Annotated in this window: 26 protein-coding genes (1 of these 26 running past the window's edge); 14 read left to right on the top strand and 12 right to left on the bottom strand. The window is 61.5% G+C overall.

Features of this window, described 5'->3' with window-relative positions; genetic code table 11:
• Together APH41_RS09565 and APH41_RS09560 are read left to right on the top strand one after the other, a co-directional pair.
• A protein-coding gene (locus APH41_RS09565; RefSeq protein WP_054918652.1) for a non-ribosomal peptide synthase/polyketide synthase crosses the window boundary here: on the top strand, positions 1-13484 show its 3' portion. It extends 550 nt beyond the left edge of the window; the window shows 13484 of its 14034 coding nt (coding positions 551-14034); the start codon falls outside the window, past its left edge; its stop codon occupies positions 13482-13484.
• Between the two features lie 3 nt (positions 13485-13487).
• Positions 13488-23975 carry a non-ribosomal peptide synthetase gene (locus tag APH41_RS09560; RefSeq protein WP_054918650.1) on the top strand — a complete coding sequence of 3496 codons (10488 nt, stop codon included), beginning with the start codon at positions 13488-13490 and terminating at the stop codon, positions 23973-23975.
• Positions 23976-24102: 127 nt separating this feature from the next.
• Here APH41_RS09560 and APH41_RS09555 read toward each other — a convergent pair whose 3' ends face one another.
• Positions 24103-26535, bottom strand: coding sequence for a TonB-dependent siderophore receptor (locus APH41_RS09555; protein ID WP_216360142.1), 2433 nt, complete (start codon positions 26533-26535; stop codon positions 24103-24105).
• A gap of 118 nt (positions 26536-26653) precedes the next feature.
• A complete protein-coding gene (locus APH41_RS09550) occupies positions 26654-28306 on the bottom strand; it encodes a cyclic peptide export ABC transporter (RefSeq protein ID WP_034127740.1) in 1653 nt (550 codons plus the stop codon).
• A gap of 201 nt (positions 28307-28507) precedes the next feature.
• Between APH41_RS09550 and APH41_RS09545 the strand changes: the two genes are divergently transcribed.
• Positions 28508-29335, top strand: a complete 828-nt coding sequence (locus APH41_RS09545; protein ID WP_054897058.1) for a formyltransferase family protein — start codon at positions 28508-28510, stop codon at positions 29333-29335.
• A gap of 137 nt (positions 29336-29472) precedes the next feature.
• Here the strand turns inward: APH41_RS09545 and APH41_RS09540 are convergent, their stop codons facing one another.
• From APH41_RS09540 to pvdM, 3 genes are read right to left on the bottom strand one after another with little or no spacing between them, the layout of a single operon-like run.
• Positions 29473-30345, bottom strand: a complete 873-nt coding sequence (locus APH41_RS09540; protein ID WP_034127738.1) for a formylglycine-generating enzyme family protein — start codon at positions 30343-30345, stop codon at positions 29473-29475.
• 29 nt (positions 30346-30374) lie between these two features.
• Positions 30375-31643, bottom strand: coding sequence for an aminotransferase class V-fold PLP-dependent enzyme (locus tag APH41_RS09535; RefSeq protein ID WP_054918646.1), 1269 nt, complete (start codon positions 31641-31643; stop codon positions 30375-30377).
• Positions 31644-31661: 18 nt separating this feature from the next.
• Positions 31662-33011 (bottom strand): pyoverdine-tailoring dipeptidase-like protein PvdM, encoded by a 1350-nt coding sequence (gene pvdM, locus APH41_RS09530; RefSeq protein ID WP_054918643.1) that lies wholly within the window; start codon positions 33009-33011, stop codon positions 31662-31664.
• A 142-nt stretch (positions 33012-33153) separates the two neighbouring features.
• On the opposite strand from pvdM, the gene APH41_RS09525 reads away from it, so the two are divergent.
• Positions 33154-34782, top strand: a complete 1629-nt coding sequence (locus APH41_RS09525) for a hypothetical protein (protein WP_054918641.1) — start codon at positions 33154-33156, stop codon at positions 34780-34782.
• Between the two features lie 9 nt (positions 34783-34791).
• Here APH41_RS09525 and APH41_RS09520 read toward each other — a convergent pair whose 3' ends face one another.
• Entirely contained in the window at positions 34792-35334 is a 543-nt protein-coding gene (locus APH41_RS09520) for a thioesterase family protein (RefSeq protein ID WP_054918639.1), read from the bottom strand.
• A gap of 109 nt (positions 35335-35443) precedes the next feature.
• Here APH41_RS09520 and APH41_RS09515 point away from each other — a divergent pair, with 109 nt between their 5' ends.
• Complete coding sequence (locus APH41_RS09515) at positions 35444-36433, top strand: GlxA family transcriptional regulator (protein ID WP_054918638.1); 990 nt, start codon at positions 35444-35446, stop codon at positions 36431-36433.
• A gap of 51 nt (positions 36434-36484) precedes the next feature.
• Here the strand turns inward: APH41_RS09515 and APH41_RS09510 are convergent, their stop codons facing one another.
• Complete coding sequence (locus tag APH41_RS09510; protein WP_054897064.1) at positions 36485-37915, bottom strand: PLP-dependent aminotransferase family protein; 1431 nt, start codon at positions 37913-37915, stop codon at positions 36485-36487.
• Positions 37916-38073: 158 nt separating this feature from the next.
• Here APH41_RS09510 and APH41_RS09505 point away from each other — a divergent pair, with 158 nt between their 5' ends.
• From APH41_RS09505 to APH41_RS09485, 5 genes are all read left to right on the top strand, one after another.
• Positions 38074-38256 carry a rubredoxin gene (locus APH41_RS09505; protein ID WP_014718115.1) on the top strand — a complete coding sequence of 61 codons (183 nt, stop codon included), beginning with the start codon at positions 38074-38076 and terminating at the stop codon, positions 38254-38256.
• Between the two features lie 27 nt (positions 38257-38283).
• Positions 38284-39153 carry a sugar phosphate isomerase/epimerase gene (locus APH41_RS09500; RefSeq protein ID WP_034127732.1) on the top strand — a complete coding sequence of 290 codons (870 nt, stop codon included), beginning with the start codon at positions 38284-38286 and terminating at the stop codon, positions 39151-39153.
• 69 nt (positions 39154-39222) lie between these two features.
• Positions 39223-39855 carry a LysE family translocator gene (locus tag APH41_RS09495; RefSeq protein ID WP_054918636.1) on the top strand — a complete coding sequence of 211 codons (633 nt, stop codon included), beginning with the start codon at positions 39223-39225 and terminating at the stop codon, positions 39853-39855.
• Positions 39856-39934: 79 nt separating this feature from the next.
• Positions 39935-40993, top strand: a complete 1059-nt coding sequence (locus APH41_RS09490) for a diguanylate cyclase (protein ID WP_054918633.1) — start codon at positions 39935-39937, stop codon at positions 40991-40993.
• Positions 40994-41041: 48 nt separating this feature from the next.
• On the top strand, positions 41042-42271 hold the full coding sequence (locus APH41_RS09485) for a M20/M25/M40 family metallo-hydrolase (RefSeq protein ID WP_054918631.1): 1230 nt from the start codon (positions 41042-41044) through the stop codon (positions 42269-42271).
• A 104-nt stretch (positions 42272-42375) separates the two neighbouring features.
• On the opposite strand, the gene APH41_RS09480 is transcribed toward APH41_RS09485, so the two are convergent.
• From APH41_RS09480 to APH41_RS09460, 5 genes are all read right to left on the bottom strand, one after another.
• Positions 42376-43317, bottom strand: coding sequence for a transposase (locus APH41_RS09480; protein WP_172832683.1), 942 nt, complete (start codon positions 43315-43317; stop codon positions 42376-42378).
• A 385-nt stretch (positions 43318-43702) separates the two neighbouring features.
• Positions 43703-44101: a hypothetical protein gene (locus APH41_RS09475; protein WP_371262620.1), complete on the bottom strand. Its 399-nt coding sequence runs from the start codon at positions 44099-44101 to the stop codon at positions 43703-43705.
• A 25-nt stretch (positions 44102-44126) separates the two neighbouring features.
• Positions 44127-48872, bottom strand: a complete 4746-nt coding sequence (locus APH41_RS09470; RefSeq protein WP_054918627.1) for an RHS repeat-associated core domain-containing protein — start codon at positions 48870-48872, stop codon at positions 44127-44129.
• Positions 48873-49000: 128 nt separating this feature from the next.
• Positions 49001-52075: an efflux RND transporter permease subunit gene (locus APH41_RS09465; protein ID WP_054918626.1), complete on the bottom strand. Its 3075-nt coding sequence runs from the start codon at positions 52073-52075 to the stop codon at positions 49001-49003.
• 2 nt (positions 52076-52077) lie between these two features.
• The gene (locus APH41_RS09460; RefSeq protein ID WP_054918694.1) at positions 52078-53184 is read right to left on the bottom strand and encodes an efflux RND transporter periplasmic adaptor subunit; all 1107 of its coding nucleotides are present in this window, start codon (positions 53182-53184) and stop codon (positions 52078-52080) included.
• A gap of 100 nt (positions 53185-53284) precedes the next feature.
• Here APH41_RS09460 and APH41_RS09455 point away from each other — a divergent pair, with 100 nt between their 5' ends.
• The 4 genes from APH41_RS09455 (at position 53285) to APH41_RS09440 (ending at position 57576) form a co-directional block, all read left to right on the top strand.
• On the top strand, positions 53285-54490 hold the full coding sequence (locus tag APH41_RS09455; RefSeq protein WP_054918624.1) for a multidrug effflux MFS transporter: 1206 nt from the start codon (positions 53285-53287) through the stop codon (positions 54488-54490).
• A gap of 76 nt (positions 54491-54566) precedes the next feature.
• Positions 54567-55433 carry a pirin family protein gene (locus APH41_RS09450; protein WP_054896578.1) on the top strand — a complete coding sequence of 289 codons (867 nt, stop codon included), beginning with the start codon at positions 54567-54569 and terminating at the stop codon, positions 55431-55433.
• 166 nt (positions 55434-55599) lie between these two features.
• Entirely contained in the window at positions 55600-57045 is a 1446-nt protein-coding gene (locus APH41_RS09445) for a mechanosensitive ion channel family protein (RefSeq protein WP_054918623.1), read from the top strand.
• 93 nt (positions 57046-57138) lie between these two features.
• A complete protein-coding gene (locus APH41_RS09440; protein ID WP_034125784.1) occupies positions 57139-57576 on the top strand; it encodes a carboxymuconolactone decarboxylase family protein in 438 nt (145 codons plus the stop codon).
• The last annotated feature ends 95 nt before the right edge of the window (positions 57577-57671 follow it).

The raw sequence follows: 57671 nt of genomic DNA, 5'->3' as shown, positions 1-57671 counted from the left end.
TCGTTTCCGACGGTTGGTCGATGAATGTGCTGATCGACGAGTTCATCCGCTGCTATGACGCCCATGAGCGCAACGAAGCGCCCCAACTGCCGGCGCTGCCCATCCAGTACAGTGACTACGCCCTGTGGCAGCGCCGCTGGCTGGAGGCGGGCGAGCAGGCACGCCAGCTGGAATATTGGCAGGCTCGCCTGGGCGATGAACATCCGGTCCTGGAGCTGCCCACCGACCACCCGCGCCCGGCCATGCCCAGCTACCAAGGCACACGGCATAACTTCGCGATTGAGCCGGCGCTGGCCGCGCAACTGCGCAGTTGCGCGCAAAAACATAACGTCACTCTGTTCATGCTGCTGCTCGGCGTCTTCAATGTGCTGTTGCACCGCTATACCGGCCAGGGCGACATTCGCGTCGGTGTGCCGATTGCCAATCGCAATCGCACCGAAGTCGAGGGGCTGATCGGTTTCTTCGTCAACACCCAAGTGTTGCGCATCGAACTGACCGGGCAAACCCGGGTTGCCGAGTTGCTGCAAGGTATCAAGGAGCATGCCCTGGGCGCCCAGGCCCATCAGGAATTGCCCTTCGAACGGCTGGTGGAAGCGCTGAAAATCGAGCGCAGCCTGAGCCACACGCCGCTGTTCCAGGTGATGTATAACCATCAGCCGGTAGTCGCCGACATCGCCTCGGTCAGCACTGCATCGGGGCTGGAATTGGCCCTGGTGGAATGGCAAGGCCGCACCACCCAGTTCGACCTGACCCTGGACACCTATGAAAAGTCCGGCACCCTGCATGCCGCGCTGACCTACGCCAATGACTTGTTCGATACGCCCACCATCGAGCGCATGGCCCGGCATTGGGTCAGTCTGTTGCAAGCCATGGTGCTCGATGGCGAACAGCGCATTGGCGAATTGCCCATGCTTGACGCGGCTGAACAGCAACGGCTGGTCCACACCTGGAACCAGACCGCCGAGGCGTACCCGACCGAGCGCGGGATTCATCACCTGATCGAAGACCAGGCACGGCGCAGTCCCGATGCACCGGCACTGGTGTTCGGTACCACCACCTTGACCTACGCCCAACTGGATGCGCGCGCCAACCAGTTGGCCCATGCCCTGGGCGAGCAGGGCGTAGGGCCCGACGTGCTGGTAGGTATCTGCATCGAGCGCTCCATCGAAATGGTGGTTGGCCTGCTGGCGATTCTCAAGGCCGGTGGCGCCTACGTGCCCCTCGACCCTGAGTACCCCCGGGAACGCCTGGCCTACATGATCGAAGACAGTGGCATTCAGTTGCTGCTCAGCCAGCAAAGCCTGCTGGCGTCGCTGCCCGTCGCCGGTATCCAGGTAATTGCCCTGGACCAGCCGGCGCTATGGCTCGACGGCTACAGCAGCGATTCACCGAACGTGGCCTTGCATACCCTCAACCTGGCCTACGTGATCTACACCTCGGGCTCCACCGGCAAGCCCAAAGGCGCCGGCAATAGCCATCGCGCCTTGGTCAACCGCTTGAGCTGGATGCAACAGGCGTATGGCCTGGGCGCCAATGACGCGGTGTTGCAGAAAACCCCGTTCAGCTTTGACGTGTCGGTGTGGGAGTTCTTCTGGCCGCTGATGACCGGCGCCCGCCTGGTGGTCGCAGCGCCTGGCGAACACCGTGAACCGACGCGCCTGATTGACACCATTGGCCGACACGCCATCACCACCTTGCACTTCGTGCCGTCGATGTTGCAGGCGTTTATCCATGAGCCGGGCGTACAGGCGTGCGCAAGCCTCACGCGCATTGTGTGCAGCGGCGAAGCCTTGCCCCTGGACGCGCAACAGCAAGTGTTCGCCAAGTTGCCCGCTGCGGCGCTGTACAACCTCTATGGCCCGACCGAGGCGGCCATCGACGTCACGCACTGGACCTGCATTGACGAAGGCGCCGATAGCGTGCCCATCGGCCGCCCCATCGCCAATCTCGGCACCTACGTGCTGGACGCGCAACTCAACCCGGTGCCGGCCGGCGTCAGTGGCGAACTCTACCTGGGCGGCGTCGGCCTGGCGCGCAGTTACCATCGGCGCCCGGCGCTCACCGCCGAACGTTTTGTACCCAGCCCCTTTGTGACAGGCGAACGCCTGTATCGCACCGGTGACCGCGTGCGCCAACGTGCCGATGGGGTAATCGAATACCTCGGCCGTCTCGATCATCAGGTCAAGTTGCGCGGCTTGCGTATCGAGCTGGGCGAAATCGAAGCACGCCTTATGCAGCATCCACACGTGCGCGAAGCCGTGGTACTGGTACAGGGCGGCAAGCAGTTGGTCGCCTATCTTGTACACGCAGGCGAGGCGCCAACGGGCCTCAAGGAATGGTTGCTCAGCAGCTTGCCGGAATACATGGTGCCGACGCATTTCATTGCGCTGCCCAAGCTGCCGGTGACCGCCAACGGCAAGCTCGACCGCAAGGCGTTGCCAGTGCCGGATGCGGCCCAGCAGCAGGCATTTGTCGCCCCCCAAGGCGACCTGCAAACAGCCCTGGCTGCCATCTGGAGCGACGTGCTGGGCGTTGAGCAGGTCGGCCAGGACGATAACTTCTTCGAGCTGGGCGGCGATTCGATCATCTCTATCCAGGTGGTCAGCCGCGCCCGTCAGGCCGGCATTCGCCTGAGCCCGCGTGACCTGTTCCAGTACCAGAACATCCGCAGCCTGGCTCTGGTGGCGCGCTTCGAGCAGGTCAGCGTGATAGACCAGGGCCCGGTCAGTGGCGAGGTCATGCTGACGCCCGTCCAACACAGTTTTTTCGACCAGCCGATCCCGTCGCGGCATCACTGGAATCAATCCTTGTTGCTGGTGCCCGGCGAGGTGCTTGAAGCTGCACGGTTGGAGGCCGCGCTGGCGCGGTTGATCCAGCATCACGACGCTTTGCGCCTGCGCTTTGTGCAGCAGGCTGGCGGCTGGCAGCAGAGCCATGCTGCCTATGTCAGCGAACCGCTGTTGTGGCAATGCCAGGCCGGCACCGACGCTGAACTGGCGGCGCTGTGTGATGAAGCCCAGCGCAGCCTTGACCTTGCCCAAGGCCCGCTGCTGCGCGCCGCGTTGGTGAGCATGGCCGATGGCAGCCAGCGTGTGCTGTTGGTGATCCATCACTTGGTGGTGGATGGTGTGTCCTGGCGCATCCTGCTCGAAGACCTGCAACAGGCCTACCGCGAACAGGTGCTGCCGGCAAAAACCAGTGCCTACCAGCGCTGGGCGCAACAGTTGCACCGCCACGCGCAGACCGTCGAGGAGCAACTGCCGTACTGGCAAGCCCAATCCATCGGCGCCGAGCTGCCGTGTGATCACCCCGAAGGCGGCCTGCAAAACCGCCTGGGCGCCAAGCTGGAAACACGCCTTGACGCCGAGCACACCCGCCGACTGCTGCAAGACGCGCCAGCGGCCTATCGCACCCAGGTCAACGACCTGCTGTTGACCGCCCTGGCGCGGGTGATCAGCCGTTGGAGCGAGCAACCTGCTGCGCTTATCCAATTGGAAGGTCACGGCCGTGAAGATCTGTTTGACGACATCGACCTGAGCCGCACCGTCGGCTGGTTCACCAGCCTGTACCCGGTGCGCCTGCACGCCGAAGGCGAGTTGCCCGAGGCGATCAAGGCGGTCAAGGAACAACTGCGCGCCGTGCCCGACAAAGGCCTGGGCTTCGGCCTGCTGCGCTATCTGGGCGCGCAACACGCACAGGAAAGCCTTGCGAACCTTACCGCGCCGCGCATCACCTTCAACTACCTGGGCCAGTTCGACCGTCAGTTCAACGAGTCGGCACTGTTCGTGCCGGCCAGTCAGGGCAGTGGCCAGGCCCAGGATCCAGAGGCGCCGCTGGCCAACTGGCTGACGCTGGAAGGTCAGGTATATGGCGGCGAGCTGTCGTTGCAATGGGGGTTCAGCCGGGAGATGTTCGAGGCGGCAACTGTTCAAGGTCTGGCGGATGAGTACGCAGCCGAACTCAGGGCGCTGATCGAGCATTGTTGTGCCACGCCGGCAGGCCAGGTGAGCCCGTCGGATTTCCCGCTGGCACGCGTCACCCAGCAGCAACTGGATGCCTTGCCCGTGGCCGGGCCGGCGATTGCCGACCTTTATCCGCTGTCGCCGATGCAGCAAGGCATGCTGTTCCACACCCTGTTGGAACCCGAGTCCCAGGCCTACATCAACCAGTTGCGCCTCGACATCGAGGGCCTTGATTTGCTCGCCTTCGGGCGTGCCTGGCAGGCCGCACTGGACCGTCACGACATCCTGCGCAGCAGCTTCCATTGGCTGGGCCTGGACAGTGCTCATCAGCTGATCCAGCGCCAGGTCGACCTGCAACTGCAAGTGATCGAAGACCCCGACGCCGATTTCGACACCCTGGCCCAGGCCGAACGCGAACGCGGTTTTGCCCTGAATGCCGCGCCGCTGTTTCGCCTGACGCTGGTGCGCGGTGCTGGTGCGGCCTGGCACTTTATCTTCACCAGCCATCACATCCTCATGGACGGCTGGAGTAACGCGCAGTTGCTCGGTGAAGTCATCGCTCACTATGCGGGGCAGGCAGTGCCGGCGCCGCTCGGGCAGTTCCGCGATTACCTCGCCTGGCTGCAACAACAATCCTCGGGCGAAGCGTTCTGGAAAAACGCCCTGGCGGCATTGCCGGCGCCGACTCTGCTGGCGCAAGCGCTGCGCACGCCGGTAGACGGGGTGGGCATGGCTGACCATCACGTGGTACTGGGGAGCGACTTTACCCGCCGCCTCGGCGAGTTCGCACGCCAGCACAAAGTCACCCTCAATACCCTATTGCAAGGGGCTTGGAGCCTACTGCTGCAGCGTTACACCGGCCAGGACTGCGTTGCTTTTGGTGCCACCGTAGCCGGGCGTTCCGCACCGCTGCCGGGGATCGAGCAGCAACTGGGCCTGTTCATCAACACCTTGCCGATCATCAGCGCAGCCTCGCCAGCCCAGTCGGCCGCGACGTGGCTCAGCGAACTGCAAGCGCTCAACCTCAGCCTGCGCGACCATGAACATGTGCCGCTCTACGACATCCAGGGCTGGGCCGGCCAGCAAGGCGCGCTGTTCGACACCTTGCTGGTGTTCGAGAACTTCCCGGTCGCCGAGGCGCTCAAGCAAGGCGCGCCGGCCGGCCTGACCTTCGGTCACCTGCACAACCATGAGCGCACGCACTATCCATTGACCCTCGGCATAGAACTGGGCGCCAGCCTGCGCCTGGAATTCAGTTATGACCGTGCCCAGTTCAGCGAGGCGCACGTGGCGCAGTTGAGCGCCAACCTGCAACACCTGCTGGCGCAATTGCTCGCAGACGCTCATATGCCGCTGGGCAACCTGCGCCTTCTCGACGCCCCTGCGCAACGGCAGATGCTCGCTCTGAGCCGCTCAGCCGCAGCGCCCCAGGCCAACGAACGCGTGCATCAGCGTATCGCAGCCCAGGCCGAGGCGACGCGAGACGCCCTGGCTGTACAGTCCGGTGACGCCAGCTTGAGCTACGCCCAGTTGAACCAGCGCGCCAACCGCCTGGCCCATCGCCTGTTGGCGCTTGGCGTCGGCCCCGGCCAACGGGTGGGCCTGGCTTCGCGGCGTGGCCCGCAGTTGATCGTCAGCCTGCTGGCAGTGCTCAAAAGCGGGGCGGCCTACGTACCGTTGGACCCTGAATACCCGGCGGAACGTTTGGCCTACATGCTCGCCGACAGCCGCCTGGACGTGCTGCTCAGCGAAACCGGCTTGCTCGCCGACTTGCCTTTGCCCCGCGGCCTGACCCGCATGGATTTCAGCGCCAGTGGCGACGAACTGACCGGCTACCCGACGACCAATCCGCCTAATCACGCGGCGGCGGCTGACCTGGCCTATGTGATCTACACCTCTGGCTCCACCGGCCAGCCCAAAGGCGTGGCCATCGACCATGCCGCCCTTGGCCAGTTCTGTGACAGCGCCACGCTGTACAGCCGACTGAGCGCCGAGGACCGCGTGTTGCAGTTTGCGACCTTCAGTTTCGATGGTTTTGTCGAACAGTGCTTCCCGCCCCTGTGTGCGGGCGCGGCGTTGATCATGCGTGGCGATGAACTCTGGGATGCCGGGCAACTGGCGCAAGAGATTGTCGAGCGGGGCGTGACCCTGGCCGATCTGCCCGCCGCCTACTGGTACCTGTTGGCGCAAGAGTGCGCCGAGCACCGTCGCTCCCTGGGCAAGCTGCGCCAGGTACATGTGGGGGGTGAAGCCATGTCAGTGGAGGGCGTGCGTGCCTGGCACGCCGCGGGCTTGGGCAATGTGAGCCTGGTCAACACCTACGGGCCGACCGAAGCCACGGTGGTCTCCAGCGTGCATGAGTGCCAATTGGCCGATGCCAACGACGCCTACGGCGTGCCAATCGGGCAGGCGATTGCCGGGCGCGGCCTGTATGTACTCGACAGCGGTTTCGAACTGTTGGCCACCGATGGCGTGGGCGAGCTGTGCATTGGTGCCGAGGTTGGCTTGGCGCAACGCTACTTCGACCGCCCGGCGCTGACCGCCGAGCGCTTCTTGCCGGACCCGTTTTCCGCCATGCCCGGTGCGCGGCTTTATCGCAGTGGCGACTTGGCCCGGTACAACCCGGCGGGTGCGCTGGAGTACGTTGGGCGTATCGACCATCAAGTGAAGATTCGTGGCCTGCGTATCGAAATGGGCGAAATCGAAGCCAGCCTGCAAGCCTTGCCCAACGTGCGAGAAGCCGCCGTGCTTGCGCAGCCGAGCGCGACCGGCGTGCAGTTGGTGGCGTACGTGGTGCCAGCCGAAGGCCAAGCGCTGGAGGCCCAGGCACTGGCGGCGCGCTTGCGCCAGACGTTGCCGGACTACATGGTGCCGGGCCATTGGGTGTTCCTCGATGCCTTGCCGTTGAACCACAACGGCAAGCTCGACCGCCGTGCGCTGCCCACACCCGACCTGAACCAGGCCAGCGCCGCCTACGTGGCGCCGCAAAGTCCATTGCAAATCCAGTTGGCGGCGATCTGGCAAGCAGTGTTGCAGGTCGAGCAGGTTGGCCTGGAAGATCACTTCTTCGAACGCGGCGGCCACTCCTTGCTGGCCACCCAAGTGATCTCCCGGGTGCGCCACGATCTCAAGCTGGAAGTGCCGTTGCGGGCCCTGTTCGAACAGCCGACGCTGGCCGCTTTCGCAGCGGCGTGCGCAGGCGTGCAGGCCGATACCGCGCCTGTGATGCAGGCGGTTGGCCGTGAGCAGCCGCTGGCGTTGTCCTTTGCCCAGGAGCGGCAGTGGTTTCTCTGGCAATTGGATCCCACCAGCGCGGCCTATCATGTGCCCAGCGCCTTGCACCTGCGCGGTGAACTCCACATCGCGGCGCTGGAGCGCGCCGTCGAGGCCCTGGTGCAGCGCCATGAACCACTGCGCACCACCTTCGTGGAGTCGGGCGAGCACGCCGTGCAAGTCATCCACCCAAGCCTGGCAGTGCCGGTTGAACAACAAGAGGTCGACGCCGGCGCTATCGAGCAGGCTGTCACCGAAGAGATCCAGCGCCCGTTCGACCTGCGCAACGGCCCGCTGATGCGCGTCAAGTTGCTGATCGTTGCGCCTGATCACCATGTGCTGGTCATCACCCAGCACCACATCATCTCTGACGGCTGGTCGATGCAAGTGATGATCGACGAGTGGGTGGCGCTGTACCAAGGCGACGCAGGGTTGCCGGCCTTGCCGATCCAGTACGCCGACTACGCCCAGTGGCAGCGCGACTGGATGGCGGCTGGGGAACAACAACGCCAGCTCGATTACTGGTGCGCTCGTCTGGGGCACGAACATTCGTTGCTGGACCTGCCGCTGGACTATCCACGCCCCGCAGTGCAGAGCCATCGTGGCGCGCGCCGCCAGATTCATCTGGAGCGTGCGCTGCTGACTGAACTCAAGGCCCTGGCCCAGCGTCAGGACGTGACGCTGTTCATGCTGTTGCTGGCCTCGTTCCAGACCTTGCTGCACCGCTACAGCGGCCAGGCACAGGTGCGTGTCGGCGTACCGGTCGCCAACCGTAATCGCTTCGAAACCGAGCGACTGCTGGGCTTTTTCGTCAACACCCAGGTGCTGCAAGCTGACGTGCACGGGCAGATGCCGTTCGACCAGTTGCTGGCCCAGGTCAAGCAGCGTGCCCTGGAGGCGCAGGCCCATCAGGACCTGCCGTTCGAGCAGCTCGTGCAAGTGTTGCAGCCCGAGCGCAGCCTGAGCCATAACCCGCTGTTCCAGGTGATGTTCAACCATCAGGACAGCCTGCGTTCAGCCCCGGTGCAATTGCCCGGCCTGGATTTGCAGCCCGTGGATTGGGCCGGTCACAGCACGCAATTCGACCTGAACCTGGAAACCGAGGAGTCGGCGGACGGTCTCTGGGCCTCGCTGACTTACGCCACGGATCTGTTTGACGCGGCGACCGTGGAACGCCTGGCCGAGCATTGGCAAAACCTGCTGCGCGCGGTCCTGCAGGATGCCTCGGTGGCCTTGGACGACCTGGCGATGCTCAGCCCGTCGCAATGGCAGCACATGGTGCACGACTGGAACCGCAGCGACACCGACTACCCACGCGAACGCTGTGTACACCAGTTGTTTGAGGCCCAGGCCGCGGCGCAACCCGACGCCATCGCGCTGCATTTCAATGATGAGCGCCTGAGCTACGGCGAACTCAACCGTCGCGCCAATCGGCTCGCCCATCGTCTGATCGACATGGGCGTCGGCCCGGACGTGCTGGTTGCAGTACACGTGGAGCGTTCCCTGGACATGGTGGTTGGCTTGCTCGCGACCCTCAAGGCCGGTGGCGCCTATGTGCCGCTCGACCCGCAATTCCCGGCAGAGCGCCTGGCCTACATGCTTGAAGACAGCCGCGCCCGGGTATTGCTGACCCAACCGCACCTGCTGGGGCACCTGGCTCAGCCGCACGGCGTGCAGGTGCTGATGGTGGAGGAGGCCGGCACAGCGCAGCACAATCCCCAGGTTGCCGTGACACCGGAGCATCTGGCCTACGTGATCTACACCTCTGGCTCCACTGGCAAGCCCAAAGGGGTGATGGTTCGTCACAAGGCGCTGTGCAGCTTCACCAGCGGCATGGCCGGCACGTTGAGTATCGGCCAGGATGCGCGGCTGTTGTCGCTGACCACCTTCTCGTTCGACATCTTCGCCCTGGAGCTGTATGTGCCGCTGAGTGTCGGCGGTACCGTGGTGCTGAGCACCCAGGCAACGGCCCTCGACCCCGAGGCGATCCTCGATCTGGCCCAGCGTCAGGCGGCGAATGTGCTGCAAGCCACGCCTTCGACCTGGCGCATGTTGCTCGACAGCCCACGGGCTCATTCACTGCGTGGCATCGCCTGCCTGTGCGGTGGCGAAGCGCTGCCCGTCGATTTGGCCCAGCGCATGCTCGACCTGCAAGGCCCGTTGTGGAACCTCTATGGCCCGACGGAAACCACCATCTGGTCGGCGGCTCATCGTTTGCATCAGGCATTGCCGTTCGTTGGACGGCCCATCGCCAATACCGGCTTGTTCATCCTCAATGCCGGTCTCACGCCATGCCCCCAAGGTGTGTCCGGTGAGCTGCTGATCGGCGGTGTCGGCCTGGCGCGGGGTTACCACGGGCAGCCGGCGCTGACCGCCGAACGCTTCGTGCCCAACCCGTTTGGGGCTCCGGGCGAACGCCTGTACCGTACCGGCGACCTGGCACGCTATCGGGCCGACGGCGTGGTGGAATACATCGGCCGCGTCGACCATCAGGTCAAGGTCCGGGGTTTCCGTATCGAGCTGGGTGAAATCGAAGCCTGCTTGCGTGAGTTCGACGGCGTACGCGAAGCCGTGGTGTTGGCCGATAACGACCGGCTGATCGCTTACCTGGTCAGCGCCGCGCCGCAGGCGTCGCAGGTCTATAAAACCGCGCTGCGCGAGCGCTTGCCGGACTACATGGTGCCCGCGCAGTGGCTGTTCCTCGACAGCCTGCCGCTGACCCCCAACGGCAAGCTCGACCGCAAGGCATTGCCCAAACCGGATGCCAGCCTGTCGCTCAAGGGCCATGTAGCGCCCGTCACCCCGCGTGAGCAGCAGGTAGCGGCGATCTGGGCCGAGGTACTGGAATTGCCCCGGGTGGGCCTCGACGATCATTTCTTCGAGTTGGGCGGGCATTCATTGCTGGCCACGCGGGTGGTGTCACGGGTGCGTCAGGCCCTGGCGCTGGAAGTCCCACTCAAGGCCTTGTTCGAACAGCCGCTACTGGGTGATTTCGTGCGGGCCTTGGGCGAGGAGGGCGTCACCGCGCCGGCGTTGATCAAGGCCGACCGCACGCAGCCTCTGCCGCTGTCTTATGCCCAGGAGCGCCAGTGGTTCCTCTGGCAACTGGACCCGGCCGGCGCCGCGTATCACATCCCCAGCGCCTTGCGTTTGCAAGGGCCGTTGGACCTGACCGCGCTGCAAGAGAGCTTTGATAGCTTGCTGGCTCGCCATGAAAGCCTGCGCACGTATTTCCGTCAGGACGCCACCGGCGCGGTTCAAGTCATTGACGCCCAGGGCCGGGTCGATATCGAGCAGGTCGACAGCGACTATGCCGGCCTCAAGGCGCGGGTCGCGCAGGTGGTCGCCCAGCCTTTCGACCTGCTGCGTGGGCCGCTGCTGCGGGCAACCTTGCTGCGCCTGGCCGAGGACGACCACGTGCTGGTGCTGGTGCAGCATCACATCGTTTCTGACGGCTGGTCGATGCAGTTGATGGTCGAGGAGTTGGTGCAGGCGTATGCCGCTAACAGCCAAGGCCAAGACGTGCAATTGCCGGCGCTGCCGATCCAGTACGCCGATTATGCCGTGTGGCAGCGCGGTTGGATGGAGGCGGGGGAGCAGGCGCGTCAACTGGCCTACTGGCGCGAGCTGTTGAGCGGCGAGCAACCGGTGCTGGAGTTGCCGTTCGACCATCCGCGCCCGGCACAGCCAAGCCATCGTGGCGCACGCTTGGGTATCGAGTTGCATCCGGAGTTGTTGGGCAGTTTGCGCGCACTGGCGCAGCACGCTGGCGTCACGCTGCCGATGCTGCTGCTGGCGTCTTACCAGGCGTTGCTGCATCGCTACAGCGGCCAGGAAGATGTGCGCGTGGGCGTGCCGATTGCCAACCGCAATCGCCTGGAAACCGAGGGGTTGATCGGCTTCTTCGTCAACACCCAAGTGCTCAAGGCCGATATCCACGGGCAAATGAGCACCGAGCAACTGCTGCACCAGGTGCGTCAGCGTTCCCTGGAGGCCCAGGCTCACCAGGACCTGCCGTTCGAACAGCTTGTGCAGGCATTGCAACCGGAGCGCAGCCTTAGCCTGAGCCCGTTGTTCCAAGTGTTGTTCAACCACCGTGTGAGCGCTGCCGACAGCCATCTGCATCGCCTGGCCGACCTGCACGTCGAAGTCCTGGACCTGGACGAAGGCGTGGCCCAGTTCGACCTGGCGCTGGATGTGGAAGAAAGCCAGACGGCCCTGCGTGCCTCTCTGAGTTATGCCACCGATCTGTTCGCCGTGGCGACCATCGAGCGCATGGCCGGGCATTGGCAGAACCTCTTGCGAGCAATGGTGATCGACCCACAGCAACCCATCAGCCAATTGAGCTTGCTGGGCGAGGATGAGCAACAGCAGATTCTTGAGCTGTGGAATCAGGCCGACACCGGTTTTTCAGCCGAGCGCCTGGTGCATGAATTGGTCGGCGATTGCGCCCGGCAAACCCCGGACGCAGTGGCGGTTAAATTCGATACTCAAACCCTGACTTACGGTGAACTGGATCGCCAGGCCAATCGCCTGGCCCGTGCCCTGATCGCCCGTGGTGTCGGCGCGGAAGTGCGGGTGGCCATCGCCATGCCGCGCAGTGCCGAGATCATGGTGGCGTTCCTGGCGGTGATGAAAGCCGGTGGTGTGTATGTGCCGCTGGATATCGAATACCCACGTGATCGCCTGCTGTACATGATGCAAGACAGCCGTGCGCAACTGCTGCTGACTCACAGCCGGGCGTTGCAGCAACTGCCAGTCCCCGAGGGTCTGGATACCCTGGCGATTGATCGCACCGAAGAATGGGCCGGTTACAGCGATACGGCACCGGATGTGGCTCTGGACGGCGACAACCTTGCCTACGTTATCTACACCTCCGGCTCCACCGGTTTGCCCAAGGGCGTGGCGGTGGCTCATGGGCCGTTGGTGGCGCATATCATCGCCACTGGCGAGCGTTATGAGACCTCACCGGCCGATTGCGAACTACACTTCATGTCCTTCGCCTTCGACGGTTCCCACGAAGGCTGGATGCACCCGCTGATCAACGGCGCCAGCGTGTTGATCCGTGATGACAGCCTGTGGCTGCCGGAATACACCTACGAGCAGATGCATCGCCACGACGTGACCATGGCGGTGTTCCCACCGGTGTACCTGCAACAGTTGGCCGAACATGCCGAGCGCGACGGCAACCCACCGGCGGTGCGGGTGTATTGCTTCGGTGGTGATGCCGTTGCTCAAGCCAGCTATGACCTGGCGTGGCGCGCGCTGAAGCCTGAATACCTGTTCAACGGCTACGGCCCGACCGAAACCGTGGTCACGCCGCTGCTGTGGAAGGCACGCAAGGGCGACCCTTGCGGAGCTGTCTACGCGCCCATCGGCACCTTGTTGGGCAACCGAAGTGGCTACGTGTTGGATGCGCAACTGAACCTGCAGCCCATCGGCGTAGCCGGCGAGTTGTACCTGGGCGGCGAGGGCGTGGCCCGGGGTTATCTGGAGCGCCCGGCACTGACTGCCGAGCGTTTCGTGCCGGACCCGTTCGGCAAGCCCGGCAGTCGCGTGTATCGCAGTGGTGACCTGACCCGCGGGCGTCCGGATGGCGTGGTGGATTACCTGGGGCGTGTCGACCATCAGGTGAAGATCCGCGGTTTCCGTATCGAACTGGGGGAAATCGAAGCGCGCTTGCGTGAGCAAGCCAGTGTCGGTGAAACCGTGGTGGTCGCCCAGGAGGGGCCGACCGGCAAACAACTGGTGGCCTATGTGGTACCGGCCGACGCCAGCCTGGCCGACCAGGTTGAGTTCCGTGACGCCCTGCGTCGTGCCCTGAAAGCCGACCTGCCGGACTACATGGTGCCCAGCCACTTCGTATTCCTGGCGCAGATGCCGCTGACCCCCAACGGCAAGCTCGACCGCAAAGGCCTGCCGGTGCCGGATACGAGCCAGATGCAGCAGGCGTATGTGGCGCCCCAGAGCGAGTTGGAGCAGCAGATCGCCACGATCTGGGCCGACATCCTGCACCTGCCGCAAGTGGGCCTGAACGACAACTTCTTTGATGTCGGTGGTCACTCCTTGCTGGCTATCCAGATTACCTCGCGGGTGCAGGCCGAGCTCGGCCTGGACGTACCGTTGATGGAACTGTTCCAGACCGAATCGCTGCGCGCCTACGTGCAGGCCGCAGCCACTTTCCGCGCCGGCAGCGTGGAAGATTTTGATGACCTTCGTGACTTTTTGAGCGAACTAGAGGCGATTTGAACCATGCTTTCCAACCCTAATATCGACCTGGTGTCGCGCTTTCTTCGCTTGCCTCTGGAGCAGCGCCAGCAGTTTTACCAGCGCCTGCAAAGCCGGGGCATGAGTTTCGCTCAACTGCCGATTGCTCCCACCCGCCACGACAGCGACACACCGACGTTGTCTTACGCCCAGGAACGCCAGTGGTTCCTCTGGCAACTGGACAAGGACAGCACCGCCTACCACATCCCTGGCGCCCTGCGTTTGCACGGGCACTTGGACCTGGCAGCGTTACAACGCAGTTTCGACAGCCTGCTGGCCCGGCATGAAAGCTTGCGCACGCAATTGGTCGAGGACGATGAACGTCTGTGGCAGGCAGTGATGCCGCAGGCGCGGGTGCAGATCCAGCAGGCGCATGTCGACCAAGCGCAGTTGATGGCGCGGGTGGAAGAGGAGGTGGCGCGGCCGTTCGATTTGCACCAGGCGCCGTTGTTGCGTGTGACGCTGTTGCAACTGGCCGAGGATGAGCATGTGCTGGTGATGGTGCAGCACCACATCGTCTCCGATGGCTGGTCGATGCAGGTGATGGTGGAGGAACTGGTGCAGCTCTACGCCGCCCATAGCCAGGGCCATGACCTGCAACTCCCGGAACTGCCGATCCAGTACGCCGACTACGCGCTGTGGCAACGCGGCTGGATGGAAGCCGGGGAACAGGCGCGCCAACTCGCGTATTGGCAGGCCCTGCTGGGCGGCGAGCAACCGGTGCTGGAATTGCCGCTGGACCGTCCGCGCCCGGCGCAGCAAAGCCATCGCGGTGCAAGCCTGCAGGTGCATCTGCAACCGACGCTGGTGGCGGGGCTCAAGCGCCTGGCGCAGCAAGAGGGTGTGACCGCGTTCATGCTGCTGCTGGCGTCGTTCCAAGCCCTGTTGTATCGCTACAGCGGGCAGTCGGATATCCGCATTGGCGTGCCGAACGCCAACCGAAACCGCGTCGAAACCGAGCGGCTGATCGGCTTCTTTGTCAACACCCAGGTACTCAAGGCTGACCTTGACGGGCAGATGAGCTTTGCCGAGCTGCTGCAACAAACCAAACGCCGCGCCCTCGAGGCCCAGGCTCATCAGGACCTGCCGTTCGAGCAACTGGTGGTGGCATTGCAGCCTGAACGCAGCTTGAGCCATAACCCGTTGTTCCAGGTGATGTTCAACCACCAGACCGAGGCCCAGGGCGGCCGCGAAGGCCAACAGTTGCCGGGCCTGCGTGTGGTGGAACTGGACTGGGACAGCCAGACCACCCATTTTGACCTGAGCCTGGACACCCATGAATCCGCCGACGGGCTTTGGGCCGCGCTGACCTACGCCACCGACCTGTTCGATGCCGCCACCATCGAGCGCTTGGCGCAACATTGGCAGCACCTGCTGCAGGCGGTGGTGAGTGCACCCCGCAGCCGCCTCTGTGAACTGCCGATGGCGAGCGCCGCTGAGCAACACAGGATGCTCCAGGACTGGAACACCCCGGCGGGTGTCACCCCCGTTGAGGCTGTACACCGGCTGTTTGAAGCCCAGGCTGATCAGCAGCCGGAACGTCAGGCCCTGGCCCTGGATGAGCAGGCCCTCAGCTATGGAGAGCTGAACCGTCAGGCCAACCGCCTGGCGCATTACCTGCTGGCCCAGGGCGTCGGCCCCCAAGGGCTGGTGGGGATCGCCGTGGAGCGCTCTTTTGCCATGGTGGTCAGCTTGCTCGCGGTGCTCAAGACAGGAGCGGCCTATGTGCCGCTGGACCCTGAGTACCCCCGCGAACGCCTGGCGCATATGCTTGAGGACAGTGGTGTGGGCCTGGTGTTGACCCAATCCCACCTGCATGGGCGTCTGCCGTTGCCGGCCCGGGTGCTGGCAGTGGACATCGACCGGGTCCAGGCGCAGTTGGCGTTGTGTGCCGACAGTAATTTACCGGTTGATGTCGAGCCCCAGAGCCTGGCGTATGTGATCTACACCTCCGGCTCCACAGGCAAGCCCAAGGGGGTTGCCATCAGCCAGGCTGCACTGAGTGAGTTTGCTGGCATCGCGGCGGATTACTCGCAACTGGTTGCCCAGGACCGAGTGCTGCAGTTTGCCACCTTGAACTTCGACGGTTTCGTCGAGCAGCTATATCCAGCCCTGACCCTCGGCGCCACCGTGGTACTGCGTGGCCCGCAGTTATGGGACGGTGCCGAGCTGTATCGGCAGATCATCGCCCAGGGCATTACCCTGGCCGACTTGCCCACGGCCTACTGGAAGCTGTTCCTGCAAGATTGCCTGGCAGCAGGCCCAAGGACCTATGGTGCTTTGCGCCAGATCCATATCGGCGGCGAAGCCATGCCGTTGGACGGCCCACTATTGTGGCAGCGCGCCGGGCTCGGCCATGTGCGCTTGCTCAATACCTACGGGCCTACCGAGGCCACCGTGGTTTCCAGCGTGCTGGACTGCACTGACCCGAGCGCCGTCGGCGCCGGCGGTGCCAGCCCCATTGGCCGGGCGCTGCCAGGGCGTGGCCTGTATGTGCTGGACCGTGACCTGAACCTGCTACCGCTGGGCGCCGTGGGTGAACTCTATATCGCCAGCGCCAATGGCTTGGCCCGTGCGTATTTGCAACGGCCAGGCCTGACCGCCGAGCGCTTTGTCGCTGATCCGTTCAGCCCATCCGGCGAGCGCCTGTACCGCACCGGCGACCTGGCGCGTTATCGCGCCGATGGTGTGGTGGAATATGTCGGGCGGGTCGATCACCAGGTCAAGGTCCGTGGCTTTCGCATAGAACTGGGTGAGATCGAAACCGTGCTGCTGGCCCAGGACAGCGTGCGTGAAGCGCTGTTGCTGGCTGCCGACAACCAACTGCTGGCCTACCTGGTGCCTGCGCAGACGCTGTCTGAAACCGAGCGCGCCGAGGTGAGCGAACAGCTGATGGCCACCTTGCGCGACCACCTGCCGGACTACATGGTGCCGGCGCACCTGATCTTCCTCGACCGCATGCCGCTCAACCCCAACGGCAAGCTGGATCGCCAGGCGCTGCCCAAGCCAGATGCCAGCGTGGAACAACAGGATTGGCGAGCGCCGGTCACCCCGTTGCAACAACAGGTGGCGGCGATCTGGGCGGCTATTCTGGGGGCCGAACGGGTGGGCTTGAACCAGCACTTCTTCGAACTGGGAGGGCATTCCCTGTTGGCAATGCAGGTGGTGTCACGCATCCGCCAGACCCTGAGCCTGGAAGTGCCGCTCAAAGCCGTGTTCGAACACCCGCGGCTGGAGGCGTTTGTCGCGGCCTTGCAAACCCAGGAGAGCACATTGCCAACGGCGCCGGCCCTACTGCCAGCCGGGCGTGTCCAGCCGTTGCCACTGTCTTACGCCCAGGAGCGACAATGGTTTCTCTGGCAACTGGAACCCCACAGCGCGGCGTATCACATTCCCAGCGCGCTGCGCCTGAAAGGGCAATTGGACCTGGCTGCGTTGCAACGCAGTTTCGATAGCTTACTGGCGCGTCATGAAAGCCTGCGCACCCATATCCGCCAGGATCACGACGGCGCGGTGCAAGTGATTGAGCCGCCAATGTCCTTGCCGATCACCCAGGCTGATGTCGATGACGCCCAGCTCAAAGCCAGGGTGCAAGCGCTGATCGCCCATCCGTTCGACCTGCAACAAGGCCCGTTGCTGCGCGTCACGCTGTTGCGCCTGGCCGCCGACGAGCATGTGTTGGTGTTGGTGCAGCATCACATCGTCTCCGATGGTTGGTCGATGCAGTTGGTGGTCGAGGAACTGGTGCAGTTGTATGCCGGTTACAGCCAAGGCCAGGACGTGCAGTTGCCGGCGCTGCCGATCCAGTATGCCGACTACGCCGTATGGCAGCGCAGCTGGATGGACGCCGGTGAGAAGCAACGTCAACTGGCCTACTGGCGTGAACTGTTGGGCGGTGAGCAGAGCGTGCTGGAGTTACCGTTCGATCACCAGCGCCCGGCTGTGCAGAGCCACCGCGGCGCGCGCCTGGCGTTCGAGCTGGCGCCCGAACTCACCCAGGGGCTCAAGGCTTTGGCCCACCAGCAGGGCGTGACCCTGTTCATGTTGCTGCTGGCATCGTTCCAGACCTTGTTGCACCGCTACAGCGGCCAGGAAGAAATACGTGTCGGCGTGCCGATTGCCAACCGCAATCGCAGCGAGACCGAGCGCTTGATTGGTTTCTTCGTCAACACCCAGGTGCTCAAGGCGGATGTGCATGGGCAGATGAGTGTCGAGCAGTTGCTGCAGCACGTTCGGCAACGCGCCCTGCAAGCCCAGGCCCACCAGGATTTGCCGTTCGAACAACTGGTGGAAGCCCTGCAACCTGAGCGTAGCCTGAGCCACAACCCGCTGTTCCAGGTCATGTTCAATCATCAGACTGACGTCGGCCAGGCTCAGGTTCAGCACCAATTGCCAGGGCTGCGGGTAGAAGGGCTGGACTGGGACAGCAAGACCGCACATTTCGACCTGGACCTGGATATTCAGGAGTCCACCGAAGGTATATGGGCCACCTTGGGTTATGCCCAGGACCTGTTCGAAGCCAGCACCGTGCAACGCATGGCGCGTCACTGGCAGAACCTGCTGCAAGGTATGGTCGCCAACCCACGGCAGCAGCTCAGCCAGTTAAGCTTGCTGGACGCGACCGAACAACAACAGATCCTGCAACTGTGGAACCGCACGGAGTCTGGCTTTTCGGCCGAGCGCCTGGTGCATCAACTGTTTGCCGATCGCGCCCGGGCAAACCCGACTGCGGTGGCGGTGAAGTTCGACGCGCAAACCCTGAGCTACGGCGAACTGGATCGCCAGGCCAACCGCCTGGCCCATGCCCTGATCGCCCGTGGGGTCGGCCCGGAAGTACGGGTGGCCATCGCCATGCCGCGCAGTGCCGAAATCATGGTGGCGTTCCTGGCGGTGATGAAAGCCGGCGGTGTGTATGTGCCGCTGGATATCGAATACCCGCGTGATCGCCTGCTGTACATGATGCAAGACAGCCGTTCGAAATTGCTGTTGACCCATTCGGCCGTGCAACACCGGTTGCCGATCCCGGACGGCCTCGACGCCTTGGCGGTGGATCAGGTGCAAGCCTGGTCGGATTACAGCGATACGGCCCCGACTGTGGCTCTGGACGGCGACAACCTTGCCTACGTGATCTACACCTCCGGCTCCACCGGTTTGCCCAAGGGCGTGGCGGTGGCTCATGGGCCGTTGGTGGCGCATATCATCGCCACTGGCGAGCGTTATGAGACCTCACCGGCCGATTGCGAACTGCACTTCATGTCCTTCGCCTTCGACGGTTCCCACGAAGGCTGGATGCACCCGCTGATCAACGGCGCCAGCGTGTTGATCCGTGATGACAGCCTGTGGCTGCCGGAATACACCTATGAGCAAATGCATCGCCACAACGTGACCATGGCGGTGTTCCCACCGGTGTACCTGCAACAGTTGGCCGAACATGCCGAGCGCGACGGCAACCCGCCGGCAGTGCGGGTGTACTGCTTCGGTGGTGATGCCGTTGCTCAAGCCAGCTATGACCTGGCGTGGCGCGCGCTGAAACCCAAATACCTGTTCAACGGCTACGGCCCGACCGAAACCGTGGTCACGCCGCTGCTGTGGAAGGCACGCAAGGGCGACCCTTGCGGAGCCGTCTACGCGCCCATCGGCACCTTGTTGGGTAACCGCAGCGGTTATGTATTGGACGCGCAGCTGAACCTGCAACCTATCGGCGTGGCCGGCGAGTTGTACCTGGGCGGCGAGGGCGTGGCCCGGGGTTATCTGGAGCGCCCGGCACTGACTGCCGAGCGTTTCGTGCCGGACCCGTTCGGCAAGCCCGGCAGTCGCGTGTATCGCAGCGGCGACCTGACCCGCGGGCGTCCGGATGGCGTAGTGGATTACCTGGGCCGTGTCGACCATCAGGTGAAGATCCGCGGTTTCCGTATCGAACTGGGGGAAATCGAAGCGCGCTTGCGTGAGCAAGCCAGTGTCGGTGAAACCGTGGTGGTGGCTCAGGAGGGGCCGACCGGCAAACAACTGGTGGCCTATGTCGTACCACTGGACCCGACGCTCCTGGATGATGCTGTCGCTCAATCAAACGGTCGCGAAACCTTGCGGCGCGCCTTGAAAACCCGCTTGCCGGACTACATGGTGCCGACGCATTTGATGTTCCTTGAGCGTATGCCGCTGACCCCCAACGGCAAGCTCGACCGCAAGGGCTTGCCGCTGCCGGATGTGAGCCAGATGCAGCAGGTGTATGTGGCGCCCGAGAGCGAGTTGGAGCAACAGGTGGCGGCCATCTGGGCCCAGATCCTGGGCGTGGAGCGTGTCGGTCTGGCCGATCACTTTTTTGAATCGGGGGGGCATTCATTATTGGCGATGCAGGTAATTTCCCGCCTGCGTCAACTGTTGGGTCGGGAAGTACCCCTCAGAACAATGTTTGAGCAACCGCGACTGCAGGGGTTTGTCGAGACCCTGTGCAACTCCCATGAATCACAGGCAAGTGTGCTTCAGATCCTGCCGGTCAGCCGTCAACAGCCGTTGGCGCTGTCTTATGCCCAGGAGCGCCAGTGGTTTCTCTGGCAATTGGATCCGCACAGTGCGGCCTACCATGTACCCAGCACCTTGCGCTTGCGTGGCTGGCTGGATCATGCGGCTTTGCAACGCAGTTTCGACAGTCTGGTAGCCCGTCATGAAAGCCTGCGAACGCAGGTACATCAGGACGAAGGGCAGGCCTTCCAGATAATCCGTGAAAACGGCACTGTGGCCATCCTTCATGAGCAGGTCAATGAGGCGGACCTGCAGCGTCGGGTAGAGACCGAGATCGCGCAACCTTTCGATCTGCAGCAAGGGCCGTTGCTGCGCGTAACCTTGTTGCGCCTGGCCGAAGACGACCATGTGTTGGTGCTCGTGCAGCACCATATCGTTTCCGATGGCTGGTCAATGCAGGTGATGGTGGATGAGTTGGTGCAACTTTATGCCGCCTACAGCCAGGGCCAGGACCTGCAACTGCCGGCATTGCCGATTCAATATGCTGACTATGCCCAGTGGCAGCGTGACTGGATGACGGGTGGTGAACGCGATCGGCAAATGGGTTACTGGCAGGCTCTGCTTGGCGGTGAGCCGTCAGTGTTGGAGCTACCCCTTGATCGGCCGCGACCTTCGGTGCAGAGCTTTCGTGGTGCAAGCCTGGAGATCAAGCTTGCACCGGCATTAGTGGCGGGGCTCAAGGCCCTGGCGCAGCGTGAGGATGTCACGCTGTTCATTGTTTTGTTGGCGTCGTTCCAGGCTCTACTGCACCGCTACAGCGGGCAGCAGGATATTCGCGTGGGTGTGCCTATTGCGAATCGTAACCGGGTCGAAACCGAGCGCCTGGTAGGTTTTTTCGTCAACACCCAAGTGCTAAAGGGCGATTTCGATGCGCAGCTGACGGTCACCCAGCTGTTGCAGCAGGCCAAGCACCGGGCGTTGGACGCCCAAAGCCATCAGGACTTGCCGTTCGAGCAATTGGTCGAAGCCCTGCAACCTGAACGCAGCTTGAGCCGCAATCCGTTGTTTCAGGTGCTTTTCAATCATCAGAGTCAAGCGCGTCTAGCCAGTACGAGCCAGCAACTACCCGACCTGAGGATTGAAGGCTTGGAGTGGGGCACGCAAACCGCGCAGTTCGATTTGAGCCTGGACACACAGGAAACCGTCGATGGGCTATGGGCAACCCTGACTTATGCGACCGACCTGTTCGATGCCGCCACGCCCAATCGCATGGCGCGCCATTGGCAGAACCTGTTGCAGGCCATGTTGGATGACCCTCACCAACGTGTCGCTCAGCTACCGCTGTTGGAACCGCTTGAGCATCAGGTGATAGTCGAACAGTGGAACGACACAGCGCAGGATTATCGGTTGGAAGACAGCGTGCAGAGGCTGATCGAAGTGCAAGTGCGGCGCACACCGAATGCCCAGGCTTTGGTGTTTGGCGCTCAGACACTGAGTTATACGCAGTTGAATGCACGAGCCAATCGATTGGCGCACCGCTTGATCCAGGCCGGTGTCGCGCCTGATGTGTTGGTAGGTGTGGCGATGGAACGCTCCATTGAAATGGTGGTAGCACTTCTGGCTGTGCTTAAGGCAGGTGGCGCCTATGTACCGCTGGACCCGGACTACCCGCGCGAACGCCTGGCCTACATGCTGCAAGACAGCAACGTACCGCTGCTGCTGACGCAGGCGCATTTGTTACAAGCCTTACCGGTCAGCGCGCCCTCGCACTGTCTGGTGGTCGAGCCCGACGATCACTGGTTGAGCGAGTATGCCGATACCGATCCTGATGTGGCCGTAGACGCGGAAAATCTCGCTTACGTCATTTACACCTCCGGTTCCACCGGCCAGCCGAAAGGGGCGGGTAACCGTCACTGTGCGTTGACCAATCGGTTGCTATGGATGCAACAGGCTTATACGCTCGGCGCCGAAGATACGGTGTTGCAAAAGACACCGTTCAGTTTTGACGTGTCGGTATGGGAGTTTTTCTGGCCCTTGATGACCGGTGCACGGCTGGTGGTAGCGGCCCCTGGAGATCATCGGGATCCATCGAAGTTGGTGGGGTTGATCAATCGGCACCAAGTGACCACCCTGCATTTCGTGCCTTCCATGCTGCACGCATTCCTGCAGGATTCACAGGTGGCCAGCTGTCAGGGGTTGCGCCGTATCATCTGTAGTGGCGAAGCCTTGCCGGTGGGGGTGCAGCAACACGTATTCGCCGAGCTGCCGAATACAGGCTTGTTCAACCTGTATGGACCGACCGAGGCTGCGATTGATGTGACTCACTGGACGTGCGTCGATGAGCATCGTGACAGCGTGCCGATTGGCAGACCCATTTCCAATCTGCGCACTTACGTGCTGGATGCGCAGTTGCAGCCAGTCGCGGTGGGCGTTGCGGGCGAGTTGTACCTGGGGGGCGTCGGGCTGGCACGCAGTTACCATCGACGTCCCAGCCTGACCGCAGAGCGGTTTGTACCGTGCCCGTTCCAGCCTGGCACGCGGTTGTATCGTACCGGCGACCGCGTGCGACAGCGCAGGGATGGCGTGATCGAATACATCGGGCGCCTGGATCATCAAGTAAAACTACGCGGTTTGCGCATAGAGCTGGGTGAGATCGAGGCGCGCTTGCTGGAGCATCCACTGGTGCGCGAAGCCTCGGTGCAAGTGCATGGAGGCAAGTTTCTCGTTGGCTATCTGGTGCTGCAGGATTCGACACTCGCCTGGCGTGATGTACTGAGCACTCATTTATTGGCACATGTGCCGGACTACATGGTGCCTGCGCAGTGGGTACTGCTGGACCATATGCCACTGAGCCCCAACGGCAAACTGGATCGCAAGGCTTTGCCTGCGCCGGATTCAAACTTGCACGAACGGCACTTCGTCGCAGCGCGCAATACGCTGGAGCAAACACTTGTAGCCATTTGGCGCGAAGTCCTGGAGCTTGAGCAGGTGAGTGTCGAAGATAACTTCTTCGAGTTGGGCGGGCATTCGTTGCTGGTCCTGATGCTCAAGGAGCGCATCCGCAAAGCTGTTGGCGTGGAGCTGTCGGTGAGTCAGTTGATGCTCAATCCGAGCGTCGCAGGGCAGGCGGCTTGCCTTGAGGGAAGCGCTGGCAGTTCGTTGATCGTGAGGCTCAACAGTCAAAGCCGTGGAACACCGTTGTACCTGTTCCATCCCAGCTATGGCTCGGTGCATTGTTACAAGGCGATTGCCCTTGCGTTGCGTGAGCACAGGCCGGTGATGGGGGTGATGTGTCGCGCCTTGGCCGAGGAGGGCAGCGAGGTGCCAGCCTGGGCTGCAATGGTCGAGGACTACACGACGCAATTGTTGAAGGCTCAGCCCGAGGGTCCGTTCCGTTTGGCCGGTTGGTCGCTGGGGGGCAACCTGGCGATGGAAGTCGCCTATGGCCTGGAGCAGGCGGGCCGACAGGTCGAGTGTGTTGGCTGGATCGACGCATCCCCGCCGCAGTGGGTCAAGCCGTTTTGGGATACGGCGGTGATGGTTGACGAAAGAGATATTTCTGCCAATGAACGGCGTGTGGAACTGTTGGAGGTGATGTTCCCTGAGTTCTCCCAGCAGATTCATGCCCACTGGTCCGAGCTGCAATGCTTCGAGGCTGCAGAAGGCGAGCAATGGACTGCATTCAGCCACTGGGCCGAGGAAACCCTGGGCTCGCGTTTTGGCGAGCTCAAGGATGAGTTGCTCAGTGGCCACGAAGCGCAGATCTCCTGGGAGGTTGACCGCATTCTCGGGCAGCGCCTGCACGAGGCCGACTTCAAGGCGATCAAGGCACCGATAAGTTGCTGGTGGGCGACCTTGAGTCGTACTGGGGTACATCATCAATTGATTGAGGCGAGCATGCTGGAAGTTGCAGTGCAATCAACGATCGAGCGCTCAGTGTTGATCGAGACCAGCCATGACCGATTAATCGATAACGCAGAGTTCGTCCATAGCTTCGCTGCCGCGATGAGCTGACCAGAGGCCAATATGAAAAGCCCCCAGTCACCTTGAGCGACTGGGGGCTTTTTTATGGCCCTCTCTATAGTATTCGGACAAACAAAACGCCCCGGGCAGTCATTGCCTCGGGGCGTCTGATCCTGCTTTAGAAGTCCCAGCGAGTGCTGAGCATGAAGTTACGGGGTTCACCATAAGCGGCAGAATTGTAGAAGCCGATGTTGGTGTAATAAGACTTGTCGAAAACGTTGTTGATGTTCAGCGTCGCCGACACGTTTTTAGTGAATTGATAACGGGTCATCAGGTCCACCAACCAGTACGCTTCTTGAGAGAACTCCTCGTAGCCACCACGGGGAGAGTTATAGATATTCTGCCAGCCAACGCTCTGCCAGCGAGCGCCACCGCCAACGGTCAACTTGTCAAGATTACCCTTGAGCTTGTAAGTGGTGTACAGGCTGACCTGGTCTTCGGGTTCGAAAGTGGAAATCTTGACGTCTTTGTCGTCACGCACAATCTTGTGCGTATAGCCAGCCTGGAGCTGCCAGCCCGGAGCCAGTTCGCCGGACATCTCCAGCTCGTACCCCTTCGTCACGGCCTGGGTGCCTTTGAACGCGTAGTTCGAGGGGGTAGGTTTCAAGTTGTTGTAGTCATCGTCCGAAACGGAACGGTTGTCTTCATGGATCTCGAAGTAGGCCGCACTGGCGTTTACACGACCATCCAGGAAGTCGGCCTTTACACCCAACTCCCAATTCTGGCCTTCGTCCGGCTCAAGCAGCTTGTTGTCCCTGTCGCGGTTATAGCTTTCCTGGGGCATGAAAATATCGGTGTAGCTGGCGTAAACCGAGTAGGTGTCATTCAGGTCGTACACCGCACCGACATAAGGTACGAAGCGTCCTGACTCGCGATAGGTAGGGTTGTAGCCGGTCACCGTGTAGTTGACTACCCGGCCACCGAGCAGCAGCTTCAGGTCGTCAGCAAGGTTCAGCCGTGTTGTCATGTACATGCCGGTCTGGCGGACGGTGTCGTCGATTTTCGATTGTGGTTTGCCCCAATCAGGTTGCGGTGCGTTGCCGTGCCAGTTATTGAAGTCCACCAGGTTGGGGGCGAGGTTCCAGTAACCATTGCCATTCCATTCCGAAGCGCTGATGGAACCGCCGAATACCAGTTCATGCTCCCTGCCTCCCAGGCTGAAGGGGCCGCTCACATACAGATCGGCGGAGTCACTGACGGTTTCACCGGTGTATTTGCCCGAAGTCAGCTGTGACTTACCATCCAATCCCGGGGTGTCACCCTGAATGGAACCCATGAGTGCGTGGTAGCCGTTGATCTTGTGATCCAGTTGCAGTTTGGTTATCCAGCCATCCCCCAGGTCGTGCTCCAACATGGCGAAGACGGTGCGGGTGTATTGCTCCCAACTGCTCCAGTCGGCCGCGTTGTTGAACGAGCGCTTGACGTCGTTGCGATTACCCTGGGCGTCGATCAATGGGAAACTGCCCGACCAGGATGAGCCTTTCGGCAGGCTGTCCTGATAATCGCCGCCGACTGTCAGCAGGGTATCGGGAGACAGGTCGAACTCCATGATGCCGTAGTAAGTCGGGCTTTTGCGCTCGTAGCGGTCCATGAACGAGTGTTTGTCCTGATAGGCGGCGACGGCCCGGCCACGGATATTGCCGGTCTCGGTCAGCGGGCCACTCACATCCAACTCGCTGCGGTAGTTGTCCCACGAACCGGCACCCAGCGTGGCATGACCTTGGAACTCAGAGGTCGGCTTTTTGCGTACCAGGTTGATGGTGGCCCCCAGTGAACCAGCACCGGTCAGCAGGCCAGTCGCGCCCTTGAGTACTTCAACACGGTCGTAGATCGCCATGTCGCTCAGCGTGTTCCCCGCCGAGTAAGCCACGTTGCGCGCGGTGGAAGGGATCCCGTCATATTGGAAGTTGTTGATAGAGAAACCACGAGCGTAGTAGTTGCTGCGCTCAGTATCGAAGGCTGAAACGGTAATGCCCGGCGTGTGGCGCATCACGTCGTCGACACTGTTCAGACCAAAGTCGTCCATGTGCTGACGCGTGACCACGGTCACCGATTGCGGGGTTTCCTTGGGCGTCAGGACCAGGCGCGTTGCGGTGGCAATCGAGCCTGGCGTATAGGAGCCGGTATTCTCGGTGACGTTACCCAGCATGTTGCCAGTCACTTGCGTCGGGCTCAGCTCCAGCCCGCCACCGCTGCCAGCAGCAGTGACGGTCAAGGTATTGCCATTGAGGTTATAGGTAGTCTGGCTACCGGCCAGCAATGCAGCTATGGCCTGCTGCGGCTGCATCTTGCCCTTGACGGCGGGGCTGTTCTTGCCCTGCACATCGCCCGGGCTGTAGAGCACTTGCACATTGGTCTGGCGGCCAAATTCCTGCAGTGCGCTCCCCAGCGACTGCGCAGGAATATTCAACTCGATCTCCTGGGCCTGCACATAGCCTGCAATCGGCATCGACACAGCCAACGCCAAGGCACTGGGCAAGAGGTTGATGTTCAGGGCCCGGCGCATGGATAGCGCTTTGCTCAGGGGGCTGAGACCGAGTCGTGCTGGCATGGATGCTTTCTCTTCTATGTTTTAAGTGGGCAATTCTAAGTGTTTATTGAGGTTAGTTCTCATTACCACTAGTGAGACGTTCCTACTTCGCAAAACCGGAAAAAATTATTCCGGTACTTCATGCAGGCTCCATCTCATGCACCACCTGACCGGCACGCAGGCGCACCAGATGATCGGCGATGTCGAAATAACGATCATCGTGGCTGATCACGATGATGGTCTTGCCCAGGCGTTTGAGGTCCGGCAGCAGCTCGGTGTAGAAGATGCGGCGGAAGGCCGGGTCCTGGTCGGCGGCCCACTCGTCGAACACCAGTACCGGGCGCTCTTCCAGCCAGGCATTGACCAGGGCCAGGCGCTTGCGTTGGCCGGTGGACAGGTCAGTGGTGCTGAACACGCCGTCCTTGACGCTGACCTTGTGCGCGATTTCCAGGCGCTCAAGGTATTTGGTGGCGCTGTCCAGGGACTGGGTGGCGCTGCCTTGTACCAGGTCATCGAACAGGTAATAGTCGGAAAACACGGTGGTAAACAACTGGCGATAATCGTCGCGCTCTGGGTCGGTCACCGCTGTACCGTTGAGCAGGATCTCACCCGCCTGAGGTGGATACAGGCCCAGCAGCAGCTTGATCAGGGTGGTCTTGCCGCTACCATTCTCGCCCACGACAAACACGATATCGCCTTGCTTGATGCTCAGGTTGATCGGCCCCAGGTGGAACGGTTGGCTGCCTTCAACCGCTGGCGGGCTGTAGCTGACGCCGCGCAGTTCAAGGCTGTTGACCACAGGCTTCGGCGCTTCACTGTCGTCCATCAACAAGTGGGGCTCGGGCGAAGAAAAACGTTCCGACAGTTCGCTGATGCGCCCGAAGGCAATCTTCGCCTTGCCAACCACGGGCAAGTAACCCAGCAGGTGCTCCAACGGGCCTTTCATATACAGCAGTACCAGCACGAAGCCGGTAATCACCGTGGGGTCGGGGTTGGGGTTGTAGGCCTGCATCGCCAGGGCCAGGCCGATGACCACGAAGAACAGCATCGAGCCAAAGGTCTTGGCCAGGATATAGATGTTGACTGAACGCACCTGGATATCGCTGATGCGGTCTGCGGTTTCCTGGATGCGGTGGGTGTTCATGCGAAACCGCCGCGGACGGTGCATGCGCAGTTCCTTGGCTCCCGAAGCAATCGCATTGTAGTAACGCTGCAATTCATCTTCGTGGCTACGGGCCAGATCGAAGCCCTGGATGCCTTTGCCGCCCGCGATGAATTGCACGGCGCTGCCGATGATGATTGCGACCACCATCATCAGGAACATCGGCACGGACAGGTAAGCCAGGTAACCCAGGCATCCCAGGGTAACGGTGGCGGCGATGGCCAGGGGCGTGAAGGCAAAGGAAAAGTCGCTGATGGTGTCCACGTCGTGGGTCAGCACCGGGATCAGGCGGTGAGAGCGATATTGCTCGATCTGCCCGATGGGCGCTGACAGCACCTTTTCACCCAGGTCCTTGCGCAGGGCGGCAATGATCCGTTGCCCGACGTAGTTGGTGCCGATGTCGGAAATGATCGAGCTGACCAGCGCCACCACGCACAACGCGGCGAAGGTTAACACCACACCCTGAGTCATCCCCCCCGCCGAATGCAGGGCATTGTTAATCGTCGCCAACAGCAAGGTAATGGCCAGGCCGCCCGCCATGCCAAGGGCGACGGAGACCGTCACGATGGTGCGAAAGGGCCTGAGCAATGCGAGCAAACCTTTGAAGGCGCCGCGCTTGGGGTCGGTCATAAATACTTCCCGGAAAGTGAAAAGAGGGGGCTGGGCACACAGACCCTTACCCATGACAAACGAAGCTGTGGCGTGACTATTTAGCGCGGCGTGCCGGACGGTGGCAGTGAGCGATAAATTGCCCGGGGCCTGGTTCGTTCTTGTTCTGTAGGCGCACGTGTATCAATGCCGTGCGTGGCCCTTTGAGCGAGAGCGAAACACATGACGAAAAAGAACCTGGTGTATGTCTGGTCCCTGAGAAACGCCGCCGCCGACAAGGCGGGGCAGCCGGTGGCCTATAAAGACCACGAGCGCTATATGAAATCGGTGCTGGAGTTTCTGGTGGGCTCGCTCAACGACACGTCGCTGGGCGAGGCTTACAACCTCGTAGGCGTGGTGTATGACGACGATGAGCACAACCCGCGGGACCAGCAGTTGGTGGCGGACTACGGCTTCGCCTACCAGCCGGGTCGCCAGTGGCTGTACCCGGCGGACTTGCGTGTGCAGGGCACGTTGGTCAACGACCTGCTGCTCAGCGTGCCGTCGACCTATCGTCGCCTGCCACGAGGCAGCGCCGAACATGTCGCCGGCAAGCAGGATTTCGAGCGTCGCCTGCATGACACCCTGGTGGAGTTGAAGGCTGACATCGTGGTGCTGGATGGTTTGCTGGTGATCCTCGACGAACTGGTGCGCCCGGGTGCGACGTTTGCGCGGCGCATCATGAACATTCATCCGGGCATCACCCGTCTCGAGTCGCCTTACGAGCGCCGTGGGGCGTACGCCACCTGGAATGCGCTGTACGGCGCACGTGGGCAGGCGATCACCGACTGGGCAACCAAAGCGACTCAGGCGTGCGAGCCGTTGTATTGGACCGGTGCGTCATTCCACTACGTGGATAACGGCATCGACTCGGGAGAGGTATTCCACGACGTGCTCAAGACCCAGATTTCGCCCGAAGACACCATCCTTGAGTTGCGCTGGAACAACTTCAACAACAGCCTGTTCCCGGCGCTGCATGAAGGCTTGGAGCTGTTGGCCAAACAAGGCTGAACCTGCGGACGCTAGCCCTGTAGGAGCGAGCTTGCTCGCGAAAAACGTCAACGATGACGCGTGCTTCCTGAGTACACGCGGCGTTTATGAGTTTTTCGCGAGCAAGAACTAGGCGTCCCCCTCGCTCCTACAAGGTATTAGAGCTCGCGCACGACCCGAAAGCCGATCCAGTCCCCGCGAGTCTGCGGGTAGATGTTGTTGCGATTGCCCGAGCGTGAAAACACCGGCGCCTCGCCCCAGTCATTACCACGGATCTGGTAGGCCTCGCAGTTGGGCTCCACCCAGGCGCTGCCATCAGTTGGCGCGCCGACGTAGTTCGGATGCTCGCAATCAGCCACCCGCTCATACACATTGCCGTGCATGTCATACATGCCAAAGGCATTCGGGGGGTAACTGCCCACGGGCGACGAATAGCTGTAGCCGTCCGCCGGGCCGTAGGTGTTGGCGTGCTGGGCGATGCTGTAGCCCTTGCCTTCGTCGAACGGGAAGGGGAACGGGCCGGTGGTGCCGGCGCGGGCGGCGTATTCGCGTTGGGCTTCGCTGACCATCTGGTACGTGTGCCCGGTCTTCTTCGACAGCCAGCTCACGTACTGCTTGATGTCGTCCATGTCCATGCACACCGCCGGCTGCCGTGGCCCCTGGGGATAGCGCGGCTTGCTGGCGATGCATTCGCGGCCGGGGCGGTCGTCGCCATTGGCGATCTTGACCCCGGTCTGGCGCACGTAGCTGTCCCATTCGCCGGCGGTGACATGGAAGCGGCTCATGGCGAACGGCTTGGCGAAGGTCACCTCGTGCATCGGGCCTTCGTCAGGCTCGCGGCCCACTTCGTCGTCCGGCGTACCCATGGTGAAGGTGCCGGCGGGAAGCACCACCATTTCCGGGCAGTCCTTGCAGTCTTTGAAGACCTTGCCCGGTTGTGGGGCAGCGGCCTGGGCCAGGCCGGGCAGCAGGGCGCCGCACAGGGCGGTGAGTGCCAATGCGGTGAGCGGTTTGAGTCGGGATGGCATCATGGAGGCGTCTCGTTCAAAGGGAAAAGGGGTCATAACCGCTGGCTCAGCAGGGTCATGAAGCGCTGGATCTCATCGGAGTTGTTAAGCAGGCCCGGCGAGGTGCGAATCACCGGGCCAACGTCACGGTCCACCGCGTCCACCACCACGCGGTTTTTCATCAGGTAGGCCGCGACGGCATCGCTGTTCTGATCCTTGACCCGAAAGAAAGTGAATCCGGCTGACAGGTCGGGGCTGCGCGGTGTCACCAGTTCGATCTGCGGGTGGGCCAGCAGTTGGTCCTTGAGTTCGGTGTTGAGGGCATGGATACGTGCCTGCACCGGCGCCTTGCCCAGTTGCAGGTGCAACTTGAAGGCTTCGTCGGCGGCCCAGCGATGTTCGAAGGCGTGGTAGCCGCCGGGCGTCATGGTCGTGGCGAAGTTTTTGTCTTCGGAGAAGGTCGGAATCATCGGTGTGACGTATTTGTTTTCGGTCTCGCGGGCGCATACCAGGCCGGTGCCGCGCGGGCCGAACATCCATTTGTGAGTGCCAGCGATGAAGAAGTCGCAGTGCATAGCGGGGAAGTCGAGGTCTTCCACGCCGAAGCCGTGCACACCATCGACGATATAGAGCAGGCGGTCCGGCTCGTCGCGGTTGCGGTTGTGTTCGTCCACCAGCTTGCCGATCTCACCGATGGGCAGTTTTACGCCGCTGCCGGATTGCACCCAGGTCATGCCCAGTACACGGGTGTTGGGGCGAATGTTGCGCTGGATGTTGCCCAGCACTTCATCGGCCGAGACCTGATTGGGGTTTTTGAACAGGCGTATCTTGCGAACCTGGGTGTGCTCCTTGCGTACCCGGAAGTCCAGGCTGAACGCGGTGGCGTAATGCTCATGCACCGTGGTCAGGATTTCCTGGTCGGCGCGCACCTTGATCCCGCCATAGATCATCGCCAGCCCTTCGGACGTGCTGCCGGTGAGGGCGATCTGCGCTGGCGTGGCGTTCAGGTAGCGGCCGGCCCACTCGCGTACCTGGCCCTCACGCTTCCAGGTTTCCTGCAGGTCCCAGTCCATGGCCAGGCCAGGGTTGCGGTCGATCTGTTGGCGGTAGCGTTCGATGGCCTCGCGCACGGGCCTGGGGTGCGAGGTCACCAGAAAGTTGGAAAGGTGCAGGTAATTGGGGTCTTGGTTGAACAGTTGCTTCAATCCCGTCCATGGGTCGTTCGTAACAGCGGCTACTGCCTGAGGCAGCAACGCGGTGCCCAGCGGCAGGCTCGCGGCAAAGACGCCGGCCTGCTTGAGAAATGTACGGCGGTCGGTCATGGACTTACTTCGTGGTGGTTAGCGATTGGCCAATGGCTTGGCGGCTTTTTGTACCTGGTCCCACACCCGCAGGAAGTTGCCTCCCCACAGCTTGGCGATATCGGCTTCGGAGTAGCCGCGCTGGATCAGTTCGGCAGTGACGTTGCGCACCTCGCCGACGTTCTCCCAGCCCTGGAGGCCGCCGCCGTCGTTGAAGTCCGAGGCAATACCGACATGATCGATGCCGATCTTGCGCACGGTGTAGTCGATGGCGTCGCCCAGGTCCTTGAGGGTGGCCTTGGGTTCTTCCTCGAGAATGCCGTACAGCGCGCTGGCGTATTGGCCGAAGCGTTGCTCGGGCCAGGCGGCAATGATTGCATCGCCGGGCATCAGGGCCATGGCCAGGTTGGGCAGTGGCGGCAGGTCGAAGCGTGCGCGCAAGGTATTGAGCTTGTCCTGGGTCGGCTGGCTCAAGGGGCGCAGGTAGGCGGGGAAACCCACCACTTGCACCACGCCGCCGCTGTTCTTGATCAGTTGCAGCTCCTTGTCGCTGAGGTTGCGCGGGATGTCCACCGATGCCCGTGGCGCCGAGTGGGACGCCACCATCGGCGTGTGGCTCAACTGCGCGACTTGCTCCAGGGCCTTGGTCGACATCTGCGACACGTCGATGATCACCCCCAGGTCATTGAGGCGATGCACCGCTTGCTGGCCGATAGGCGACAGGCCCTCGAGGGCATCGGTGGAGTCATTGAAGAACGGCAGCGGGCGCGACGAGTCGGACCAGGCGTTATTGCCGATGTAGCTGAACCCGAACATGCGCATGCCGCGTGCGGCCCACAAGTCCAGCTGGTTCAGGTCATTGCCCAGGGGGTAGGCGTTGAGCATGCTGATAAAGATCGCGAACTTGCCTTCGCCGTGCAGGCGGCGCATATCGTCCGGTGTGTAGGCAATGCCCACCTGGTTGGGAAAGTCACGCACCATGCCGGAGATGATCTTGTAGCGCACTTCCTGCTCGTGCCGGGCCTCTTCGACAAAACCGTCGGTGGGCTTGTGCGGGGCGTTGGCGCCGTTCCAGATTTCCGGCCAGCCGAAGATCGTCAGCGCGGCGCCCGACAATCGGCCGCGGGCGGCCTTGGCCAGGTCGAACTGGCCGCTGCCATCCTTGTCGGCCTCGTTGCCCGCCGTGCCGAAATCCAGGGGCAGGGTGATGTGGCTGTCGAACGACAACAGGCGGTCCTGCATTTCATTGGCCTGTTTGATCACCTCCAGCGGGTAGCCGGCGTTGCCCTTGAACCACTGATCCCAGACCAGGAAACCAGCCCCGGCGCCGATAGCCAGGGCCAGCGGCAGGCCAATATACAGCGCCTTTTTCGAACGTGATTTTGTCATTGCCATCTCAGTCAGTTGAGGCCTTTGCTATCAGGGAAGAACGAGCGATGACGGGGGAAATTTAGGTGGCGGGGGCGGGGCGGTAAATTTCATCGGGTTGCAAACGTTCTAGCTCTGATCAAGCCGTTTCCTAAGGTAGCCAATGACAATCTCTCGACGTGGGTTCATCGCAGGCCTGGCGCTGACCGGTGCAGCCGTGCCCGCGGCCTTTTATGCCCATCGCGAGTTGACACGGGAAGAAGAGTTTCCCATCACCCCCGGCGAAGCCACGGTCGACCTCGCTGACACCCAGGGCCAGCACCTGGCGAACACCCTGCGGGGCGTCTGGAGCCTGCGCCTGGAAGGCCGCGATGCTGGCCTTGCGGGCCTGCCGCTGCATGGCCTGGAGTTGCTGCTGGACATCGCTCCCCGTGGGCGTGGCCTGCGCGGTTACCTGGACACCGCCGAGCAGTTGCGCGCTGAAGGCGAGCCGCGCTACCGGGTCTTGGGTGATGTGCTGACGGGCGAGGGCGCCGTGCTCTATTGGCGCTTGATCGACCGCGATTCAGCCGGCGGCGTGCCGGCCTATGAATTCAAGATGACCCTGGATGAAGTCTGGGCCGATTTCGGCAATGCCGGCAGCGCCACCCTCAGCGGGCACATCCTCGACCTTGAGCGGCGCCTGGCGCTGACCGAACGCGACAACCGTTTTATCGCCCACAAACAACTGTTCCCCGAAGCCCGCCAGCGCATCGGCCTCAACCCGACCTTGCTGGCCTGGCTGATTTCTCCCGAGCACCGCCTGTTTCACCAACTGTGGCACGCCACCCGCGACCAATGGCACAAGCTCTCCGAAGAAAAACGCGAGGCCCTGCGCGGCATCGGCTGGCAACCGGGGCCCCGTGGTCAGGAACGCGACGCCCGCGGCAAGCGCAAGGACCGTAATGGTTCGGGCATCGACTTCTTCTTCATGCACCGCCACATGCTCGGCACCGCACGTTCCATGCAGGACTTGCCCTCCTGGCCGCAATTCCCCGAGCCGCAACCGCCGTTGGAGCGGGATCGCCTGGGCTTCGTGCGCTACTTCGACAACCACGACGGTTTCGCACTGCCGCCCTGTTGGTCAGCGCCAGATGACGCCGACTACACCCAGTGGGTCAGCGATATCAAGGCGGCCGAGACCTACCACAGCAACTTCCAGGTGTGGGAATCCCAATACCGCGACCCGCGCTACCTGGCCCAGTTGACCCTGGGCCAACTGGGCTCGGAAATGGAGCTGGGCCTGCACGATTGGCTGCATATGCGCTGGGCCTCGGTGCCCCGCGACCCGTCCAACGGCGCCCCGGTCCCCTTCGCCCGTGACCCCGCGGACTTTGCCGCACGTTGGTATGCGCCGGAGAACGACTTTCTGGGCGACCCGTTTTCATCCCATGTGAACCCGGTGTTCTGGCATTTCCACGGCTGGATCGATGACCGCATCGAAGACTGGTTTCGTGCCCACGAGCGCTTCAACCCAGGCGAGGTGAGCCGACTGGAAGTCAACGGCGTAGCCTGGTTTGCGCCAGGTCGCTGGGTGGAAATAGGTGACCCGTGGCTGGGCCCGGACACCCACGGCTGCAGCACCACGCCGGGGCTGCAACAGGGGCGCTCGATGGAAATGGACCCGGAGATCATGAAGCTGGCCCTGCGCATTACCTTCGGTGCCGATGAAGAGCTGCTCAAGGGGCTGTTCAAACGTGTGCCGCAACGGCCATGGTATGCGCGGCATCTGAAACTCAAACGCGAGGCTTAGCAGGGGGTTTTAAACCTGCTCTTCCTCGCGCAATTGCGCACTCATCTCATCGCAACTGCGTGCCCAGTCGCTCAACCATTGCGGCATCGGCGGTGAGGTCTCGTCCAAGCCCAACTCGCGGATGAATTCGGCCGGGGGCAGGGTGCCCTTGGCGGATCGAAACAGCCCACGCATCACCACCACGCCGACCACCCGCCCATTGCTGACGAAGCGGTGCTCCATCAGGTTCCACTTGTGGTCCCAGCCGAGAATGCGAGTGTGCACTTCGAATACTTCGAACAGTTTCAATTCCCGGCGAAACTTGCCCCAGGTATCGCCGACTATCGGCATGGCCTTGTGGCGCAGTGCCACGCGAAAGGCGCCGGTGCGCAGCACAAAATCCATGCGCGCCACATCGGCCAGGGTGAAATACCGGCCATTGGTGACATGCCGGTTCAGGTCCAGGTCCAGCGGCCAGACCCGCATGCGCACCACCGTGGTAGCCAGGCCGTGAACCGGTTTGCGCCAGGGGCGGCGCAACAGCATGTGCAGTAATCGAAACCAGAGATTCATAAAAACGCCAGACAGTTGATCAATGGCCGCACTGTACGGGGGCGGAATCGGCTAAGGTAGATGCGTAAATGACTTATTACATGCGAAAAGTGCAAGCCGGAGTTTTTACATGCATGTCACCTTGCTCCTGGCGGATCAATGTTCCGCTGCCAGTGCCACCCTGGCCATGGAGATGCTCAGTGCGGCCAATCTGTTCGCTGACAGCCCGCCGTTTGAGGTGATGCTCGCGTCTATGGACGGCCAACCGGTGACAGCATGGGGCGGGCAGCGCCTGCAGGTGCAGGGCTCACTGGCGCAGATCGCGCACACCGACCTGGTGCTGATTCCCGGGTTTCTCTTTACCCTCAAGGAGGCTATGCCGACGTTTGCTGCCTACGGCCCCTGGTTGCGTGAGCAGCATGGGCAGGGCGCCGTGTTGGCGTCGATGTGCACGGCGGCCTTCATGCTGGCCGAGACCGGGCTATTGCACGGCTTGCGTGCGACGACTCACTGGGCATTTGCCGGGTTCTTCCGGCGTCGATATGCCCAGGTCAGCCTGGATGAGGGGCAGATCCTTTGCGAAGACAATCGCCTGATCACGTGCGGGGGCGCTACGGCGGCGATGGACTTGATGCTGCACCTGATCCGCCGTTTCGGCTCGCCGGAGTTGGCTCATACCTGCGGCAAGTACTTGCTGATCGATGCCGGCCGCACCGAGCAGTCGGCCTACGCGATGTGGTCGCTGCCCAAAAGCCACGGTGATGCGCAGATTTTGCGTGTGCAGCATTGGTTGGAGCAGCACTTTGCGCAGTCAATGGTGATCGATGAGGTGGCCCGGCGCTTTGGTTTTGGCGTGCGTAATTTCAAGCGGCGTTTCAAGGATGCCACTGGTTGTACGCCGATTGGCTACCTGCAAACCCTGCGCCTGGAACGAGCCAAGCAGATGCTGGAGTCAACACGCATGACCCTCGCCAGCATCACGTATGCCGTGGGCTATGAGGACAGCAACTCGTTTCGGCGTCTGTTCCAGCAACGGGTGGGGATGCTGCCGGCGGCGTATCGCAAGAAGTTCCTGGTTGCCCAGGGCGACGCCTATGTACCTGACGCACCGAGGTCCTGACCTGCCTTGATGCCGGTCAGGTAGGCAGGCGCGCTGCATCGTGGTCGTGTATCACTTTTTTGCGCGGGGATTGCTTTGTGCAACACCGTGCAGCAATAGCGCCTCAAACACCCGCTGTACCCGTGGTTCGTCGCTGTGGGCCACATTGAAGCGCATTGAGTCGCGGTGGGCCGGGTCGTAGCCGAAGAGCGCGCCAGGTGCCAGTACCATGCTGCGTTTCAGGGCCTCCTGGGCCAGGAGTTCGCCGTTCACGCCAGGCGGCAGGCGTGCCCAGATGAACATCCCGCCTTCATACGCCATGGGCAGTTCGCACCCGCAGCGCTTGAGCCATTGTTCGACGCGCCCACCGGCTTCCATCAGGCGCTGCACCATGCGTTTGCGGTGCTTGGCGTAACTGCCTTCGCTGAGCATGCGGTAGACGATCTGTTCGAACAGTTCCGAGGTGACGCCGCCGCTCATCAATTTCATGTTGGTCAGGTTGGCGGCCAGTTGCGGAGCGGCCACCACATAGCTGACGCGGGCGTTGGCGCTCAGGATTTTCGAGAACCCCGACAGGTAGGTAACCTGGTCCAGCCCGGCGACGGCGGCCAGGCGTGGTGGAGGGTTGGGGTGCAGGTCGCCGTAGAGGTCGTCCTCGACGATGTGGCAGTGGTACTGCTGGGTCAGCTGCAACAGGCGAAACGCTTGGCTGGGGCTGAAGGAGTGGCCGGTGGGGTTGTGCAACACGCTGGTGGTCAGATACAGGCTGGGGCGGTGTTCGGCCAGCAGCTGTTCGAGGGCGCTGAAGTCAAAGCCGTCGGGGCGGCGTGCAATGGTGATGACTTTGACGCCGTGCAGCGCCAGGTTGGCGTGGAAGTTGAAGTAGCACGGCGCGTCGAGCAGCACCGTGTCGCCGGGGCGTGCGAGCAGGCGCATGAGCATGTCCAGGCCCTGCACGGTATTGGGTGTGGTGATGATCTGTTCCACCGGTACCGACAAGCCTTCGCCGTGCAGTTTCTGTTGCAGCGCCTGGCGCAACGGCAACAGCCCCGCCGGCGTGCCCAGCCCGGCGATACGCAGTGACGGCGCACGCACTACGCTGCGCATGGCCTGGCGGATCGCTTCGCCATTGAGCCAATCCTCCGGCAAGTGCCCGCCACCGGGGCGCAGTTCGCCACTGGCGGTGGCCAAGGGCCGGCGCAATACGCTGAGCAGGTCTTGGGGCAATAGGTCCACCCAGGTCGCCGAGGCAGGGCGGGTGCTGTCCATCGCCACGAAGTAGCCGCGGCCCTGGCTCGAGGTGAGCAGGTGGCGACCGCGCAGGCGGTCCAGTGCCTCATTGAGAGTGAACTTGCTGACGCCGAGGACCTGGGTCAGTTCACGCACGGATGGCAGTTTGCTGCCCGGTGCCCATTCGCCATTTTCGATGGCCAGGCTGAACGCCTCGACGATCTGCTGGACCTTGGGCGTGCCTTCTACGAAAGCGATGGCGGATACAAACATGACGCGTCCTTGTGTTTGCCGGTGCTTTTACCGGTGAAGTTAGGCCGGATTAGGCACCACTTTACCTGCCTTGCGCAATGCCACTCCCCTAGACTGCGCGGCATCTCGCCTGGAGATGGCGATATTTCCTACACCTGAGCAATGGATTTTGCATTTCCATGAAGACTTATATGTGCGCACCCTGCGGTTTTATGTACGTAGAAGAACTGGGTATTCCGGAGGACGGAATTCCCGCAGGCACCCCTTGGGAAGAGGTGCCTGAAGATTGGACATGCCCGGATTGCGGCGTGACCAAGGCCGATTTCATGGCCATCAATCTTCCTGAACGTCAATTCGCCTGACACTCCATCAACGAAAGGAATCGTCCCATGAACAGCAAACTGATCAACGCCACCGTCCCGTTCTGCACCGGTGTGGCCCACCAGAAATACCTGGGCGCCGAAAAGGGCCTGCAAACCGCCATCGAAGGTGACTGCACCCACTGGTACATCGACGGCAGCCTGTTCGGCGAAATGGTCGATGACTGGACCGAGGCGCGTATCGAGAGCCTGCAGGCGCAAATCGCGGCCACGGGGGTCAAGCCGGTTTTCCATGGCAACTTCAAGGCGCCGTTGGGCAGTGATGTCGAAGCCTTCCGTAGTGCGGCCGTGGAGTACGTCAAAAAAGAAATCGATATCGCCAGCCGCCTGGGCGCGCCGTTGATCATTCACGGTGGTTGCATCGTCGAGCCGAAAATGGTGCTGATGGCCAAGAAGGTTGCCCTGGAGCATTATCTCAAGTCGGTGCAGGAACTGGCGCGCTATGCCGAGGCCAAGGGCACGGATATCTACCTGGAGAACCTGTCCAACTACGTCAACTATCGGCCGTTCCACTACATCTTTACCCATGAAGCCGAATACGCCTTTGTGTTCGAGCGCCTGCAAGCCCATAGCAATGTGTATTTCTTCCTCGATGCCGGCCACGCCAACATCGAGAACGGCCTGCCGGCAGAAGTGGTGCGCAAATACCACCACTTGATCAAGGGCATTTCCTTCAGCAACAACAACGGCGTGCAAGACCAGCACTTCGGCATCCATGACGGCAACTGCGATTACGCCGATGTGCTGCAGGCCATTGTCGAGACCAACTGGAAGGGGCTGGTCGCGTTTGAAACCCGCAACCAGACCGCCAAGGCTGCCCTGGCTGACCTGGCGGTGATGTACCGCGACTCCCTGACCACCGAAATCGCTGTCGCCTGATCGGCCGGGGGCGAGCGCTGGCCGCGTTCGCCCTGTTGCTGCTGTTTCTTTTTATTCAAGGTGCTGGCCATGACAAGTGCGTTAACCCTGTCTTCATTTCTCTACTTTCTGTTGTTTTGCGCCACCATGACCTTCAGTCCGGGCCCGATGACGTTGCTGTTGTTGAGCCTGGGCTTGAAGGACGGCCTGCGCAGTTCGATCCCGGCGCAGGTCGGCGCCACTGTGTCGTACCTGATTTCGATCCTGATCTTTGCCGTCGGCTTCTCGGAATTGATCAAGGGCAACCTCGCCATTACCCAGACCATCCAGTTTGTCGGGGTGGCCTACATTCTTTACCTGGCCTACAAGCAGTGGACCAGCAGCGGCGTGTCGATCAACAACGCCGACAAGGTCGAGGGGGCGCGCAGCCTGTTTGGCAAAGGGCTGTTGACCGGGTTTTCCAACCCCAAGACCATCATCATGTTCAGCGCCGTGTTCCCGCAGTTTGCCGGCGCCGGTGAACACAGTTCGGCGGCGGACATCGCCATCCTTGGCCTGACCTTCCTGCTGCTGCAATTTGCCAGCGGCTGCCTGTATTGCTATTTCGGCCAGCGCATCAAACACGTGCTGGAAAACCCCAAGCGGCGGGTGTTGTTGCAGCGAATCACGGCCGTGTTGCTGCTGGGCGTCGCCTTGATGCTGGCGCGTGGGTTTTCGCACTGAAGTATTAGCCAATAAGCGGTAGTGGCGATTTGACGTCGCCCTGATAGACTCCAGGCATTCACCCAGGATCGCCCCCACCATGCCAGCCGTCGGAGGAAAAGGACTTCCGCTCGCTTTGCGCTTGTACAAATCTCGCCTGCTGGGGCTGACGCTCGGCTTTGTATGCGTGGCGTTCGGCATGTATCCGTTGAATCCGTCCCTGTGGGTGTGGGCCTGGATGCTGATCAATGCCTTTGCGTGGCCGCACCTGGCTTTTCAATGTTCGTTGCGCTCGGCCAATACCTTGCGCAGCGAACGCCGCAGCCTGCTGTTCGATTCCTTTTGCGGTGGGTTCTGGGTTGGCGCGATGCACTTCAACCCGCTGCCCAGCGTCACCACCCTGTCGATGATGAGCATGAACAACGTCGCCATCGGCGGGCCGCGTTTCCTGTTCGCGGGTTGGGTGGCGCAGGCACTGGGGCTGGGCACCGCGTTGCTGCTGTTCACACCAGGATTTATCGCCGTGACCACCCAGGCCCAGCTGTATGCCTGCCTGCCGATCCTGATGCTGTATCCCCTGGCCCTGGGCTGGATCTGCTACCGCCAGGCCGTCACCTTGGCCCGCCACAAACGTGAACTGCTGGCCTTGAGCCGCACCGACAGCCTGTCGGGCCTGCTCAACCACGGCGCCTGGAAGGACCATCTGGACCTCGAGTTTCAACGCTGCCGCCGTGGCCCGGGCGGTGCCGCCATCGCGTTGATCGACATCGACCACTTCAAGACCATCAACGATACCTACGGCCATGTGACTGGCGATATCGTCCTGCGCCAACTGAGCAAGGTGTTGCGCCAGAACCTGCGCACCAACGACTTGGCCGGGCGCTATGGCGGTGATGAGTTCTGCGTGATCCTGCCCGATATGCCCCTCAACCGTGCCACCGAGGTGATGGAGGCATTGCGCAGTCGCTTCAACGCCTTGGCCTACGCCCAGGACCCGACACTGCGAGTGAGCCTGAGCATCGGCCTGGCGCCGTACCAGCCTAGCCACGCCGACTCCATCAGTTGGCTCAACGATGCCGACCAGGCGCTGTACGAAGCCAAGAGCAGCGGGCGCAACCGGGTCAGTTCGGTACAGGGCAGTTGGTTGCGGTCAGTTTAGTGGGGTAGGGTGGCGGGGCACCTTCCAACAAAAAACAAGGATCGGTCCATGCTCTTCACGTTCCCGCGTACCCTTTTGGCCGCTACCCTGGCCTTGTCTTTCAGCCTGCCGGCCTACAGCGCCGAGCCTCATAAACAGATCCAGCAACAGGCCGAACAATACAAGGCCGAAGCCTTGAAGCTGCTGGAGCGCCTGGTGAATATCGACTCGGGTTCAGGCTACGAGCCGGGCCTGACCCAAGTGCGCGATATCGCCGTGAATGAGTTGAAACAGTTGGGTTTCACCATCGAATTGGTGCCGGATAAAGCCGCCAACAATAGCCATGTGGTCGCCACCCTCAAAGGCACCGGCAAGGCCAAGATCCTGCTGATGGCCCATATGGACACCGTATTCAAGGAAGGCTCGGCTGCCGAGCGCCCCTTCCACATCAAGGACGGCCGCGCCTACGGCCCCGGCGTGATGGATGACAAGGGCGGCATCGTTGCGGGCATCTATGCGCTCAAGGTCCTCAAAAGCCAGGGCTTCAAGGATTACGCGCAGATCACCTTCCTGCTCGACGCCAGCGAAGAAACCGGCTCCGACGCCGCCTCCGAACTGATCCGCAACACTGCCAAAGGCCACGACGTGACCCTGAACCTGGAACCCGGCCGCCCCGCCGACGGCCTGGTGGTGTGGCGCAAAGGCAGCGCCACCGCGGTGGTCGAAGTCAAAGGCAAGGCCGCCCACGCCGGCGTCGCCCCGGAACTGGGACGCAACGCCGCCATGGAAGCCGCGCACCAGATCCTGCAACTGGGCAAACTCGGCGATGAAGACAAGAAAACCACCATCAACTTCACCGTGCTCAAGGCCGGTGACCGCACCAACGTTATCCCTGACCAAGCCACCGCCAAGGCCGACGTGCGTGCGGCCTTGCCGGAAGAGTTCGACCGGATCGAGAAAGACCTGGCCCGGGTTTCAGCCAACAAATTGATCCCGGAAACCGAAGTGAACACCAGCCTGCAGCGGGGCCTGCCACCGATGCCGCAGACAGCCGAGTCGGATAAGTTGGTAGCGATAGCCCAAGGGATTTATGGCGAACTGGGACGCAAGTTGACTATCGAAGGCAGCGGCGGCGCGGCGGATGCCAGCTTGTCCGCCGGTGTAGGCACGCCGACGCTGGATGGGTTTGGGATAGTGGGGGGCAATATTCACACGGCGGAGGAATATGCCGAGGTGGAGAGTGTGGTGCCGCGGGTTTATTTGTTGAGTCGGATGATCATGGAGCTTTCCAAGCGCTGATCAGAACACTGGATTGCAGAACGAATCGGGTTTGAATGGGGGAGGAGTGCCCGTCCGGCAAACGCAGATCCCCTGTGGGAGATTCTATGGTTGAGGGGCAACCCTCAACCAACTTTTGGCTGATATTCGCTTTGCCCTTTCAGCAGAGCGAATACCACCCGAGCAAGCTTGCGGGCCAGTATTACCAACGCCTGTGTGGTGCTATAGCCTCGCGCCCTCTGTGCTTGATAAAACGCTTTCCATGTCTCTGTTCGGCTAGCCGCCATCGCTGCGTTATGCAGCAGGCGCCGAGCTTCTGAGTCGCCGCGCTTACTTAAACTACGACGACCATCCTTCTGTCCTGACTTGTTGACGCGCAAATCCATACCAAGAAAGGCGATAAACGCGTCCGAATTCCTGAACTCTCCCCGTTGGAAGGTGGCAATCAAACGCGCGCCAGTCAAAAAACCGATGCCTTCGACTTTCAAGCAACGCTTCAACTGACCCAGTAAACCTGCTTCTTTCAGGCAGTCACTGATCATTTTTTCGATTAACCCTTCCAGTCTCTGCATCGACTTCACCTGCTCGGCAAACGAGGCCTTAAGAAGCGGCTCGTTCGCCCAGCTTTGCGTTAGGCTGACGCGCGCCTGAACCAAGGCTGCGCGCCGACGAAACAGGCTTAGAAGATGGCGATACAGCGGTGATGGAGGTGTCCAGGGACGCAGTTCGTCTGCCTCCTTTCTCAAATAGCGGACGAGCAACTTGGCATCCAAAGCATCGGTCTTGGCCCGGATCTTCACGCTTTCGCGGTAATGCTTGAGCTCATAACCTCCAACCATGTAAACCACGCAACCAGCTTCATGAGCTAGATCAGCAAATTCCAAGTGGTAGATATTGGTGGCTTCAATTGCGATGGCCACTTTGCAGGACAAGGCCTTCAGCCATTTTTTGATAGCGGCTTTGGTGTTTGGGATTGTTTCTAACAGATCGACTTCAGCGTGATAAATCACCAGTTCATTCTTAGCGACATCGACGCCTACGATTGGCTTTGAGACAGAAACTGGCATTGCCATGGGGCTTCCTCCGGGCTAAGGTTTTGAGCACTTGAAGGGCTCACCCAGAGGCGCAGGCTTGTTCCTATCGTCGGTCATAGCCAGATGCATTCTTTATCGGCGCTTGGGTGAAAGGAGGAGGGGCGAAATCTCCCACGGTCTGTACTGCGTCAACAGTCAGAATCGGGCTTTGTCCCTTCTCCTCCCTTCAAGTCCTAGCATACAAGCGGGCTTGCCCGCGAAGGCGGTGTGTCAGTCGCTGCATGTGTTACTGCACTACCGCTTTCGCAGGCAAGCCAGCTCCCACATTTGATCTTTGTTGATTTGAGCGTTGTGTTTGCTTGAGTAACTCGCATTGGGGCAGCCCCTCCGACATCGAGTACTGCGTTCAATGCGGAAGTCACCATGTGGAAGGGTCTTCGAGACTGGCTTTTTGAAGGTCGTCTTTCCAGACCTCGTTGGCCAGTCGATAAATGTCCGCAAAGAAACCTCGGGGGTCGTCTATTTCTGTTTCGTCCCAAGCCATTGTTATGTACTCATCATAATCGCTTTCAAATTCTTTCGAAAAGTCGAAGTCGGGTTTGTCTAGCACATCTCTAAGTGCAGCCATTAATACGAAGCGATGTCTGTATGACAAATGCATAAGGTCCTTCAGAACAAAAGAAATTATGATTTTTTCTCTGTCTTTCTCATTGTTAGGGTCGTACTTCCATAGTTCTTTTCCAACTGTATCCTCAAGGTCGTATATCGATAAGGCTCCCAATATATGAGAGATATTAGGGGTGTAAGGGGTGTTCATGAATGGGCACTTCAGCATTGTCTGCTCACTTTGGGAATGCGGTAAATGGCCGAGTCGGATTGTTTCTATCAAATCTGATCTCTGTTCTGTCCATATTTTCAATGTACTTAGGGTCGTTTAAGTTTCGGTGGTTAGGCTTGTAGCCTCGTCCGGCTCCGGGTAGCTCGACTATAACCACAGGGTTACCCCTTCTATCAAAACCTGTAGGAAGTGGTGAATCGCCCTGCATCCTGCCCATGGCTTTATTTATAGCGTTAAGCTGCATCACCCAGGTTTTAAATTGAGAGCTGGAATTGATAGCTTCTCTCTCCCCAGTGGTCGGATTTGTTCCATCAATAGATCGTTGCCTTAAAGCGTTATCTGGTATCTCTGGGCTATGCTTTTCAACCGAATGCATATCATATTCCTGCTCCCAACCCAGCACTTTTCGTTTTGCATTTGCCTCTGCCAGTTCATCTATTCTCGCCTGTCGCTGAGTACGCCCCAGTTGAGGTAAAGCGGGCGCGCCTTCATTTACACTAGGCTTCGGAAGAATAGGAGGAGCGTTAGGCTTGCATTGGTCCCCTGGGCAGGTACTTAATCCTAATGGATCCACCCACCCTGTAGGGTTTGGCACATACCGGTACCCATTGATCCCCCCCGCCAACTTCACCGGATCTGGCGTCAGGTAACGACCAATATCTGGATTGTAGTAGCGATGGCGGTTGTAGTGCAGACCGCTTTCCTGATCGAAATACTGACCCTGAAAGCGCAGCGGGTTGTCGATGTTGCTTACGTCGAGCCGGGCGATCTGGCCGTAGGCGCGGTAGTGGGCGGACCAGATGATTTCGCCTTCGGGGTTGGTCAGTTCCTGCGGGGTGCCGAGGTGGTCGAGTTGGTAGTGGTAGGGCGTGGTGGCTTGTGGACCGAAACCTTCCAACAGCGCCAATGGGCGGAAGCTGTCGGGTTCGTAGAGGTAGCTGCGATGGCGCTCTGCATGGTGTTCGGCAATCAGCTTGTCGCCTTGCCAGAAAAACTCGGTGGTCTTGCCGTCTACGGTCTTGCTGATGCGCCGCCCAAACGGGTCATAGCGATAGCTGGCGGTTTCGCCGTTCGGCTTTGTGATGCTGATTAACCGATGCTGGCAGTCGTAGCGATACTCAGTGACGAGTTGCTGGCTTTTGCCGCGGCGTTCGCGGATGAGGTTGCCGAAGGCGTCGTAGTCGTAATGACGGTCGCCTTGGATCATCAGGCGGTTGACCGCGACGATGTCCGGGCCGGGGCGGTCTTGCATCAGCAGGTTGCCGGCCGGGTTGTGGGCGAAGCGTTCCTGTACGTCTTGCGAGTGGTCGGCGCGGGTCAGGCGATTAAGCGGGTCGTAGCGGTAAAGGTGTTCGCCTTTGCGAGTGTCGAGCAGGCGGGTGAGGTTGCCGCTTTTGTCGTAGTCGTATTGGCGTTGGTAGAAATAGTTTTGCTGCTGCGTAACGGCGTGGGCGTGCAGACGATTCTGGTCGTCGTAGTGGTAGTGGCTGAGCAGTTGGCCTTGCTGGCGCTGATGCTCGCGGCCGCTCTTGAATAGATGTGAGGTGAGCACTTCACTGTTGATTTCGACGGTAGCGAGGTGGCCGCCTTTATCGTGGGTGAAGGTGACGCGGTTATTGTCCGGCAGGCACAGGTTTTTCAGCTGGCCGCAAGCGTCGTAGCCGTAGCGCAGGGTGCCCCAGCCCTGGTGTTCGGCGGTGAGGCGGTTTTGGCGGTCGTATTCGTAGGCCAACGCCCAGTGGCCGTCCTCGACGCTGAGGAGGTTGCCCTGGCGGTCGTAGGCATAGTCGACAACGCTGGCATCGGGTAGGGTTTTTCGGACGAGGCGACCGGCGTGGTCGCGCTCGTAGCGGGTGACTAGCTGACTGCCATCGTCGCCGTATTCAGTTTTTTCCTGCAGGTTGCCGTTGAGGTCGTAGACGTAGGCGGTGCGTTGGCCGTCGAAGCCGGTTTCCTGCTGGATCAGGCCGTTGGGGTGGTAGTCGAGTTGGTAGGTTTCGCCGGCTTCGTTTTCGATCTCGGTGAGCAATAGCCGAGCGTTGTCGTAGCGGTACTTGACCTGGGTGCCGTCGGCGTTGAGGCGGCGGCTGATCAGGTGCAGGCCATCGGCGTATTCGTAGCGGGTGACGTGGCCCAGTTCGTCGCGTTCGGCGATGATTTTGCCGTAGGGGTTGTAGCTGAATTCCCTACAACCACCGCCTGGCAAGACGAGGCGAATCAGCCTGCCGACGCAGTCCCAGTGATACTGCGTCAGCGCACCATGCTCATCCTCACAGGCAACTTGCCGTCCCAGATCGTCATAGCGATAACGCTTGATCCCACCATGGGGCAATTGCTCTTCAAGCAGTTGCCCGCGTTCGTTCCACACCAGTCGATGGCAACTGTGATCCGGGTACCAAACTCCATTCAGTTGCCCGTGCTTGTTGTAGCTGTAGTCAGTAACCTCTCCATCGGGATCGGTCCTACGCGTAACATCGCCTTGCTCATTACGCTCATATTTCCAGACCGCCTCCCCACGTCTGACAACCCGTACAAAACCGTTGTCATGCTCGTAGGACGTTGGCTCATCATCCCCCGGAAACAGCGCGACCAAGCGTCCGGCGTCGTCATACTGATAGGCCGTCACCGCGCCCATCGGGTCTTGCTCGACGGTCAGCCGGCCCTGGTCGTCGTAGGATTTAAAGTGCGTGGCGCCGTCCGGATCAATCCTCTGCACCAGCCGCGCCCGCTGGTCATGGACATACACCTCCTGGCTACCATCGGCGTTATGCACCGTGACACGCCCGTCATCGCCCCAGGCATAGCGCGTGTCCATCTGCGAAAAACTCGCCCAATGCCGCACGCAGCGGGCCGCCTTGCCCGCGCCTTCCCACGCCCAGAAGAAACTCGCCCCACCGGCTAACTGCCGCTCGACAATGACGTGCTGATCGTCGTACCGATAACGCTCGCTTTCACCGACGGCATTGGTCGCACACACCAGTCGGCCAGCTTCGTCATAGGCGTAGGAAACGATATTCTGCTCGGTTTCCCAAACGTAGGGCTCACGCCCTTTGGCGCGATGAACCTGGTAGTCCACCGCGACGATGCGGTCCAGCTCATAGCGCAGTAGTAGGGAACGACCAGCACCGTTATCCAGCCGCTCAATCCGTCCTGAGCGATCACGGCAAATGCGCAGACGGTTGTCATACGCATCGCTGATGGAAACCAAGACACCGTTACGAAAGTGATAAAACCGCGACGCCTGGGCCAGCACCAGTTCATCAGGAGCCGAGCCCAAGTAGATCGCTGCTTCCGCCAGGCTATTGGTAATCGCCGGTCGAGCAACTGAGGGCAAGGGCAGGGTGGTCGAGCGGTTCTCATGATCGGTCCACACCACCGAATCGCCCGACACCACCAGCCGATGAGCCAGCCCATGACTCCAACCAAACCCCAACCCACAATCCACATCCACCGCACTGGTGCGGTACAGCCGCGTCCACTCAAACGGCAAGATCCCATCCAGCGCGCCATCGGTGAGGGTCAGCAATTCCTCGCCGGTAACCATCGACACCGGGCAACCGTGAGTGACCGTTTTATCCGCAGGCGTCGCCGCATCCCCCTTCGGGTTCGACGCCACCGCCGGCACATCATCCACACGCTCTTTCTGCGTCAGCACTACGTTCTGCCGCGCTCGCCAGCGCATCTGCACCGTGCCTTGCTTCAGCCCTCCCACCACCCCGCGAACCGCCACCGCTTTGTAGCGGTCCACCGCCCGCATGAACGTTGTGAGGATCGTCAGCACACCGGTCACGAAACCCACGGCTGACTGAAGAATCCCTGCGCCGTACTTGACCAGGCGCATACTCAAATACGCTACGCCCGCTGCCGGCAGCGCGATGGTCAACACCACGCCAATCACCAGGTCAATCAGCAGCGATACCATAAAACCGGCGGCCGCTTGCGCAACTTCACTAGGTGGTGACGCCTCCAGCCAGATCATGGCGGTGCGCAGTAACAGGTACAGCGCCGCCTCATCACTGGCCAGCAACATCGCCTGTTCCATGACCTTGGGCGCATCGGTGGCGATTTGCGCCAACTTCGCCGCCTCGCTACCCAGTTGCTCGACGTACTTGAGCGGGTCTTCAAGAATCGCCTGCACCTGCTTGATGCTGTCCCACACGTCACGGATCGCTGCCCAACTGCCGGCGAGCACGCCGTTGCCTATTGCGCTGGCCGGGGATTGCTGCCAATGCGGCTTGAAGCCTTGCCACTGCTCGCGCAGCCATTGCTCCAGATCCGCAGTCAGCCCGGCATAGGAAGCAAACAAGGCATCGACTTGCTGCGCTGAAACGCCGCCCTGAACCCTTACCTGATAGCGCCCGCCGGCGGCGCATTCGTGGAAACCGTCGCCGTGCTCGTCGAGCAGGATGACCCTGGAGCTGCCGTCATCCAGCCCGATCACTTCAACCGGAATATTGCCGATCGGCACGTCGTACGCTGACTCGAACCTGCTCTGGATCTTCAGCACACCCCCTGCCGGACAGCGGGCCACGGTGGAAAAGTCCGCATCGCCAAGACCGACCGACTGCTGTGCATCCCCAACCCGCAACACCCGATCCATACCCAGCAACGAAGGCATGTCCGCTGCATGACTGACCGTATCCAGCGCACGCGAATACCAGGCGCCCATCTGCTGGCGGTACTCCACCAGGCTCTGATGGAAACCATCCAGCTCGTGTTCGATAAAGGTAATGTGGGCTGCTTGGGTCATCCGCAGCGGCTCCCCACGAGGGGCGGCCAGGTAACCAAGGCACTAACAGGAAAAACCATCTGCAATCCCTCGCACTGTTTGATCAGTCGAGGGACTTTGCAGCGGTGGAAAGCGGAGGGGAGTAGAGCTTATCCGGCAGTTACGTGGGACGTTTCAGCAACCTTGTCGCGCAGTACCAGGCTGCACAGCGCCGGCAGGAACAACAGCGTCAACACCGTGCCTACCAGCACACCGCCAATCAGCACATAAGCCAGCGACGACCAGAACACCGAGAGCGTCAACGGAATAAACGCCAGCGCCGCCGCCAGTGCGGTCAGGATCACCGGGCGGGCACGCCGCACGGTGGCTTCGATAATGGCCTCGCGAATCGCCACGCCGTGGTCCTGGTTCTGGCGGATCTGGTCGGTGAAGATCAGCGTATTGCGCATCAGAATGCCGCCGATGCCAATCAGGCCCAGGATCGCGTTGAAGCCGAACGGCTGGTTGAACAGCAACAAGGTCGGCACTGCACCAATCAGGCCCAACGGCGCGGTAGCGAACACCATGAACATCACGCCGAACGAGCGCACCTGGAACATGATCACCGTGAGGGTGAGCAGGATCATGATCGGAAACAGCGCCGCCAGGGCCACGTTGGCCTTGGCGCTTTCCTCAACCGGGCCGCCGATGTCGATTTTGTAACCGCTGGGCAGCTTGGCGATCAGCGGTTGCAGGTCTTTGTACACCGCTATTTCCACATCGGGCGGTTGTACGCCATCGATGATGTCGGCGCGTACCTCCACGGTGGTGGCGCGGTCGCGGCGCTTGAGGATCGGTTCTTCCATCACCGCCTTGAAATGCCCGACCTGGGCCAGCGGCAACGACGTACCGGCGCTGTTGGTCAGCGTCATGTTGTTGAGGTTGGCCAGGTCTTCGCGTTGGCTGCCTTGGGCGCGGGCCACCACTGAGACGGTGCGGTTGCCTTCGCGAACTTCGGTGATCGGGTTGCCGCTGAGCAGGGCGTTGAGTTGGGACTTGACCTCGTCGGGGGTAAAACCCAGCAAGCGCAAGCGATCCTGGTCCAGCACCAGGCGATAACCGCTGGCACGCTCGCCCCATTCTAGGAAGGTGTCTCTGGTCAGCGTGTTGCCGGCCACGACCTGACGCACGTCTTCAGACAGCCCGCGCAGCACATTCAGGTCGGGCCCCGAGACGCGAAACACCACCGGGAACGGCACCGGCGGGCCGAAGACGAGCTGCGTGACCCGTACCCGCGCCGACGGAAATTCGCCTGCCGCAATGCGCTCGCGCATCCGCAGTTTCAGCGCGTCGCGGGCGTGGGAGTCCGGGGTTTGCACGATCAACTTGGCGAACGCCGGGTCTGGCATTTCAGGGTTCAACGACAGGAAAAACCGCGGTGCACCGCCGCCCACATAGGTGTCGACCATACTGGTCTGCGGTTCTTGCAACAGCGCCTTCTCCACCTGCGCCGCCACGGCTTCGGTGCTTTTGAACGCGCTGCCGGGTGGCATATACACTTCCAGAATCAGCTCCGAGCGGTCGGAGTCCGGGAAGAACTGTTTCTTCACCACCGCCATACCCAGGCCGCATACCACGAACGCGGCCACCACCATGCCGGTCACCAGCCAGCGCCCGCGCACGCAGGCCTCCACTAGGCTGCGCAGTTTCTGGTAGTAGCGCCCGGCATAAATCGCATCATGCCCGCCGGGCACTGGCTTGATCTGCGGCAACAACTTCACGCCCAGGTAAGGCGTAAACACCACGGCCACCAACCAGGATGAAATCAGCGCGAAACCCACGATCCAGAAGATATTGCCGGCGTACTCACCCGCCCCGGAGCGTGCAAAGCCAACCGGCAGGAAACCGATAATGGTCACCAGAGTCCCGGTCAGCATCGGCGCCGCTGTTGAGCTCCAGGCGTAGGTGGCCGCGTGGATGCGGTCAAAGCCTTCTTCGAGTTTGACCACCATCATCTCGATGGCAATGATCGCGTCGTCCACCAACAGGCCCAGGGAGATGATCAATGCGCCGAGGGTCACGCGGTCGAATTCACGGCCGGTGACCAGCATGATCACGAACACGATCGACAGCGTAAGCGGCACGGCCGCCGCCACCACCAGCCCCACGCGAAAGCCCAGGGCCAATAGGCTGATCAGCATCACCACGGCCAGGGCGACGAAGAATTTGAGCATGAACTCGTTGACCGCCAGGCTGATGTTTTTCGCCTGGTCGGAGACTTTGGCGAAGTTCACGCCCAGCGGCAGGTCGGCCTGGATTCTGGCTTCCTGGGCCTGCAGGCTCTTGTCCAGTTCCAGGCCGTTCCAGTGCTTCTCCATGATCACGCCCAGCATCAACGCCGGGTCGCCCTGATGGCGGATGCGATAACTGGGCGGGTCTTCATAACCCCGGCTCACGGTGGCCACATCGGCGATGCGCAATACGCGGCCATTGACTTGCAGGGGCACGTTTTCGATCAGCGCGAGGCTGTCGAACGCGCCGTCGATGCGGATATAAGCGCGGGCGCCCGCCGTTTCGACGAAGCCTGAGGGCGCCACGGCATTTTGTGCGGCGAGGGCGGCGAAGATCTGTTCGGGCTTGATGCCCAGGGTTGCCAGGCGCTCATAGGAGAACTCGACAAACACGCGCTGGGCCTGCTCGCCAAGGATATTGACCTTCTTCACCCCTGGCAGGTTGAGCAAACCCTGGCGCAGCTCCTCGGCCATTTGCACTTGTTGGCGATGGGGCAGGTGTTCGGCTTCCAGGGCGTACAACGCAAAGTACACGTCGGAATATTCATCGTTGAAAAACGGCCCGATCACGCCCTTGGGCAGGCGCGTGGCTTCGTCGCTGAGTTTTTTGCGGGTCTGGTAGAACAGCTCCTGAATCTCGCTCGGGCGCGTGGACTCCAGGAAGGTCATGCGCATCGACACAAAGCCTGGCTGGGCGATGGTCTCGACGCGATCGTAGTAGTCCAGTTCCTGCAGGCGCTTTTCCAGGCGGTCGGCTACTTGCTCCTGCATCTCCTGGGCGGTGGCGCCGGGCCAGGCGGCGGTGATGGTCATGACCTTGACGGTAAACGAAGGGTCTTCGGCTCGCCCCAGTTTGCCGAACGCGAAGACCCCGGCAACGAGGATCGCAATCAGCAAGAACAAGGTGACGGCGCGGTGCTTGACGGCCAGTTCGGAGAGGTTGATCCCGCGCATACTCATTGATCCTGCTCACGGTTGAGGGCCAGCGCCTGGGCGGGCAGCAAGCGCACCGTATCGCCGCTGTGCAGCAGGTGAGCGCCGAGGGCGACGATGGTTTGGCCGGGTGTTACGCCGCTGTCGAGCAAGGCGTCTTCTTGGCCGAGGCTGGCGACCTTCACCGGGGCAAAGCTGATCTTTTGATCATCGCCAATCAGCCAGACGCCCGTGCCTTGCCCCGCATCCTGCAAGGCGCCAATCGGCACGCGGGTTTGCAGGGGCTGGCCGTTGCCTTGCAGGCGCACGGTGATGGTGGAGCCGAGGGCGAAACGCTCGACCGAACCCTGCAGCACGTAACGTGCGCGGTAGGTGCGGGTGACCGGGTCGGCGCTGGCGGACAGTTCACGCAGGGTGGCGGTCACGGCCTGGTCCGCTGCGCCAAAGGGAAACGCCAGGGCTTTTTGCGCGGCCAGGTCACGCCGGTTCTCCGGCAGGTTGACGATGGCTTCGCGGGCGCCGTCATGGGCCAGGCGCGCCACGATTTGCCCTTCGGCCACCACTTGGCCGCGATCGGCCAGCACGTCGGTGATGATGCCGTCGCCATCGGCCTTGAGTACCGAATAAGTGCGACGGTTTTCGATCTGGCTGGCATCCGATTGCGCTGCGGCCAGTTCGGCCTGGGCGACGCGCAGGTTGGTGGCCGACTGGTCGAAGATCTGCCGCGACACCGCGCCGGTGCTGGCCAGGCGCTGGTAGCGGTTTTCATCGTCACGACGCTGGCGCAGTTGGGCCTGGGCGGCGTTGACGCGGTTCTTGGCCGAGCGAAGCGCCAGTTCGAAGTCGCCGATGTCCAGCACCAACAGGGTGTCACCACGGGAGACGTGCTGGCCGGGGTCGACCTTGCGCTCGATCACCTTACCGCTGACCCGAAAGCCCAGGTCGCTTTCAGTGCGTGCCGCCACCACGCCGGTATAGGCGCTTTGCTGGGTGCCGGCTGCTTCGACTGTGGCGGCCAGCACCGGGCGCGATGTGGGCGCCTGGGCGGCGCTGTCGGCCTTGCTGTTACAACCACTGAGGACCACCAGCAGAGCCAGTGGCGTGAGAAGGCGCAGGGGGAGAGGGGGCATGACGAACTCCAGGGTGACCATAGGGCAAAAAATTATAGACATAATTTTTCGCTCATATTATGGTCGAAATATAAATTAATCCAGCCCCCGGATACTCCCCATGGCAAACGCCCCGGCACCCTCACGCAGCTTGCTGTTCTTGCTGGTTGCCCTCACCGCATTGGGTGAAGTCTCGACGCAACTGATCATCCCCGGCCTGGGTGCCATCGAGCACGCGCTGCAGGCGCCGCAAGGCTCGGCACTGATGGCGCTGTCGGCATTCGTTGCTGCGTTTGGCCTGGGGCAGCTACTGTTCGGGCCGCTGTCGGATCGCATCGGCCGGCGGCCAGTCTTGATCGGGGGCCTGACGCTCTACGTAGTGGCGACGCTGGCGATGCTGCTGGTCACCGACATCCAGCAGTTTATCGCCGCCCGGGTGTTGCAAGGCCTGGGCGCGTGCGCCGCGCTGGTACTAGCGCGCACCGTGGTGCGCGATGTGTGGAAAGCCGAGGCAGGCCCGGCCCTGGCGCTGACGATGATCGGCATGTTGTATGCCATCGTCGTTGCGCCGATAGCAGGGGGCTTACTGATCAAATTACTGGGGTGGCGTGCGCCCATCGCCCTGGCGTTGGTGATCGGTAGCCTGGTGTTATTGCTGGCGCTGCTGTTCTTTCGCGAGAGCAATCATCACCTCGATCCCAGGGCCGCACACTGGCGCACCCTCGGCGGGCAGTATCTGGATCTGCTTAAGGGGCGCCAATACCGTGCTTACGCGGTGGCCCTGGCGTGTACCTATGGCGCGATGTTTGCGGTGATCGCGGGTTCATCGGCGGTGTTTATCAATCTGCTGGGGTTCAGCAGCCTTGAATACGGGCTCAACTTCGGGCTGATTGTGTCGATGCTGATCGTCGGCTCCACTTATACCCGGCGTAACATTCAGCGCCTGGGGCCGCAGCGCATTGTGGCGATGGGTGTGACGATGGTGGCGGTGGGCGGGGTGGCAGCCCTGGCGATTTACGGAGTGTTCGGGTTGTCGGTAGTAGGGCTGGATATTCCCATCGCCCTGGTCACGCTCGGCGGCGGCCTGGTGCTGCCCGGTTCCGTTACCGGGGCCGTGATGCCCAATGCGCATCGTGCGGGTTTAGCCGCCGGGCTCATGGGATTTGCACAGATGTTCGGCGCCACGTGCAGCGGGTTGTTGCTGAGCCAGTTACGCGATGGCAGTGCCGCGCCGATGATCGTTATCCAGGCCGGGTTTGCACTGTCGGCACTGGTTGCCTTTCAACTGCTGCGCCAACGCCAGGTTAAAACGCTGTCCTATATATAGAACGATCAGGGCCATTTTTACCGGCTAGTGCTCAAGGGTGAGGCGATTTAAGGTGTACTCACTTTGGAGGTACACCATGAAAAAGCTGATTGGTATCTACACCAGCCCCCGCGCCCACTGGGTCGGCGACGGCTTCCCGGTACGCACGCTGTTTTCCTACGACACCATGGGCAAGCACATCAGCCCATTCCTGTTGCTGGATCACGCAGGTCCAGCCGAATTCACCCCGACTGAACAACGTCGCGGCGTCGGCCAGCACCCGCATCGCGGTTTTGAAACCGTGACCATCGTCTACGACGGCGAAGTCGAGCACCGCGATTCTACCGGTGCCGGCGGCAAAATCGGCCCGGGCGATGTGCAATGGATGACCGCAGCCAAAGGGATCCTGCACGAAGAGTTTCACTCCCAAGACTTCGCCCGTAGTGGCGGCGCACTGGAGATGGTGCAACTGTGGGTCAACCTGCCGGCCAAGGACAAAATGGCGGATGCCGGTTACCAGACCATCGTCGATGGCGACATTCCGGTGCTGCCATTGGCAAACGACGCCGGCCACCTGCGGCTGATCGCCGGGAAATTTGCCGGTACTCAAGGCCCGGCCCGCACCTTCACTCCGATAGACGTATGGGACTTGCGCCTCAACGCCGGTAAAGCGGTCACGCTGGACCTGCACGCCGGGCGTAACACCGCCTTGGTGGTGCTCAGCGGCACGTTGTTGATCAATGGCGAGGAGGTCGCACGCCAGGGGCAATTGGCGCTGTTCGAGCGCGACGGTAAGCAACTGACCCTGGAGTCCAACGACGACGCCAAGGTGCTGCTGCTCAGCGGCGAACCCATCGACGAGCCCATCGTCGGCCACGGTCCGTTCGTGATGAACACCGAGCAGGAGATTCACCAGGCATTTGCCGACTTTCAGTCGGGCAAATTCGGGCAGATGCACGCCTGACGGTTCACCGCAACCTCCTGTGGGAGCTGGCTTGCCTGCGATAGCATCACCCTGGTGTAGCTGATACACCGCGGTGTTTGCATCGCAGGCAAGCCAGCTCCTACATTTTGTTTCCAGGTTTCTGATTTCATGCGATCTTCTCGGCATTCGCCCTGGAGTCGCCTGGATGCCCTCATTTATCGCTGATCACCCGATGCTGTGCGCCGTGGCGTTGATCCTGATCGACATCGCCGTGTGGCGCCTTATTTCCGCCAACCTGGCTAACTGGAAACTCGCAGCGCGGCTGGTGATTTTCGCGGTGTTCAGTGCCGTGTTGTTCAACGACGGCATGAACCCCATGCAAGCGGCGCCCTATGCCGATGACACCACCTTGCATCTGGCCGCCACGGCGCTGCAGATCGGCTGGTGGTTGTTCGCCGCGCGCACCCTCACGGTATTGCTCGGCGCGGTGATGATGCAGCGGGTCGGCCATACCGGGCGTTTGTTGCAGGACCTGATGGGCGCAGTGATTTTCCTCATTGCGATCATCGCCGCCATGGCCTACGTGCTCGACCTGCCGGTCAAGGGCGTGCTGGCCACCTCCGGCGCCGTGGCGATCATCGTCGGCCTGGCCTTGCAAAGCACCCTGAGCGATGTGTTTTCCGGGATCGTCCTCAATACCACCAAGCCTTACCAGATCGATGACTGGATCTCCATCGACGGCACCGAAGGCCGTGTCACCGATATCGACTGGCGCGCCACGCGCCTGCAAACCTCCCAGGGCAGCCTGGCGGTGATCCCCAACTCCCTGGCGGCCAAGGCCAAGATCATCAACTTCTCGCGTCCGGCGGACATGTTCGGCCTGGCGGTCAGCCTGCAAGTCAGCCCCCATGCGCGCCCGCAAACCGTGATCGAAGCGCTGGAGCGTGCGATGCAGGGCTGCCGGCCGTTGCTGGCCCAGCCGGCGCCCAGCGTCGCGTTCAAGGCGTCCACCGGCAGTGGCGTGGAATATGAGATCAGCGGCTTTGTGCCGGCCATGGGCCTCAAGCGCGAAACCCGCAACCAGCTTTACGACCTGGCCTACCGGCATTTGCAGGCGGCGGGCGTGGGGCTGTTGTCCGCCACCGAAGGCAGCACGCCGCCTGCGGTGTCTGGCGCCCGCGCCTTGCTGGAGCGCTCGACGATCTTCTCCACCTTGCGCCAGGAAGAAAAAGACACCTTCAGCCAGAACATGACCCTGCACACCTACCGCGCCGGTGAGATGATCCTGGCGGCGGGGGAGGTCAGCGATCACCTGTTCATCATCGAGTCCGGCGTGGTCTCGGTGCTGTTGATCAAGGACGGGCACAAGTTCGAGGCTGGGCGCATGGGCCCTGGTGAGGTGATCGGTGAGTCCGGCATCCTCTCCGACCAGGCGGCGCTGGCGGATTTTTCGGCCAAGACCTACTGCACGCTCTACCGCATCGAAAATGAATACCTCAAGCCGTGCCTGGACGCCCGGCATGATATCGGCGAAGCCATGAAGGCGCTGCTGGACTTCCGCCGCCATGCCGCCCAGGCCCTGACCGAAGACGCGCCCGTGGTACCGGTCAAGAAGGGCTTCATCCAGTGGCTGAGGAACCGCGGCCTGTAGATTGGTCACCTGTTCTTCGCCCGGATTGGCTATTTCTCCAGAACGCTGCGCTGACTACTCTGCGCACCTATCCCAACGTTCTGGAGATTCACCATGCAAACCCGTACCGATTTCTATACCGCCTCCCCGGACGCCATGAAAGCCATGCTCGCCCTGGAAGCGGCGGTGGGCAAACTCTCCATCGAACTGCCACTGCTGGAACTGGTGCGCTTGCGCGTATCGCAGATCAACGGCTGCGCGTTCTGCCTCGACATGCACACCGCCGATGCGCGCAAGGGCGGCGAGACCGAACGGCGCCTGTACACCGTGTCGGCCTGGCGTGAAACGCCATTTTTCACCCCACGTGAACGCGCCGCGCTGGCCTGGGCCGAAAGCCTGACGCTGCTCAGCCACACCCACGCCCCCGACGAAGACTTCAACGCCCTGGCTGCGCAGTTCAGCCCCCAGGAACAAGTGGACCTGAGCGTCGCCATCGCCACCATCAACAGCTGGAACCGCCTGGCGGTGGGCTTTCGCAAGATGCCCAAGTAACGATCAGAGAGTTGCTGCTTTTTGTGGCGAGGGAGCTTGCTCCCGCTCGACAGCGAAGCTGGAGCCGGATTTTGGGGGGCGCTTCGCACCCCAGC

Origin of the sequence: Pseudomonas sp. NBRC 111138 (assembly GCF_001320835.1) — a bacterium.
Classification (GTDB): Bacteria; Pseudomonadota; Gammaproteobacteria; order Pseudomonadales; family Pseudomonadaceae; genus Aquipseudomonas; species Aquipseudomonas paracarnis.
The sequence above is the reverse complement of the archived record's forward strand: the minus strand, read 5'-3'. Positions and strand labels throughout refer to the sequence as shown.

What these genes read in the sequence shown, in the direction of transcription:
- APH41_RS09510 (WP_054897064.1), bottom strand. Translation starts at nt 37,915, where the DNA reads ATGTTTGTATCCGCCATCGCTTTCGTAGAAGGCACGCCCAAGGTCCAG.
- APH41_RS09500 (WP_034127732.1), top strand. Translation starts at nt 38,284, where the DNA reads ATGAACAGCAAACTGATCAACGCCACCGTCCCGTTCTGCACCGGTGTG.
- APH41_RS09540 (WP_034127738.1), bottom strand. Translation starts at nt 30,345, where the DNA reads ATGATGCCATCCCGACTCAAACCGCTCACCGCATTGGCACTCACCGCC.
- APH41_RS09550 (WP_034127740.1), bottom strand. Translation starts at nt 28,306, where the DNA reads ATGACCGACCCCAAGCGCGGCGCCTTCAAAGGTTTGCTCGCATTGCTC.
- APH41_RS09545 (WP_054897058.1), top strand. Translation starts at nt 28,508, where the DNA reads ATGACGAAAAAGAACCTGGTGTATGTCTGGTCCCTGAGAAACGCCGCC.
- APH41_RS09520 (WP_054918639.1), bottom strand. Translation starts at nt 35,334, where the DNA reads ATGAATCTCTGGTTTCGATTACTGCACATGCTGTTGCGCCGCCCCTGG.
- APH41_RS09515 (WP_054918638.1), top strand. Translation starts at nt 35,444, where the DNA reads ATGCATGTCACCTTGCTCCTGGCGGATCAATGTTCCGCTGCCAGTGCC.
- APH41_RS09490 (WP_054918633.1), top strand. Translation starts at nt 39,935, where the DNA reads ATGCCAGCCGTCGGAGGAAAAGGACTTCCGCTCGCTTTGCGCTTGTAC.
- APH41_RS09450 (WP_054896578.1), top strand. Translation starts at nt 54,567, where the DNA reads ATGAAAAAGCTGATTGGTATCTACACCAGCCCCCGCGCCCACTGGGTC.
- APH41_RS09495 (WP_054918636.1), top strand. Translation starts at nt 39,223, where the DNA reads ATGACAAGTGCGTTAACCCTGTCTTCATTTCTCTACTTTCTGTTGTTT.
- APH41_RS09505 (WP_014718115.1), top strand. Translation starts at nt 38,074, where the DNA reads ATGAAGACTTATATGTGCGCACCCTGCGGTTTTATGTACGTAGAAGAA.
- APH41_RS09560 (WP_054918650.1), top strand. Translation starts at nt 13,488, where the DNA reads ATGCTTTCCAACCCTAATATCGACCTGGTGTCGCGCTTTCTTCGCTTG.
- APH41_RS09555 (WP_216360142.1), bottom strand. Translation starts at nt 26,535, where the DNA reads ATGCCAGCACGACTCGGTCTCAGCCCCCTGAGCAAAGCGCTATCCATG.
- APH41_RS09485 (WP_054918631.1), top strand. Translation starts at nt 41,042, where the DNA reads ATGCTCTTCACGTTCCCGCGTACCCTTTTGGCCGCTACCCTGGCCTTG.
- APH41_RS09535 (WP_054918646.1), bottom strand. Translation starts at nt 31,643, where the DNA reads ATGACCGACCGCCGTACATTTCTCAAGCAGGCCGGCGTCTTTGCCGCG.
- APH41_RS09480 (WP_172832683.1), bottom strand. Translation starts at nt 43,317, where the DNA reads ATGCCAGTTTCTGTCTCAAAGCCAATCGTAGGCGTCGATGTCGCTAAG.
- APH41_RS09475 (WP_371262620.1), bottom strand. Translation starts at nt 44,101, where the DNA reads ATGAACACCCCTTACACCCCTAATATCTCTCATATATTGGGAGCCTTA.
- APH41_RS09455 (WP_054918624.1), top strand. Translation starts at nt 53,285, where the DNA reads ATGGCAAACGCCCCGGCACCCTCACGCAGCTTGCTGTTCTTGCTGGTT.
- APH41_RS09440 (WP_034125784.1), top strand. Translation starts at nt 57,139, where the DNA reads ATGCAAACCCGTACCGATTTCTATACCGCCTCCCCGGACGCCATGAAA.
- APH41_RS09465 (WP_054918626.1), bottom strand. Translation starts at nt 52,075, where the DNA reads ATGCGCGGGATCAACCTCTCCGAACTGGCCGTCAAGCACCGCGCCGTC.
- APH41_RS09525 (WP_054918641.1), top strand. Translation starts at nt 33,154, where the DNA reads ATGACAATCTCTCGACGTGGGTTCATCGCAGGCCTGGCGCTGACCGGT.
- pvdM (WP_054918643.1), bottom strand. Translation starts at nt 33,011, where the DNA reads ATGACAAAATCACGTTCGAAAAAGGCGCTGTATATTGGCCTGCCGCTG.
- APH41_RS09460 (WP_054918694.1), bottom strand. Translation starts at nt 53,184, where the DNA reads ATGCCCCCTCTCCCCCTGCGCCTTCTCACGCCACTGGCTCTGCTGGTG.
- APH41_RS09445 (WP_054918623.1), top strand. Translation starts at nt 55,600, where the DNA reads ATGCCCTCATTTATCGCTGATCACCCGATGCTGTGCGCCGTGGCGTTG.
- APH41_RS09470 (WP_054918627.1), bottom strand. Translation starts at nt 48,872, where the DNA reads ATGACCCAAGCAGCCCACATTACCTTTATCGAACACGAGCTGGATGGT.